The organism is Mycobacterium sp. (genome assembly GCF_035623875.1).
In the GTDB taxonomy this organism is placed as follows: Bacteria; Actinomycetota; Actinomycetes; order Mycobacteriales; family Mycobacteriaceae; genus Mycobacterium.
Map to the genome: position 1 here is coordinate 1 of NZ_DASPSP010000194.1, position 57671 is coordinate 57671.

At 65.9% G+C, this 57671-nt stretch carries 54 protein-coding genes, 1 tRNA gene, 1 other RNA gene and 1 pseudogene (1 of these 57 running past the window's edge); 32 read left to right on the forward strand and 25 right to left on the reverse strand.

The window, feature by feature from the left end:
* Positions 1-1084, reverse strand: a 1084-nt coding sequence (locus tag VEI45_RS16295; RefSeq protein WP_324854999.1) for an S-(hydroxymethyl)mycothiol dehydrogenase, incomplete at its 3' end; no start/stop codon positions are given.
* Positions 1085-1123: 39 nt separating this feature from the next.
* Here VEI45_RS16295 and VEI45_RS16300 point away from each other — a divergent pair.
* Positions 1124-1948, forward strand: a complete 825-nt coding sequence (locus tag VEI45_RS16300) for a serine hydrolase domain-containing protein (protein ID WP_324855001.1) — start codon at positions 1124-1126, stop codon at positions 1946-1948.
* A gap of 133 nt (positions 1949-2081) precedes the next feature.
* The gene (locus VEI45_RS16305; protein WP_324855003.1) at positions 2082-2594 is read left to right on the forward strand and encodes a DUF3145 domain-containing protein; all 513 of its coding nucleotides are present in this window, start codon (positions 2082-2084) and stop codon (positions 2592-2594) included.
* Here VEI45_RS16305 and VEI45_RS16310 read toward each other — a convergent pair.
* Together VEI45_RS16310 and VEI45_RS16315 are read right to left on the reverse strand one after the other, a co-directional pair.
* A complete protein-coding gene (locus VEI45_RS16310; RefSeq protein WP_324855005.1) occupies positions 2575-3495 on the reverse strand; it encodes a diacylglycerol kinase in 921 nt (306 codons plus the stop codon). The genes VEI45_RS16305 and VEI45_RS16310 overlap by 20 nt on opposite strands.
* Entirely contained in the window at positions 3492-5072 is a 1581-nt protein-coding gene (locus VEI45_RS16315; protein WP_324855115.1) for an FAD-binding oxidoreductase, read from the reverse strand. The genes VEI45_RS16310 and VEI45_RS16315 overlap by 4 nt, the downstream gene beginning before the upstream one ends.
* A 41-nt stretch (positions 5073-5113) precedes the next feature.
* Here VEI45_RS16315 and VEI45_RS16320 point away from each other — a divergent pair, with 41 nt between their 5' ends.
* From VEI45_RS16320 to VEI45_RS16350, 7 genes and pseudogenes are all read left to right on the forward strand, one after another.
* Positions 5114-5677, forward strand: a complete 564-nt coding sequence (locus tag VEI45_RS16320) for a helix-turn-helix domain-containing protein (RefSeq protein WP_324855007.1) — start codon at positions 5114-5116, stop codon at positions 5675-5677.
* Complete coding sequence (locus VEI45_RS16325) at positions 5674-7200, forward strand: glycerol-3-phosphate dehydrogenase/oxidase (protein ID WP_414687505.1); 1527 nt, start codon at positions 5674-5676, stop codon at positions 7198-7200. The genes VEI45_RS16320 and VEI45_RS16325 overlap by 4 nt, the downstream gene beginning before the upstream one ends.
* Positions 7201-7266: 66 nt before the next feature.
* The gene (locus tag VEI45_RS16330; RefSeq protein WP_324855009.1) at positions 7267-8892 is read left to right on the forward strand and encodes an FAD-dependent monooxygenase; all 1626 of its coding nucleotides are present in this window, start codon (positions 7267-7269) and stop codon (positions 8890-8892) included.
* A 61-nt stretch (positions 8893-8953) separates the two neighbouring features.
* A complete protein-coding gene (locus VEI45_RS16335) occupies positions 8954-9673 on the forward strand; it encodes a helix-turn-helix domain-containing protein (protein WP_324855011.1) in 720 nt (239 codons plus the stop codon).
* The gene (locus VEI45_RS16340; RefSeq protein ID WP_324855013.1) at positions 9666-10445 is read left to right on the forward strand and encodes a class I SAM-dependent methyltransferase; all 780 of its coding nucleotides are present in this window, start codon (positions 9666-9668) and stop codon (positions 10443-10445) included. Before VEI45_RS16335 ends, VEI45_RS16340 begins: the two co-directional genes overlap by 8 nt.
* Positions 10442-11551, forward strand: a complete 1110-nt coding sequence (locus VEI45_RS16345) for an amidohydrolase family protein (protein ID WP_324855015.1) — start codon at positions 10442-10444, stop codon at positions 11549-11551. The genes VEI45_RS16340 and VEI45_RS16345 overlap by 4 nt, the downstream gene beginning before the upstream one ends.
* Positions 11552-11571: 20 nt before the next feature.
* Positions 11572-12064: pseudogene (locus tag VEI45_RS16350) on the forward strand (SDR family oxidoreductase).
* Between the two features lie 4 nt (positions 12065-12068).
* On the opposite strand, the gene VEI45_RS16355 reads toward VEI45_RS16350, so the two are convergent.
* The 7 genes from VEI45_RS16355 to aceE all read right to left on the reverse strand — a co-directional run bounded on the left by VEI45_RS16355 (position 12069) and on the right by aceE (position 21785).
* A complete protein-coding gene (locus VEI45_RS16355; protein WP_324855017.1) occupies positions 12069-13490 on the reverse strand; it encodes an acyl-CoA carboxylase subunit beta in 1422 nt (473 codons plus the stop codon).
* 31 nt (positions 13491-13521) lie between these two features.
* The gene (gene kasB, locus VEI45_RS16360; protein WP_324855019.1) at positions 13522-14790 is read right to left on the reverse strand and encodes a 3-oxoacyl-ACP synthase KasB; all 1269 of its coding nucleotides are present in this window, start codon (positions 14788-14790) and stop codon (positions 13522-13524) included.
* Between the two features lie 81 nt (positions 14791-14871).
* On the reverse strand, positions 14872-16122 hold the full coding sequence (gene kasA / locus VEI45_RS16365; protein ID WP_324855022.1) for a 3-oxoacyl-ACP synthase KasA: 1251 nt from the start codon (positions 16120-16122) through the stop codon (positions 14872-14874).
* Entirely contained in the window at positions 16119-16466 is a 348-nt protein-coding gene (gene acpM / locus VEI45_RS16370) for a meromycolate extension acyl carrier protein AcpM (protein WP_324855024.1), read from the reverse strand. Before acpM ends, kasA begins: the two co-directional genes overlap by 4 nt.
* 96 nt (positions 16467-16562) lie before the next feature.
* Entirely contained in the window at positions 16563-17492 is a 930-nt protein-coding gene (locus VEI45_RS16375; protein WP_324855026.1) for an ACP S-malonyltransferase, read from the reverse strand.
* 128 nt (positions 17493-17620) lie between these two features.
* Positions 17621-18898, reverse strand: coding sequence for a PucR family transcriptional regulator (locus VEI45_RS16380; protein WP_414687506.1), 1278 nt, complete (start codon positions 18896-18898; stop codon positions 17621-17623).
* Between the two features lie 94 nt (positions 18899-18992).
* Positions 18993-21785 (reverse strand): pyruvate dehydrogenase (acetyl-transferring), homodimeric type, encoded by a 2793-nt coding sequence (gene aceE / locus VEI45_RS16385; RefSeq protein ID WP_324855030.1) that lies wholly within the window; start codon positions 21783-21785, stop codon positions 18993-18995.
* 303 nt (positions 21786-22088) lie between these two features.
* Between aceE and VEI45_RS16390 the strand changes: the two genes are divergently transcribed.
* The 4 genes from VEI45_RS16390 (at position 22089) to VEI45_RS16405 (ending at position 23715) form a co-directional block, all read left to right on the forward strand.
* Complete coding sequence (locus tag VEI45_RS16390; RefSeq protein WP_324855119.1) at positions 22089-22586, forward strand: hypothetical protein; 498 nt, start codon at positions 22089-22091, stop codon at positions 22584-22586.
* A gap of 114 nt (positions 22587-22700) precedes the next feature.
* Positions 22701-23123 carry a DUF3052 domain-containing protein gene (locus tag VEI45_RS16395; RefSeq protein WP_324855032.1) on the forward strand — a complete coding sequence of 141 codons (423 nt, stop codon included), beginning with the start codon at positions 22701-22703 and terminating at the stop codon, positions 23121-23123.
* Positions 23123-23584 (forward strand): peroxiredoxin, encoded by a 462-nt coding sequence (locus VEI45_RS16400; protein ID WP_324855034.1) that lies wholly within the window; start codon positions 23123-23125, stop codon positions 23582-23584. Before VEI45_RS16395 ends, VEI45_RS16400 begins: the two co-directional genes overlap by 1 nt.
* A gap of 56 nt (positions 23585-23640) precedes the next feature.
* A tRNA-Val gene (locus VEI45_RS16405) sits at positions 23641-23715 on the forward strand.
* A 2-nt stretch (positions 23716-23717) separates the two neighbouring features.
* Here VEI45_RS16405 and VEI45_RS16410 read toward each other — a convergent pair.
* The 4 genes from VEI45_RS16410 to VEI45_RS16425 form a co-directional block, all read right to left on the reverse strand.
* Positions 23718-24722: a zinc-binding dehydrogenase gene (locus VEI45_RS16410; RefSeq protein WP_324855036.1), complete on the reverse strand. Its 1005-nt coding sequence runs from the start codon at positions 24720-24722 to the stop codon at positions 23718-23720.
* 9 nt (positions 24723-24731) lie between these two features.
* A complete protein-coding gene (locus VEI45_RS16415; protein ID WP_414687507.1) occupies positions 24732-25424 on the reverse strand; it encodes a cutinase family protein in 693 nt (230 codons plus the stop codon).
* A gap of 60 nt (positions 25425-25484) precedes the next feature.
* The gene (locus VEI45_RS16420; RefSeq protein WP_324855038.1) at positions 25485-25880 is read right to left on the reverse strand and encodes a VOC family protein; all 396 of its coding nucleotides are present in this window, start codon (positions 25878-25880) and stop codon (positions 25485-25487) included.
* A gap of 257 nt (positions 25881-26137) precedes the next feature.
* Entirely contained in the window at positions 26138-26953 is an 816-nt protein-coding gene (locus VEI45_RS16425) for an oxygenase MpaB family protein (protein ID WP_324855040.1), read from the reverse strand.
* A gap of 63 nt (positions 26954-27016) precedes the next feature.
* Between VEI45_RS16425 and VEI45_RS16430 the strand changes: the two genes are divergently transcribed.
* Complete coding sequence (locus VEI45_RS16430; protein ID WP_324855042.1) at positions 27017-27970, forward strand: cobalamin biosynthesis protein; 954 nt, start codon at positions 27017-27019, stop codon at positions 27968-27970.
* Here VEI45_RS16430 and VEI45_RS16435 read toward each other — a convergent pair.
* Genes VEI45_RS16435 through VEI45_RS16445 form a run of 3 tightly spaced genes read right to left on the reverse strand, consistent with a single transcriptional unit; the run spans position 27942 to position 29954 of the window.
* Entirely contained in the window at positions 27942-28772 is an 831-nt protein-coding gene (locus VEI45_RS16435) for an SURF1 family protein (protein WP_324855044.1), read from the reverse strand. The two genes, VEI45_RS16430 and VEI45_RS16435, sit on opposite strands and share 29 nt — an antisense overlap.
* Positions 28772-29266, reverse strand: coding sequence for a low molecular weight protein-tyrosine-phosphatase (locus VEI45_RS16440; protein WP_324855046.1), 495 nt, complete (start codon positions 29264-29266; stop codon positions 28772-28774). The genes VEI45_RS16435 and VEI45_RS16440 overlap by 1 nt, the downstream gene beginning before the upstream one ends.
* On the reverse strand, positions 29259-29954 hold the full coding sequence (locus tag VEI45_RS16445) for an HAD-IA family hydrolase (RefSeq protein ID WP_324855048.1): 696 nt from the start codon (positions 29952-29954) through the stop codon (positions 29259-29261). Before VEI45_RS16445 ends, VEI45_RS16440 begins: the two co-directional genes overlap by 8 nt.
* Before the next feature lie 52 nt (positions 29955-30006).
* Between VEI45_RS16445 and cobC the strand changes: the two genes are divergently transcribed.
* The 5 genes from cobC to VEI45_RS16470 are packed head-to-tail and all read left to right on the forward strand — an operon-like array spanning position 30007 to position 34993.
* Positions 30007-31062, forward strand: coding sequence for an Rv2231c family pyridoxal phosphate-dependent protein CobC (gene cobC, locus VEI45_RS16450; protein WP_324855050.1), 1056 nt, complete (start codon positions 30007-30009; stop codon positions 31060-31062).
* Positions 31059-32195 carry a Nif3-like dinuclear metal center hexameric protein gene (locus VEI45_RS16455; RefSeq protein WP_324855052.1) on the forward strand — a complete coding sequence of 379 codons (1137 nt, stop codon included), beginning with the start codon at positions 31059-31061 and terminating at the stop codon, positions 32193-32195. The genes cobC and VEI45_RS16455 overlap by 4 nt, the downstream gene beginning before the upstream one ends.
* Positions 32195-32929, forward strand: a complete 735-nt coding sequence (locus tag VEI45_RS16460) for a zinc ribbon domain-containing protein (RefSeq protein WP_324855054.1) — start codon at positions 32195-32197, stop codon at positions 32927-32929. The genes VEI45_RS16455 and VEI45_RS16460 overlap by 1 nt, the downstream gene beginning before the upstream one ends.
* Positions 32926-34032, forward strand: coding sequence for a bifunctional RNase H/acid phosphatase (locus VEI45_RS16465; RefSeq protein WP_324855056.1), 1107 nt, complete (start codon positions 32926-32928; stop codon positions 34030-34032). Before VEI45_RS16460 ends, VEI45_RS16465 begins: the two co-directional genes overlap by 4 nt.
* A gap of 31 nt (positions 34033-34063) precedes the next feature.
* Complete coding sequence (locus tag VEI45_RS16470) at positions 34064-34993, forward strand: DMT family transporter (RefSeq protein WP_324855058.1); 930 nt, start codon at positions 34064-34066, stop codon at positions 34991-34993.
* Between the two features lie 23 nt (positions 34994-35016).
* Here VEI45_RS16470 and VEI45_RS16475 read toward each other — a convergent pair whose 3' ends face one another.
* Entirely contained in the window at positions 35017-35733 is a 717-nt protein-coding gene (locus VEI45_RS16475) for a 2OG-Fe(II) oxygenase (protein WP_324855060.1), read from the reverse strand.
* A 96-nt stretch (positions 35734-35829) separates the two neighbouring features.
* On the opposite strand from VEI45_RS16475, the gene VEI45_RS16480 reads away from it, so the two are divergent.
* The 4 genes from VEI45_RS16480 to VEI45_RS16495 all read left to right on the forward strand — a co-directional run bounded on the left by VEI45_RS16480 (position 35830) and on the right by VEI45_RS16495 (position 38977).
* A complete protein-coding gene (locus VEI45_RS16480) occupies positions 35830-37116 on the forward strand; it encodes an HNH endonuclease (RefSeq protein WP_324855062.1) in 1287 nt (428 codons plus the stop codon).
* Between the two features lie 48 nt (positions 37117-37164).
* An RNA gene (gene rnpB, locus VEI45_RS16485) (RNase P RNA component class A) lies at positions 37165-37546 on the forward strand.
* An 865-nt stretch (positions 37547-38411) separates the two neighbouring features.
* Positions 38412-38648: a hypothetical protein gene (locus tag VEI45_RS16490; protein ID WP_324855064.1), complete on the forward strand. Its 237-nt coding sequence runs from the start codon at positions 38412-38414 to the stop codon at positions 38646-38648.
* On the forward strand, positions 38648-38977 hold the full coding sequence (locus VEI45_RS16495) for a hypothetical protein (RefSeq protein ID WP_324855066.1): 330 nt from the start codon (positions 38648-38650) through the stop codon (positions 38975-38977). The genes VEI45_RS16490 and VEI45_RS16495 overlap by 1 nt, the downstream gene beginning before the upstream one ends.
* A 10-nt stretch (positions 38978-38987) precedes the next feature.
* On the opposite strand, the gene VEI45_RS16500 is transcribed toward VEI45_RS16495, so the two are convergent.
* From VEI45_RS16500 to panB, 4 genes are all read right to left on the reverse strand, one after another.
* Positions 38988-39149, reverse strand: a complete 162-nt coding sequence (locus VEI45_RS16500) for a hypothetical protein (RefSeq protein WP_324855068.1) — start codon at positions 39147-39149, stop codon at positions 38988-38990.
* A gap of 6 nt (positions 39150-39155) precedes the next feature.
* Positions 39156-39473: a DUF732 domain-containing protein gene (locus VEI45_RS16505; protein WP_324855070.1), complete on the reverse strand. Its 318-nt coding sequence runs from the start codon at positions 39471-39473 to the stop codon at positions 39156-39158.
* A 228-nt stretch (positions 39474-39701) separates the two neighbouring features.
* Positions 39702-41210, reverse strand: a complete 1509-nt coding sequence (locus VEI45_RS16510) for a CYTH and CHAD domain-containing protein (RefSeq protein WP_324855072.1) — start codon at positions 41208-41210, stop codon at positions 39702-39704.
* 45 nt (positions 41211-41255) lie between these two features.
* Complete coding sequence (panB, locus tag VEI45_RS16515; protein WP_324855074.1) at positions 41256-42113, reverse strand: 3-methyl-2-oxobutanoate hydroxymethyltransferase; 858 nt, start codon at positions 42111-42113, stop codon at positions 41256-41258.
* A gap of 184 nt (positions 42114-42297) precedes the next feature.
* Between panB and VEI45_RS16520 the strand changes: the two genes are divergently transcribed.
* The 9 genes from VEI45_RS16520 (at position 42298) to VEI45_RS16560 (ending at position 54480) form a co-directional block, all read left to right on the forward strand.
* Positions 42298-43689 carry a wax ester/triacylglycerol synthase family O-acyltransferase gene (locus VEI45_RS16520; protein WP_324855076.1) on the forward strand — a complete coding sequence of 464 codons (1392 nt, stop codon included), beginning with the start codon at positions 42298-42300 and terminating at the stop codon, positions 43687-43689.
* A gap of 55 nt (positions 43690-43744) precedes the next feature.
* Positions 43745-45322 carry an alpha/beta hydrolase gene (locus VEI45_RS16525; protein ID WP_324855078.1) on the forward strand — a complete coding sequence of 526 codons (1578 nt, stop codon included), beginning with the start codon at positions 43745-43747 and terminating at the stop codon, positions 45320-45322.
* A 109-nt stretch (positions 45323-45431) separates the two neighbouring features.
* On the forward strand, positions 45432-46931 hold the full coding sequence (locus VEI45_RS16530) for an alpha/beta hydrolase (RefSeq protein WP_414687508.1): 1500 nt from the start codon (positions 45432-45434) through the stop codon (positions 46929-46931).
* 38 nt (positions 46932-46969) lie between these two features.
* Positions 46970-48307, forward strand: coding sequence for a glutamine synthetase family protein (locus VEI45_RS16535; protein WP_324855079.1), 1338 nt, complete (start codon positions 46970-46972; stop codon positions 48305-48307).
* Between the two features lie 73 nt (positions 48308-48380).
* Positions 48381-51359: a bifunctional [glutamine synthetase] adenylyltransferase/[glutamine synthetase]-adenylyl-L-tyrosine phosphorylase gene (locus VEI45_RS16540; protein WP_324855081.1), complete on the forward strand. Its 2979-nt coding sequence runs from the start codon at positions 48381-48383 to the stop codon at positions 51357-51359.
* A 122-nt stretch (positions 51360-51481) separates the two neighbouring features.
* Positions 51482-52093, forward strand: coding sequence for a PaaI family thioesterase (locus tag VEI45_RS16545; protein ID WP_414687509.1), 612 nt, complete (start codon positions 51482-51484; stop codon positions 52091-52093).
* The gene (locus VEI45_RS16550) at positions 52090-52950 is read left to right on the forward strand and encodes a TIGR03619 family F420-dependent LLM class oxidoreductase (protein ID WP_324855125.1); all 861 of its coding nucleotides are present in this window, start codon (positions 52090-52092) and stop codon (positions 52948-52950) included. Before VEI45_RS16545 ends, VEI45_RS16550 begins: the two co-directional genes overlap by 4 nt.
* A gap of 58 nt (positions 52951-53008) precedes the next feature.
* Positions 53009-53242, forward strand: coding sequence for a hypothetical protein (locus VEI45_RS16555; RefSeq protein WP_324855127.1), 234 nt, complete (start codon positions 53009-53011; stop codon positions 53240-53242).
* A 110-nt stretch (positions 53243-53352) separates the two neighbouring features.
* On the forward strand, positions 53353-54480 hold the full coding sequence (locus tag VEI45_RS16560) for an epoxide hydrolase (RefSeq protein ID WP_324855085.1): 1128 nt from the start codon (positions 53353-53355) through the stop codon (positions 54478-54480).
* A gap of 9 nt (positions 54481-54489) precedes the next feature.
* Here the strand turns inward: VEI45_RS16560 and VEI45_RS16565 are convergent, their stop codons facing one another.
* The 3 genes from VEI45_RS16565 to VEI45_RS16575 form a co-directional block, all read right to left on the reverse strand.
* Positions 54490-54921 (reverse strand): DoxX family protein, encoded by a 432-nt coding sequence (locus tag VEI45_RS16565; RefSeq protein ID WP_324855087.1) that lies wholly within the window; start codon positions 54919-54921, stop codon positions 54490-54492.
* Positions 54922-54938: 17 nt separating this feature from the next.
* Entirely contained in the window at positions 54939-56393 is a 1455-nt protein-coding gene (locus VEI45_RS16570) for an aldehyde dehydrogenase family protein (protein ID WP_324855089.1), read from the reverse strand.
* 71 nt (positions 56394-56464) lie between these two features.
* Positions 56465-57671 carry the 3' portion of a fatty acyl-AMP ligase gene (locus VEI45_RS16575; RefSeq protein ID WP_324855091.1) on the reverse strand. The gene runs 611 nt beyond the window's last position, so 1207 of the gene's 1818 nt are visible here — the last part of the coding sequence; its start codon lies off the right edge, out of view; its stop codon occupies positions 56465-56467.

Consider the following 57671-nt stretch of genomic DNA (forward strand, 5'->3'; position numbering starts at 1 on the left):
ACAGCAGCACCACCGAGCGCAGCACCTTGCCGTCATGCATCTTGTGGAAAGCCTCCTCGACATCACCGAGACCGATGCGTTCGGAGACGAACTTCTCCAGCGGCAAGCGGCCCTGCAGGTACAGGTCGATCAGGGTGGGGAAGTCGCGTTCGGGCAGGCAATCGCCGTACCAGGACGACTTCAATGCGCCGCCGTGGGAGAAAAAGTCCAGCAACGGCATGTCCAAGCGCATGTCCGGTGTCGGAACACCCACCAGCACCACGGTTCCCGCCAGGTCACGGGCATAGAATGCCTGCTTCCAGGTTTCTGGTCGCCCGACGGCGTCGATGACCACGTCGGCACCGAAGCCCTCGGTGAGATCCTGGATCGTGGTGACCACATCGAGGTCGCGGGCGTTGATGGTGTGCGTCGCGCCGAACTTACGGGCCCAATCCAGTTTGGTGTTGTCGGTGTCGACGGCGATGATCCGCCTGGCGCCGACCAGCGCTGCCCCGGCGATCGCGGCATCGCCGACACCGCCGCAACCGATCACCGCGACCGTGTCATCACGGGTGACCGTGCCGGTGTTGATGGCTGCGCCCAGACCTGCCATCAACCCGCAGCCCAGCAGACCGGCCACTGCCGGGTCGGCTTCGGGATTGACTTTGGTGCATTGACCCGCGGCCACCAGCGTCTTGTCGGCGAACGCGCCGATGCCCAGCGCCGGGGTCAGCTCGGTGCCATCGGTAAGTGTCATCTTCTGCTCGGCGTTGAAGGTGTCGAAGCAGAGGTGGGGTCGGCCGCGCTTGCAGGCGCGGCACTGACCGCACACCGCGCGCCAGTTCAGGATCACGAAGTCGCCCGGCTCGACGGCCGTCACGCCCGGTCCCACCGCTTCGACGGTGCCCGCCGCTTCATGGCCGAGCAGGAACGGGTACTCGTCGTTGATACCGCCCTCGCGGTAGGTCAGGTCGGTGTGGCACACCCCGCACGCGATGACGTCGACCATGACCTCGGCTGGGCCGGGGTCGGGGATGACGATGTCGACCAACTCGACGGGCTCGCCTTTTTTCCGTGAGATCACTCCGCGCACTGTCTGACTCATGCCCACCAACCTAGTGCTTGGTCGGTAGGCTTCTGCGCGATGGTCGCACTGGATGAACTCGACGACTGGCCGGTGCCGGCCGCGGCCGCCGCGGTGGTCGGACCATCGGGAGTGTTGGCCAGTCACGGCGACACCGAGCGGCCGTTCGCCCTGGCGTCGGTGACCAAGCTCTTGGTAGCGCGGGCCGTGCAGGTCGCCGTCGAAGAAGGGGCCGTGGATTTGGACACCCCCGCCGGGCCGCCCGGATCGACCGTTCGGCATCTGCTGGCCCATGCCTCGGGGCTGGCGATGGAGTCCGATGACACACTTGCCTGGCCCGGCACCCGCCGGGTGTATTCCAATTACGGCTTCACCGTGCTGGCCGAGACGGTCCAGCAGGCGTCCGGGATCGAATTCGGCCATTACCTGACCGAGGCGGTGTTCGAACCGCTGGGAATGAGCGCCACCCGGCTCGACGGCGGCGCGCAGGCCGCCGGCTTCGGGGTGACGTCGACGGTCGCGGACCTGGCAGCCTTCGCCGGTGACCTGTTGTGTCCGGCGACGGTGTCGGCACAGATGCACGCCGAGGCCACCGCTGTGCAGTTTCCCGGTCTGGACGGGGTGTTACCCGGATACGGTGTGCAGCGGCCCAACGACTGGGGGCTGGGATTCGAGATCAGGGACGCCAAATCACCGCACTGGACCGGCGCGAAGAACTCGGCGCGCACGTTCGGCCATTTCGGTCAATCGGGCACGTTCATCTGGGCAGATCCGCAGGCCAAGCTCGCGCTGGTGGTGCTTACCGACCGCGATTTCGGCGAGTGGGCGCGGCCGACGTGGCCGGCGCTCGCCGATGCCGTGATATTGGGGTGGCGCGCGGACTAGCGCAACAGGGGTCCCACGAGGCACAATAGACACGCAAGGCACAATTTTATCGAGCACATCATCGGCAATCATGCTCGTCGGGTTCACCAGGTCGTTGGGGAAGACGTCCCTCGTGGAGCCGAAGGAGCAACAGATGCGTGCGTCTAAGCAGTTCGCCGACGTGACGACAGGCGTGGTCTACGTCCATGCCTCGCCCGCTGCGGTATGTCCGCATGTCGAGTGGGCGTTGTCGTCGACGTTGGCCGCCAAGCCCAATCTGAAGTGGACCCCGCAACCGGCGATGCCCGGGCAGTTGCGCGCGGTGACCAATTGGGTCGGTCCGGTGGGCACCGGCGCCCGGTTGGCCAACGCCTTGCGCTCCTGGTCGGTGCTGCGGTTCGAAGTCACCGAGGATCCCAGTCCCGGAGTCGACGGGCAGCGGTTCAGCCACACCCCCCAGTTGGGACTGTGGAGCGGAGCGATGAGCGCCAACGGTGACGTGATGATCGGGGAGATGCGGCTGCGGGCGATGATGGCCGACGGCGCCGACGCGCTGGCCACCGAGCTGGATTCGGCGTTGGGCACGGCCTGGGATGAGGCGCTCGAGGCGTATCGCGACGGCGGTGATGGCGCCGAGGTGTCCTGGCTCAGCCGTGGAGTCGGTTAGGTCGCAAGATCTGTAGTGCGGCCGGCACCGCCGAGATCTCGGCGGGCAGCGCGCAGGCGTACTCGCCGTCGGCATAGGCGTTGATGCCGGGTGATTCGACGTCGACGGACGTCGCCCGCGCCGTTGTCACCTCGTCGAGATCGACGTGGTTGCCTTTGTAGACGGTGGGGAACAGGCGAATCAGCCGGCTGCGCGACGCCGAGTGCACCATGGTGATGTCGAGTTGACCGTCGGTGGGATCGGCGTTGGGGCAGATCAGCATTCCGCCGCCGTAGCTGCGGGTGTTGCCGAACGCCGCAAGGGTAAGGTCGGTGACGATCTCGTCGCGTCCGTCGAGCACTAGCCGGAACGGCAGGAGCCTCAGCCGCGACAGCTCGACGAGCATCGCCAGGTTGTAGCGCATCCGACCGCGCGGCCAGTGCATCCGGTTGGCCCTATCGGTTACCAGCGAATCGAATCCGGCCGCGGCAACGGTGCCGAACCACTTGGTGACACCTTTGCGGTCCCGAATCCTGCCCAGGTCAACAGTTTCGGTCCAGCCGTCGGCGACCACGTCGGCGGCGGCGACGGGATCCTTTGTGGGCAACCCGAATTCGCGGGCATGGTCGTTGCCGGTACCGGCCGGAATGATTCCTAGCGGAATATCCGTGCAGGCCAGGGCCTGCAGTGCATCGGAGATCACTCCGTCGCCGCCGGTGACCACCACCGCATCGGTGCCCTTTTCGATCGCAGCGTGTAGTAGGCGACGTGCGTGCTCGGCGTCACTGCCGACGATTGCCACCACGTCGATGCCACGCTGTTGCAGCCGCTCGATCGCCTTTTCGGCCGCGTGCGGTGCGTTTCGGTGTCCCGATGCCGGATTGGTCAGCACAGTCACCCGGCCGACTTCGCGCTTGATCACGGGATGAGCTTGCCGGGATTGAGAATTCCCGCGGGATCCAGTGTCGATTTGACCGCCCGCAATACCTGTAAGCCCAGATCGCCCACCTCGTCGCGCATCCACGGCCGATGATCGGCTCCGACCGCGTGGTGATGGGTGATCGTCCCGCCGGTGGCCACGATCGCGTCGCAGGCAGCGGCCTTCGCGGCGCGCCACTGTTCAATCGGATTCCCGCGTTGCCCGGCGACGACGGTGAAATACAGCGAGGCGCCGGTGGCGTACACGTGCGAAATGTGGCACAGCACCAGCGCCGGCGTGCCGGATTCGGCCAGCGCGGTGGTCAGCGCGTCGGTGACGGCGGCTTTCAGCGCGGGGACGTTGGACCAGTCGGTGGCCGTCTCGAGGGTTTCGCAGAGCGCGCCGGCGGCCAGCAGCGAGTCGCGCAGATAAGGAGCGCTGAACCGACCATGCTCCCAGGCCTGTGCCGGGGCTTGGCCCAGCGACGTGCCGCCCATAGCTGTGATGAGCTCCCGGGTTTCGGCGTGCCTGCTTTCGGCATGCGCCGCCGTGCCCTCGAACACGGTGATCGCCAGGCAGCCGCCGGTGATCTGGGTCTCGCCGATGGCCTCGGCGGTGGCCAGGTTGACGCCGGTCTCGGCTTCGTCGGAGAGCCGGATGACCGTCGGGCCGGTCCCGGTTTGGGTGACGGCGCGCAATGCGGCCGCCCCAGTGGCGAAGTCGGGGAACGACCACGCCTCGTAGCGCGTGACGTCGGGCGACCGATGCACCCGAACCCGCACCGCGGTGATGATGCCGAACACGCCTTCCGACCCGATCAGCAGTTGCCGCAGATCCGGACCGGCCGCCGACTGCGGCGCGCGGCCCAGATCCAGCACGCCTGCGGGGGTAATGACGTGCAGCCCGCGGATCATGTCGTCGAACCGGCCGTATCCTGCCGAGTCCTGGCCCGACGATCGGGTTGCGGCAAAACCGCCCAGGCTGGCGAATTCGAAGCTCTGCGGAAAATGCCCGAGCGAAAACCCGTGCTCGGCAAGCAGTTGCTCGGCCCGTGGACCGGTGACGCCGGCGCCGAATTCGGCCTCGCCGGACACCGCGTCGAAAGCGAGCAGTTGATCGAAGCGCCGCAAATCCAGCGACACCACGGCGCTGAACTCAGCGCGGATGGGATCGACTCCACCGACCACGCTGGTGCCGCCGCCGAACGGGACGACGGCGATGCCGTGCCGCGAGCAGTACCGCAGGATCTTCGCAACCTCTTCGTCAGCGCCCGGCAGCAGCACCGCATCGGGCGCCTCTTGCACGCCGGAGTCTTTGCGCCGCAGTAGATCCAGAGTGGACTTGCCGCCGGCATGCAGCAGTCGGTCGCGGTCGCCGAACCGGCAGTATTCCGACCCCACGATGGCGCCCAGCGCTTCGCGGTGGTCGTTCGCCAACTGCGACGGGTGCAGCTTCACCCGATCTGGGTCGAGTTCGGCCGCGGGTGCGTCCGTCACCCCCAACGCCTGCTTCAACAGTGAGCGGATGCCCTCCGAGAGGGGTTTGGCTTCCTGCGGGTCACCCCACGCGTTCCACTTCATCGGCGGCAGCAACTGTTCAGGCATGCGTTACAGTATTACATATGCTGTCAATCAGTAACGCACCAGTGGAGGACCGGATCCTGGCGGCCGCCGCGAGCTGTGTGATCGATTTTGGAGTCGAGCGCGTGACGCTGGCCGAGATCGCGCGCCGGGCGGGCGTGAGCCGTCCGACCGTCTACCGCCGCTGGCCGGACACCCGCTCGGTACTGGCGGCCCTGTTGACCAGGCACATCACCGCCGCCTTGGATGACGTGCCGGTTCGCCGACGCGGCCGTCAGGCGCTGGTCGACAGGGTGGTGGCGGTGGCCGAACGCCTGCGGCGCGACGAGCTAGTTATGGCGGTGCTGCGATCGGAGCTGGCGCTTGTCTACATCGCCCAGCGGCTGGGCAGCAGCCAGCAGATGCTGATCGAGGCGCTCGCCAGTGACCTGCGCGCGGCCCAACGTGACGGCAGCGTGCGGCCCGGCGACCCGCGCCGACTCGCCGCGATGGTGCTGCTGATCACCCAATCGACCATTCAATCCGCCGAGATCGTCCGCCCGATCCTCGACGCTGATGCGCTGGCCGCCGAACTCGCCTACTCGCTGAACGGATACTTGTCATGACGTCGACCGCTCTCAACGCAGCGCGCCGCACAGCCGACCTCACGGCGCTGGCCGACGGTGAGCGGACCGACATCGTCGTGATCGGCGGCGGTATCACCGGCACCGGCATCGCGCTGGACGCCGCGTCCCGAGGCCTGCGAGTGGCGTTGGTGGAAAAACACGATCTCGCATTCGGCACCAGCCGGTGGAGCTCCAAGCTGGTGCACGGCGGGCTGCGCTATCTGGCAAGCGGCAATGTCGGCATCGCCAGGCGCAGTGCAGTCGAGCGCGGAATCCTGATGACGCGCAACGCCCCTCATCTAGTCCGGGCTATGCCCCAACTGGTCCCGCTGTTGCCGTCGATGGGCCGGATGGAGCGGGCATTGGTGCGAGCCGGGTTCCTTGCCGGCGACGTGTTGCGTAAGACGGCGGGTACACCGGCGTCCGTTCTGCCCGGCTCACGCCGCATTCCCGCAGCGCGCGTCAGCGACATGGCTCCGGCCGTACGACGTGACGGGCTCGACGGCGGCTTGCTCGCCTACGACGGACAACTGATCGACGACGCCCGACTGGTCGCCGCCGTAGCGCGTACCGCCGCGCAGCAGGGTGCCCGAATCCTGACCTATACCGCCGCATCCGAGGTCACCGGCATGTCGCTGCGGCTGACCGATCAACGCTCTGGCGAATCGTTCGATATGTCCGCTCGCGCCGTCATCAACGCCACCGGGGTGTGGGCAGGTGAGATCGACCCGTCGCTGAAGCTGCGTCCCAGCCGCGGCACCCACCTCGTCTTCGATGCCGCAGCCCTCGGCAATCCCACAGCGGCACTGACGATTCCGATACCCGGCGAGCTCAACCGCTTCGTGTTCGCCATGCCCGAACAGCTGGGGCGGGTCTACCTCGGACTGACCGATGAGGACGCGCCCGGGCCGATTCCCGATGTGCCACAACCGACATCGGGGGAGGTGAGCTTTCTGCTGGACGTCGTGAACACTGCGCTGGGTATCAGGTTGGAAAGCGCCGATGTGATCGGCGCCTATGCGGGGCTGCGGCCGCTGATCGACACCGGAGCCGGGCGCACCGCGGACGTCTCGCGCAACCATGCCGTTGTCGAGTCACCCTCCGGGGTGATCAGCGTGGTCGGCGGCAAGCTAACCGAGTACCGGCACATGGCCCAGGACGTCCTCGACCGGGCTATCGAACTGCGGGGTCTGACAGCCGGAGAGTGCCGGACCCGAAACCTGCCGTTGGTCGGCGCGCCGGCGAACCCGGGCTCGAGCGTGGCGCCGATGGCCGGCTTGCCGGAGTCGCTGGTCTTGCGCTACGGAGCCGAGGCGGCCAACGTCATCGCCGTTGCCACATGCGAGCGGCCGGTCGACCCGGTGGCCGAAGGGATCGACGTGACCCGGGCGGAGTTCGAGTACGCCATCAGCCATGAGGGCGCGCTGACCGTCGACGACATCGTGGATCGTCGCACCCGGATCGGTTTGGTGGCCGCCGATCGGGAACGGGTAGTCGGCGTGGCGGAGGAGATGCTGGACTAATAGTGATAGTAACTACTATATAGTTGTCACTATCAGTTTTGAATCTGCAGGAAGGCGGTGACCAGCATGAACCTGGTTAAGGCTGCGCATGTTCCGGTCCTGATCGTCGGGGCGGGCGCCGGTGGGCTTGCCACATCGACTCTGCTGGCCAAACACGGGGTTGGTTCTCTACTGGTCGAGAAGCGACGCGAGATCTTCATCTATCCGAAGGCCCGCAACCTGAGTTTTCGCAGCTTGGAGATCCTCCGCGGTATAGGCCTGGGCGACGAGGCCCATGCGGTCGCGGATCGTGTTTCGGATATTGTCGTCAAGCCGACGCTGAACAGCGCTGAAGAAAAACTGGCCATCGATATCGATACGTTCTTCGTAGGCCTGGATCAGCTGAGCCCCGAGCCGGCCGTGCAGTACTGCCCGCAGAGCAGCCTCGAGCCGATGCTGCTCGCCGAAACCCGGCGACGGGGCAGTGAAGTGCGCTACGGGACGGAATTGTGTTCGTTCGATCAGGACGACACCGGCGTCTCCGCGGTGCTGCGTGACCTGCGCTCCGGCGAGTCCCATACGATCCGCGCCGACTATCTCGTCGCCGCCGACGGAGTGCACAGCCCGATACGCAATGAGCTTGGCCTCACCACCTCGGGATACGGGGCGCTGCCGATCTACGTCGTCTTCATCTACTTCCGCGGACCCTGGCGGAAGTTCGTCTCGCACCTGAGCGATGGCGACGGCGTTCAGGTGAAAAATGCCGATGTGGACGGCATATTCCTGGTGGCCAAGGACGACCTCGGCATGTTCATCACCACCTATTTCCCCGGCAAGGGAGAGACAGCGGCGCAATTCACGCCGGAATATTGCCGCGAGGTGTTGACGAAGGCCGTCGGTGAGCCGATCGAACTCGAGATCATCGAAACCGCGGCGTGGCAACCGTACGAGCAGGTAGCCGACCAATTACGTTGCGGGCGAGTTTTTTTCGTCGGGGACTCGGGACACACCATGCCGCCGTTCAAGGCCGGGGGAGCCAACACCGCCATCCAAAGCGCACACAACCTGGCCTGGAAACTGGCTGCGGTATTACAGGGAACAGCAGAGCCGGGACTGCTGACCACCTACCACGCCGAGCGGCACCCCGTCGGCCGGTTCGCCGCCCGCCAGTCACTGACCGGGCCGACTGTGGGCTTGCTCCGGTTGGAAGACGAGGGTCCGGGTTTGCCGCCCGACGAAGAGGCGCCGATGTTCTCCTTGCTGGTCGGATACCAGTACCGCTCAGCCGCAGTGGTGACCGACCAGCCTGCTCCGGCCGATCCAGACGTTGCGTCTTTGGTGGACGAATTGCGTGGCCAAGCGGGTACCCGGGTCCCGCATGTCTGGGTGCAGCACGGCGGCCGGCGGGTGTCGACGCTCGACCTGCTCGGGCCCGGATTCAGCGTGCTCACCGGTGACGACGGTGCTGCATGGAGCGGTGCGGCCGCGGCGACATCGGCCGCCCTCGACGTCCCGATCGCGGTCCACCGCATCGGGCCCGCGGGCGACGCGGTCGAACCCGACGGTGCCTGGGCGCAGGCCACCGGACTCGCACCTGGCGGGGCTCTGCTAGTGCGGCCAGACGATTTCGTCGGGTGGCGTACCGACGGGCTTCCGGCCGACCCCGAACGCGAGCTTCGCCAAGCGCTTTCGGCCATCCTCGCCCGAGGCTGACGATCGGCCGCCGCCAGATGACTGTTGACTGAAATCGTATTTTGGTCATAGGGTTACTGCCGTGGTGCTGGAACGCTCCCGCGGCGATCGCCAAGAACGGGCCGATCGGATCCTTGATAGCGCCCGCGACTTGCTGCTGTCGTGGGGCTATCGGCGGGTGACCATCGATGAATTGGCCCGCCGCGCCGGTGTCGGTAAGGGCACGATCTATCTGCATTGGCGTTCTCGCGAGGAAGTGTTCCACGCGGTCAGCGCCCGCGAGGCGGCGGCGATGGCGGACGCGATTGTTGACGCGGTCCGCAATGATCCGGCCGAGGTCGCGCTGCATCGCTACCTGCGGCGGCTGTTCGTCGAGGCGATGAACCGTCCGGTGCTGCGGGCGCTCTACACTCGCGACGCCGATACCCTCGGTACGTTTCTTGCCGCGGCGCATCATCACCGGCTGGAGGAAAGCAAGCTTGGTGTCAACCGCGACTATCTGGGTGTGCTCGCCGCGGAGTCCATGCTGCGGCCCGACCTGCGCCTAACGGATCTCGACTACACCCTGCCCACCATCGTCTTCGGTTTCTTTGCGGCAGAACCGTTTCACCCACCGGCGATCACGTTGACCTTGGAGGAGAAGGCGGATCAGCTAGCCGAGACTGTGCGGCGGGCTTTCGAGCGAGCTGATGCGCCGAGCGGCGACGCAGTGAAACGCGCTGCAGCGAAAGCGCTTCCGATTCTCGAACGAATTGCCCGAGACCACCGCACGGCTACCTATGGAGGCGATCACAATGACTGATCTGGCAACTGAGCTTACCCGCCCGCGCGGGCGGTATGGGGTGGACGGCGACTACCGGCTCATTCCGGCGCCGGTCGTTTTCGCCGGCTATGTGCTGTTGTGCTTTACCGCAATGGTTTTGGCCGGCCTGTGGTTGGTTAGCGGACGAACGCTGCCGGGACTCGGGGCGGCCATCGTTGCCGCCCTTCTGGTCGCCGCCGGCGTCAGCGTCCTGCGGTTCAGTCGGCGAGGAAAGTTCGAAGTGTGGGCACGCCTGCTGACCGAGATCGGCTTACGGGGCGACGAGCGGGTGCTCGACCTCGGCTGCGGACGTGGCGCGGTGTTGTTGACCGCGGCCAAGTTGGTGCCGCGGGGAAGTGCTGTGGGCGTAGATATCTGGCGGGCCGACCAGACCGGCAACTCCATGCAGGCGACGCTGGCGAACGCCGAGGCCGAGGGTGTCGCCGACCGAGTCGAACTGCATACCCGGAACATGACCGATCTTCGGTTTCCAGACGAGTCTTTTGATCTCGTCGTAAGTAACCTCGCGATCCACAATCTGCCGGACAACGACGCGCGGCAGGCGGCGATCGACGAAGCCGTGCGTGTGCTGCGCCCGGGTGGTCACATGGTGATCGCTGACCTCGGCTTCACCCACCGGTATGCCACCCGGCTTCGGCAATGCGGCATGGTCGACGTCAGGCGCCGCGATCTTGGCTGGCGCGCCTGGTGGGGACTGCCGTTCTTCCGCACCCACGCTGTCACCGCGACCAAGCCGGGGGCAACGCGGTGAGCACAAAGTCGGTGTCTCGAGTGGTGGCGCTGGAAGAGGCGTTTCTTCATCCACGGGTGTGGGACTTGTTTCCCGAGTCGCTGCAACGGAAATACCAGCCTGTGCGGGCCCGGCTCAGCGACGTCGGAGCCGAGCGCATCCGGCTGATGGACGCCGCGGGGATCGACGTGCAGGTGCTCTCACACGTCCAGCCTGGTGTCCAGGTGCTCGCCGACGAGCAGGCCGGGTTGGCGGTCGCGGTCAGCCGCGACGTCAACGATTGGTTGGCAGAGGCAGTTGCAGCGCACCCGGCCCGGTTCGCGGGCTTTGCGATGCTGCCGACCCAGTCACCGGCTGACGCTGCTGACGAGCTGGAGCGCGCCGTGCGCGACCTCGGCTTCAAAGGTGCGCTGATCAACGGACACACCAACGGGCGTTATCTTGATGAGCCGTCGTTCGATGTCCTGCTGGATCGGGCTGAATCATTAGGCGTTCCCATCTACATTCATCCCACCGACCCGCCGCAGGCGGTAACAGATTGCTACTACGCGCCTTTCGACGCGGCGCTGGTACCCACCTGGGGCTGGCCGGTAGAAACCGGAACGCATCTGCTCAGGATGATCTGCGCTGGGGTGTTCGATCGTCATGCAAATCTCAAGGTCATCGTCGGGCACATGGGAGAGCTGCTTCCGTTCTGTTTCACCAGGCTCAACGTCGGCCTGACGATGGCGGGGTGGTTGCTTTCAGCCGAGGCGGACAACCCGCCGATGCGAAACAGTGTCGGCCACTACCTGCGGGACAACGTTTTCATCACCAGCAGCGGGGTGTTCGATGTGCCGGTGTTCGACTGTGCTCGAGCGATGTTGGGCATCGACAACCTCATGTTTTCCGTCGACTATCCGTTCCAGGACAACTTCGCCGCGATGGAATTCCTTGAACGGTGCGACCTTTCCCCAGCGGACAAGGAGCGGTTCGCGCACCGCACTGCCGAGAAACTGTTGAAGCTTGACGATCAGCAGGGTGAGATTGGCATCGGGAGTTCTGCCGTCGGCGAAGCCTGGTATCGGCTGCGCAGCCGCGCCACGTCGAAAATCGGCAGGGCGTTGATCTCAGCACTCGTCAAGTAGCAAGGGAAGGAAGGACTGTCGTGGCCAACCTGGTCGGAAGGTCAGCGGTGGTAGCCGCCGGAGCTAAGAACCTGGGCGGACTGATCAGCACCACGTTGGCCGAAAAGGGGGTCAATGTCGCGGTGCACTAAAGATGCCGGAGTCAAAGCGATGAAGGTGCAGGGCGATCTCACCAAGCCGGGCAACGTCACCGCGCTGCTGGCCGCCTTCACCGACGGCTACTCCACCTATGCCGGCGCCAAAAGCCCGGTTGAACACTTCACCCGTGCTGCGGCGAAAGAGTTTGCTGCACGCGGCATTTCAGTGAACAACGTGGCACCCGGACCGATGGATACGCCGTTCTTCTACGGCGAGGAGACGCCGGAGCGGGTGGAATTTCACAAGTCGCAGGCCATCGGCAACCGGCTGACCCGCATCGAGGACATCGCACCGTTGGTGGTGTTCCTGGCCGACGAGGGTCACTGGGTGACCGGCCAGACCATTTTCGCCAATGGCGGCTACACCACGCGCTGAGCCCTTACAGCGGGATGTTCTTGTGGCGTCCGCGCCGTGGCGGCGCCGAGGCCAGTGCGTCGGTAAGCTTGCTGCGAGTGTGGGCCGGGTCGATCTTCTCGTCGACCACGCCGATGTCGATGGCGTTGTCCACACCGCCGGCGATCCGCTCGTGTTCGGTGGCAAGCTCGTCGTGCAGCGCCTCGCGCTCGTGGTCCGGCGCGCCTGCCAGCTTCTTCTTGTGCAGGATGCCGACGGCTGCCTTGGCGCCCATCACCGCGACCTCGGCGTCCGGCCAGGCGAAGACCTTGGTGGCGTTCAAAGAACGTGAGTTCATCGCGATGTAGGCGCCGCCGTAGGTCTTTCGGGTGACGAGGGTGACACGCGGAACGGTGGCCTCGCCGAATGCGTGCAGCAGCTTGGCGCCGCGGCGCACCACGCCGCCCCATTCCTGGTCAACACCCGGCAGGTAGCCCGGCACGTCGACGATGACGACCAGCGGGATGCCGAAGGCATCGCAGAGGCGCACGAAACGCGCTGCCTTCTCGGCGCTTTCGGAGTGCAAGCAGCCGCCGAGCCGCAACGGGTTGTTGGCCAGCACACCGACCGTGCGACCGGACAGCCGGCCGAGGCCGACCACCATCGACGGCGCCCACTTGGCCTGAAACTCGTCGAACGGGGCGTCGTCGTCGAGCAGTGCGACGACAAGTGGGTGCACGTCGTAGGCGCGTCGCGGTGACTCCGGTAACAGCGCATGCAGGTCGGTGTCGTGTGCCTCGGCTTTACTGCGGTCGAAATGCCCTTGCTGGCAGAACAATCCGACCAGCCGACGGCCACGCTCGTACGCGTCGGACTCGTCGTTGGCGACGATGTGGCACACCCCGGACTTCTTGTGGTGAGTGTCCGGTCCGCCGAGCGAGGCCATGTCTACGTCTTCGCCGGTGACGCTGCGCACCACGTCCGGCCCGGTGACGAACACCCGGCTGTCGGGCGCCATCACCACGACATCGGTCAGCGCCGGCCCGTAGGCGGCGCCGCCGGCGGCGAAGCCGACCACCACCGAGATCTGCGGGATGTAACCGGACGCCCGGATCATCGCCTCGAACACCAGCCCCACCGCGTGCAGCGATCGCACGCCTTCGGCCAGCCGCGCACCGCCGGAGTGCCAGATGCCCACGATCGGGCTCTGCTCTTCGATAGCGGTGTCGTAGGCGTTGACGATGCGGGTGCAGCCCACGAGACCCATGGCACCGCCCATCACGGTGCCGTCGGTGCAGAAAGCAACGGTGCGCAGGCCGTTCACGGTTCCGGCGGCGGCCAGCACACCGGAACGGTCACGCTCGTGCAGCAGTTCCACGCTGCCGTCGTCGAAAAACCTGCTGAGGCGCAGCAGCGGATCGCGCGGGTCGAGCGACTCGTCAACCGCGTCCGGGGCCAGGGTCGTCATCGCAGGTCTCCTGTTCCAGTGGTGGTTCGATTTAATAGCGGCCAAACGTGATTGCGACGTTGTGCCCGCCGAATCCGAACGAATTATTGATGGCGTACTGGTAGTCGCCCGCCCGCGGCTTGCCGGCCACCACGTCGAGGTCGATCTCCGGGTCCAGATTGACCAGGTTCAGGGTGGGCGGAACGACCTGGTCGCGCAGTGCCAGCACGGTCAAGATCGATTCCACGGCCCCGACCGCACCGACCGAGTGGCCGAGCGCGGACTTGGGTGCGTAAACCGCCGCGTCTCCGCCGTGCGGGCCCAGCGCGTTGTTGATGGCTTTGCCCTCGGCCACGTCCCCGACGGAGGTGCCGGTGGCGTGCGCGTTGACGTGGCTGATGTCGGCCGGGGTGAGGTCGGCGAGCTGGATCGCCCGCGTCATCGCATGCCCGGCGCGCTCGCCGTTGGGGTCCGGCGCCACCATGTGGAAGCCGTCCGAGGTGACGCTGGCCCCCATGATCCGGGCCAGAATGTTGGCTCCGCGCGCCTTGGCGTGCTCTTCGGTCTCGATCACCATCAACGCGCCGGCCTCGCCGAACACGAAGCCGTCGCGATCTTTGTCGAACGGGCGGCAGGCGCCGGGCGGGTCGTCGTTGTTGGTCGACATCACGATGCGCATCTGGGCGAACCCGGCGATCGGCACCGCTTCGATCTTGGTCTCGACGCCGCCGCAGATCGCGATATCGGCCTCGCCGAGCGCGATGTGCTGCCAGGCACGGGCGATGCTCTCCGAACCGGACGCGCACGCCGACACCGCGGTCATCACCCCGGCCTTGGCGTGCTGTTGCAGCCCGACCGTCGCGGCCGCGCTGTTGGGCATGTACATCTGCACGGCCAGCGGGGAGACCGCTTTCATGCCACGGGCGCGCATGCCGTCGTAGGCGAAAATCAGTTCTTCGCTCGAGCCCAAGCCGGTGCCGATGGACACGGTCAACCGGTTGGTGTCCACCTCGGGCGAACCGGCGTTTTCCCACACCCGCCTGTTCAGCACGGTGGCCATCTTCTGCAGGTAACCCATCCGGCGGTTCTCGACGCGGTTCAACTGGCTGTCGAACTCCTCAAGCAGATGCCCACCGATACGAACTGGCAGGTCGAACTCATCGACGAACGGGTCGTCGAGGAGACGGATCCCACTTTGCCCGTCCAGCAACAACTTCCATGTGGTCTCCACATCAGTTGCTAGGGCGGTCGTCATGGCAGTGCCGGTGACAACGATATTGGGGAACCCCTTCCCCGTAGCCAACCTTGACGAAGTGGACATAGGTACTACGAACGTTTCCTTTCCTACCTGTCCGGCTCTCCTCGGGCCGTTCGCGGCCCGCATCGTCGCCGGACGTCCTGCTCAGTACCGCCCGAAGACCAGCGCGACGTTGTGTCCGCCGAATCCGAACGAGTTGTTAACGGCGTACTGGTAGTCGCCATAACGTGGTTCGCCCGCGACGACGTCGAGATCGATCTCGGGATCGGGGGTGTGATAGTTAAGTGTCGGTGGTATGACGCCATCTCGCAGCGTGAGCACCGTCAGCACCGATTCCAGGGAACCCACCGCGCCGATGGAGTGGCCCAGTGCCGACTTTGGCGCATAGACCGGGGCGTGCTCGCAACCGGCCACCCGCAGCGCATTAGCTTCTGCCGTGTCGCCGATCGGCGTAGCCGTCGCGTGCGCGTTGACGTGGTCGATGTCCTTGGGGGACAAGCCGGCAAGCTCCAGCGAGCGGGTCATCGCCCGGCCGGCGCGCACGCCGTCCGGTGCCGGCGCCACCATGTGGAAGGCGTCCGACGTGATGCCAGCACCCATTAGTCGGGCCAGCGGCTTGGCGCCCCGGGCCTTAGCGTGCTCCTCGGTCTCGATCACCATCAAGGCGCCAGCCTCGCCGAACACGAAGCCGTCGCGGTCCTTGTCGAACGGACGCGATGCCCCTTCGGGATCGTCGTTGCGGGTCGACATCGCCCGCATCATCGAGAACGCCGCGATGGGCAGGGCCTCGATGGGGCCCTCCACACCGCCGCACACCGCGATATCGGCATCGCCCATGACGATCTGCCGCCACGCGTGTGCGATGGCCTCCGAGCCAGACGAACAGGCCGACACCGGGGTCATGACGCCGGCGCGGGCTCCGAGCTGCAACCCCACCGTCGCCGCGGCACCGTTGGGCATGATCATCTGCACGGCCAGCGGCGACACCTTGCGGGGGCCACCCTCGTTCATCAGGTCGTAGCTTTCGACGATCCGCTCGGCGCCGCCCAGACCGGTGCCGACAACAACCGCGAAACGGTCCGGGTCGACCTCGGGGCTGCCTGTGTTCTCCCAGAGTTGACCGCTGAGCAGCTTGGCCATCCGCTGGACGTAGGACATTCGGCGCAGGTCGAGTCGACCCATGTGGTCGTCGACGGATTCCTTGAGGTGCCCGCCGATCTTGACGGGCAGGTCCCACTTGGTCACGAACTCGTCTTCGAGCACGCGGATGCCGCTCTCCCCGGCCAGCAAACCCTTCCACGTGCTCTCAATGTCCGGCGCGATCGATGTCGTCGCCGCGACGGCGGTTACCACAACGCTGGGGAAACCGCCGTTAGCAGTGGAAGGTTTGGTCACTGGTGGTCGGCTTCTATCCTGGCCTTGACGTTGGCGACAGCATCGGGGTTCTCGGACTCGAGCTTCGCGCGCAGTGCCTGGGCGGCCTCGGGGTTCTCTTCCTCGAGCCTCTGGATGTAGGTGACGACGTCACCGACGGTGCGGAGTCCGGCGAGGTCCTCGTCGGGGATCTTCACGCCGTACTTGTCCTCGGTCTGCACCGCGATCTCGACCATCGACAGCGAGTCGATGTCGAGGTCGTCGACGAACGACTTCTCCGGGGTGATCTCCGAGGGCTCGATACCGGTGACCTCTTCGATGATCTCGGCGATACCGGCGATGATTTCTTCCTGACTTACAGTCACGTTCAGTTCCCTTCGTAATGTGTTGTGTAACTGCTGATTTAACGTGCGGTATGGAGTTGTAAGGGCGGACGGGGTTCGGCTTTGCCTTTTGGGTGGCTACGCACCGAGGGTTTTCAGCTCTGCCAAACCATCCAGGTCTGCGGGAGTCTTGACGGCATGCGTAGGTACCCCGCGAAGTTCACGCTTGGCGATGCCGCTCAGTGCGCCCGCGGGCGGGAACTCGACAATCGCGCTGACATTTCGCTGACGCAAAGTCTCGCTGCACAAATCCCACCGCACCGGGCGGGTCAACTGCGCGACAAGCTTGTCTACGGCATCGCTGGCCGACGATACCGGCTCGCCGTCGCGGTTAGACAACAGAACGGCGGTCGGTTCCGCGGTTGCGACGTTCTGCACCGCCGCGGCATAGCTATCGAGGGCCGACGCCATGAATTCGGTGTGGAAGGCTCCGGCGACGCCCAGCGCACGCACCCGGGCCTTAGCCGGTGGGTCTTCGGCAAGCTTCTCCAACGCGCTCAGGCGACCGGCGGCCACGATCTGACCGGCGGCGTTGCGGTTGGCGGGGATCAGGTCGAGTTGTTCGAGGCGGGCCAGCACCTCGGCTTCGTCACCACCGAGGACTGCCGACATACCGGTCGGCTCGTTGGCGCAGGCCTTGGCCATCTCCGCTCCGCGGGTGGCGGCCAGAGCGACGGCGTCGTCGGCGGAGATCACCCCGGCGATCGCATAGGCGGCGATCTCACCGACCGAGTGGCCGGCCACGATCAAGTTGTCGCCGGCATCTGCGAGCACACCGCGCCTGGTCAGCTCTTGGTGAGCGAGCAGGGTGGCCGCGACGACCAATGGCTGGGTGACGGCGGTGTCGGTGATCTCCTCGGCCGACGCGGCGGTGCCCAGGTGAGCGAGGTCCAGACCGCTGACCGTCGACCACGACGCCATCTTCTCCGCGGCGCCGGGTAGTTCCAGCCACGGCGACAGCATGCCGGGGGTCTGCGATCCCTGTCCGGGCGCAAGCAACGCAATCACGTGTTTAAGAGAACACTGTGAAGACAGTTTTGCGCCGTGTAACAGATTATGAACCTTATCTTAGGTTTTTGTGGAAACTCCACAAAAACGCACGCGATGCGACGTATTCGATATCGTGCCGCGATCTGTCACCCGGTGGCGACTGTCTTCGACCGCGCGAGCAGGTCCTTTTCCACCGACTGCGTGACGGGGGTCACAATGTCGCTGGCGGCGCTGGAGTGCTGGGCTTGGTAAGCGAGGTGGCCTACGGTCGCGGCTACCCGAAGGACATAGGCGTCGCGCGGTTGGGTGGGATCGCGGCCCGTGAAGTCGGCGATCCGCCGGAGTCGGTAGCGCACGGTGTTTGGATGAACGAACAACTTGCGGGCGCAGGCCTCGATCGCTCCGCCGCAGTCGAGATAGGCGTCCAGGGTCTCGGTGAGGGTGGGACCCGCGTCAGCAAGTGGCCGCATCACGTCGGTCTGCAACGCCGCGATGGCCGAAGCGTCGCCCATCAGGGCCCGCTCGGGCAGTAGTTCGCGGGCCAGCACCGGCCGTGGCGCTCCCCGCCAGCCGGCCACGGCGTTCATCCCGGAGATGGCCTCACTGGCGCTGTGGTAGGCCGCGGTCAGCGTCGGCGCTGTCGGGCCGATCACCACCGGGCCGTCGGAGAAGGCGTCCAGCAGATCACCGAAGACCTTCTCGGTCGGCGTCAACTGACCGGACACGATCGCTACCAGCCAGGTGCCGTGCACGTCGGTGAGCGCGGCGCGGCCGTGGTTTGTGGCGATATCCCGGACATCTTGGCTGGCGTGGCTTTCCCGGCCCGGCGCCGGAGTTCCCACCACCACCGTGGCCGGAGCGGTGGTGTCCCAGTTCAGCGCGGCCGCCCGGGACAACAGCTCGGGACCGGTGTCGCCGCGCACCACCGCGTCCACGACGCTGGCTTCCATTCGGCTGTCCCAGGTTCCGCGCGCCTCGGCGGCATCGGCGTAGGCCGTAGCGGCACTGAAGGCCAGGTCGCGGCTGTACTTCAGAATCCCCACCGTCAGCGCGGTCAGCTGTTCGTCGTCGCGGGCCAGCAGCGGGGCCACTTCTTCGAAGAACTCCATGGTCACCCGCACCATGTCCACCGAGTGGCGCAACGCGATCCGCCGGGTAAAGTCCTGCGGCATCAGCTCGAAGGCCCGCGCCGTGTAGTTGACGTTGCTGTGCGGATCGGTCATCCACTCCACGAAGTTCACCACAGCGGTCTGCACCACCAGCGACACGCTGGCTCGCTGGGAGGCTTCCAGCTCGGCGAAGAATGGCAACCGGTCCTGCATTGCTGTCACCGCCTCGGTGGAAAACCGACCGGAATACTGCTTCAGCCGTCGCAGCAGCGCCTCCGGAACGCTATCCAGCAGCTCGAGGGTTGACCGTGGCATCGCAACCTGCTTGGCAACCTGCTTGTGAGTCACTCCTAAAACCTACGCCGGTTTTGTGGATGGTTCCGCCAAAGACACTCCCGTTTAGGTCCCTTTAAGCGCCCGGACCTGGATCGGAGGTCTGCACCGGCGCGGCCTGCACGTCGTCGATCCGATATTGGCGCGCAGCCGCGACCGGTACCGACGGGTCGATTTGGCCGTCACGCGCCAGCGCCTCCAGCACCGCGACCACCTGAGATTGCGCGTCGGTGTTGAAGTAGCGGCGCGCGGCAGGCCGGGTGTCGGAGAAGCCGAACCCGTCGGTGCCCAGCGTGACGTACGTGCCCGGGACCCAGGGCCGGATCTGTTCGGGCACCGCCCGCAGCCAGTCCGACACGGCGATGATCGGGCCCGAGCATCTGGAAAGGGCCCGCGTGACGTAAGCCTGACCCGCCGGACGGTCTGCGTGGCGCAGCTTCTCCCTCTCGACGGCAATGCCGTCGCGGTTCAGCTGGCCCCAGCTGGTCACCGACCACACATCGGCGGCGACATCCCATTCGGCGGCTAGCATCTCGGCGGCTTGTAGCGCCGAGGGCATCGCCACGCCAGAAGCCAGGATGTGGGCCGTGTTCGCGCGGCTTTCCTTGGCCGCCCGGTACCGGTAGATGCCCCGCAGCAGACCTTCGGGGTCGAAGTTCTCTGGCTCCGGCGGTTGCACGTATGGCTCGTTGTAGACGGTGATGTAGAAGAAGACGTTCTCCGGGCTTTCCCCGAACATGCGGGCCAGGCCGCTTTCGATGATGTAGGCGATCTCGTAGGCGAAGGCGGGGTCGTAGGCGACCACCGCCGGATTGGTGGCCGCCAGCAGGAGCGAGTGGCCGTCGGCGTGCTGCAGGCCCTCGCCGGTCAGCGTGGTGCGCCCCGCGGTGGCCCCGAGCAGGAAGCCGCGCGTCATCTGGTCGGCGGCGGCCCACAGCCCATCGCCGGTGCGCTGGAACCCGAACATCGAATAGAAGGTGTAGATCGGGATCATCGGCTCGTTGTGGGTGGCATACGACGTGCCGACCGCGGTGAACGAGGCGACCGATCCGGCCTCATTGATGCCCTCGTGCAGGATCTGGCCGACTTCGCTTTCCTTGTACGCCAGCATCAGCTCGGCGTCGACGGCGGTGTACAGCTGGCCAAGGCGGTTGTAAATCTTCAACGACGGGAACCAGGAGTCCATCCCGAACGTGCGCGCCTCGTCGGGAATGATCGGCACGATGCGGGGTCCAATTTCCTTGTCGCGCAATATTTCCTTGAAGGTGCGCACCGTTGCCATGGTGGTGGCCACCTCCTGGTGACCCGACCCCTGCTTCAGCGCCTTGTAGGTATCGCGGCCCGGCAGGGTCAGCGCCTTGGATTTGGTGCGCCGCTCGGGCAGGAAACCGCCCAGCGCGCGGCGCCGGTCGAGCAGATAACGGATCTCCGGGGCCTCCGGACCGGGGTGGTAATACGGGGGTAGATAAGGATCCTCCTCCAGCTGGGCGTCGCTGATCGGGATCCGGATGGCGTCGCGGAAGTCCTTGAGATCTTGCAGCGCAAGCTTTTTCATCTGATGCGTCGCGTTGCGGCCCTGGAAGTGGGCACCCAGCGAGTAGCCCTTGATGGTCTTGGCCAAGATCACCGTCGGCTGTCCTCTGTGGTCGACGGCAGCGCGGTAGGCAGCGTAGACCTTGCGGTAGTCGTGGCCACCGCGCTTGAGGTTCCAGATCTCCGAATCGGTCATGTGCTCGACCAGTGCCTTGGTGCGTGGGTCGCGTCCGAAGAAGTGGTCCCGCACATAAGCCCCGTCGTTGGCCTTGTAGGTCTGGTAGTCGCCGTCGGGGGTGGTGTTCATCAGGTTCACCAGCGCGCCGTCGCGGTCGGCGTGCAGCAGGGCATCCCACTCGCGGCCCCACACCACTTTGATGACGTTCCAGCCGGCCCCGCGGAAGAACGACTCCAGCTCCTGGATGATCTTGCCGTTACCGCGCACCGGCCCGTCGAGGCGCTGCAGGTTGCAGTTCACCACGAAGGTCAAGTTGTCCAACGCCTCCAGCGCGGCAACGTGCGCCAGACCGCGGCTCTCCGGCTCGTCCATCTCGCCGTCGCCGAGGAAGGCCCACACGTGCTGGCCGGAAGTGTCCTTGATGCCGCGGTCGTGCAGATAGTGGTTGAACCGGGCCTGATAGATCGCGTTCATCGGGCCGAGGCCCATCGACACCGTCGGGAACTCCCAGAAGTCGGGCATCAGCCGCGGGTGCGGGTAGGACGGCAGGCCACCGCCGGGATGACTGTGCTCCTGCCGGAACCCGTCCAGCTGGTCGGCGGTAAGCCGGCCTTCGAGGAATGCACGCGCGTAAATGCCAGGCGAGGCGTGGCCCTGGATGAACAACTGGTCTCCGCCGCCCGGATGCGATTTCCCGCGGAAGAAGTGGTTGAAGCCGACTTCGTAGAGCGCAGCCGACGAGGCGTAGGTCGAAATATGGCCGCCCACGCCGACTCCCGGACGCTGGGCGCGGTGCACCATGATGGCCGCGTTCCATCTGATCCACGCCCGGTAGCGGCGTTCGACGTCCTCGTCCCCGGGGAACCACGGCTCCAGCTCGGTTGGGATGGTGTTGACGTAGTCGGTCGACGTCAGCGCCGGGATCGCGACGCGCTGTTCACCGGCGCGTTCTAGCAGGCGCAACATCAGGTAGCGCGCCCGCGACGGCCCCGAGCGCTCCAGTAGCTCGTCGAAGGACTCCAGCCACTCGGCGGTCTCCTCCGGATCGATGTCGGGCAGGTAGGACGCCACACCTTCGCGGATCACTCGCACCCGATCGGGTTCGCCTGCGCCGGTTGGGTTTTGCGCCAGATCCTGGCGTACGAACTCGGTAGTCAACTCGTTACTCCTCGTTTGACGGTTCGTCTGCTTTTGGCTGATCTCGCCGTGCCGATTGACGTCCTCGGTCCTGGGTCGGTCCGCGGCCCCTGTCGGGTCCTTACTATCGTGCCGCACCTACCACCGCGCCGCGTAGTCCCCGTCGAAGCTGTCCCAAGCCGCGACCCGGTAACGTCGTTAGCTGTGCTGATCGGAGGGCGTCGCGGCGTACCGCCCACAGCTGGACGACGCGCGTCTACCACGCCGGCCCTGCGGCGACTGCGGATCGGCGCGCGGGCGATCGGCTGCGTGGCAGCGGTATCGATGGCCATTGTGGGGTGTACCAGCGTCACGGACGGCATGCCGACCGCCGACACCGCAATAGCCCCGGCGTACCGGGAGTCGGTGTCCGCGTCGATCTCGGCGTCGGCCGCTACGTCAAGTCTTCAGGAGTCGCGTCGTCAGCAATCACTGACGACGCAGGCCGTGGTCCGCGCGTGTGAGTCGTTTGCCGCCAGCAGCAAAGAAGCCGTCGACAAGGTGAATGACTTTGTTGCCGCGTACAACCAGGGCCGCGACACCACAGCCAGCGAAGGTCCCGCCATCGATACCCTCAACCACAGCGCCGAACTGGTCGAAGGCAACAGCGGTGGCCCGCTGTCTGCCGACCTGCACCAGGCTCTCAACGCCTATGCCGACGCGGCACGCGACCTGGCCAACACCATCCGCGCGCACGGAGAGATGGCGGAGTTCAATCAGCGCGTCAACCAGTTCAACGACACCAAGACCGAAGCCGTCAAACTCTGCAGGGCATCCCTATGAGTCGGCAGATGTGCAACGCTAAATGCTATGCGACGATAAATGCCATCGCGCGGCGCGCTGACGCTCGAGTGGCTTGGAACTGACAGGCTTGCAGCTGAAAGAGAGGATCGCACGGTGGTGGCGGCGGATGACGCCCCGAGCTATGCCCGCAAACTGGGCATCCAACAGGGGCAGGTTGTCCAAGAGTGGGGTTGGGACGAGGACACCGACGACGATATCCGCGGCGACGTGGAGGACGCGTGTGGTGGCGAGTTGCTCGACGAAGACACCGACGAAGTTATCGACGTCGTATTGCTGTGGTGGCGCGACGGCGACGGCGACCTGGTGGACACCTTGATGGACGCGATCGCGCCGCTGGCCGACGACGGAGTGATCTGGGTGCTCACGCCAAAGACCGGCCGGCCCGGACACGTGCTGCCGGCTGAGATCGCAGAGTCGGCGCCCACTGCAGGACTGATGCCGACGTCGTCGGTCAATCTGAGGGACTGGAGCGCCAGCCGGCTGGTGCAGCCGAAGTCGCGTGCCGGTCGCCGCTGATGCTGACGGTCGGTTCTACCGCACCGGATTTCACGCTGCGTGACCAGAATCGACAGCCGGTCACCCTGAGCGAATACCGTGGCGCCAAAAACGTGCTGCTGGTGTTCTTTCCGTTGGCCTTCACCGGCATCTGCCAAGGCGAGCTTGGGGAGTTGCGTGATCATCTGCCCGACTTCGAGAACGACGACAGTGCGGCGCTGGCCATTTCGGTGGGGCCGCCGCCCACCCACAAAGTGTGGGCCGCCGACAGCGGGTTCCTGTTCCCGGTGCTGTCGGACTTCTGGCCGCACGGCGCGGTCAGCCAGGCCTACGGTGTGTTCAACGACGACGCCGGTTACTCCAACCGCGGCACGTTCGTCGTCGACCGATCTGGGACGATTCGGTTCGCCGAGATGAAGCAACCCGGTGAAGTCCGCGATCAGCGACTTTGGACCGAGGCGCTGGCCGCCCTGAAGAGCTGAACGGTGAGTCGGCGTTTTGGGTGCCGAGTGGTCGGGGCGGTATCTTTGCGCGGCACGGGCGCGTAGCTCAGTGGTAGAGCTCTGGTTTTACACACCAGCGGTCGGCGGTTCGATACCGTCCGCGCCCACCAACTCACGGCACGAGGACAACCTTGCCGATGTTCTCTCGCGCCGCGAGGATGCGATGCGCTTCCGGGGCTTCGGCGAACGGCACCGCCGCATGCACGACCGGCGCTGCCGTGCCGTCGGACAGGGCCGTCGACAGTGGTCCTATCCACGGTTCGAGCGTTCCGCGGTCGTCCCACAGGCGCAGCATGTTCAGGCCGATGACGGCCTTGGATTCGCTCATCTGGGTGATCAGGCTGAAGCCGCGCACCATCGCCAGCGCCTGCGGTGCCGCCCGGCGCAGCGACCGCTTCTCGCCCTGTTGCAACGACGAAAGGCCGTAGGCCACCAGCCGTCCGCCCGGGCGCAGTAAGTCGAACGACCGACGCAACGACGTCCCGCCGAGCGGGTCCAGCACGATGTCGTACGGTTCCAGGCCTTTCCACCACGCGTCGCGGCGGTAGTCGATGGCGCGATCGATGCGCAATGCAGCGAGCTGGCCGTGCTTGCCCGGTGATGCAGTGCCGTGCACGATCGCGCCCGCGGCCTTGGCCAACTGGACCGCCGCGATGCCGACGCCCCCGGCCGCAGCATGCACCAGCACATGCTCGCCGGCGCGCAATGAGCCGTAACCATGCAGCGCCGCCCACGCCGTCGCATAGTTGACCGGGACCGCGGCGCCCTGCTCGAAGCTCATTGAGTGCGGAAGCGCCACGGTGTCGTCCGCAGCGGCGTTGACGATTTCGGCGTACCCGCCGAAACGTGTTCCGGCCAAGACCCGCTCGCCGATACGCGCGGGATCGACGCCGTCGCCGACCGCCTCGATCGTCCCCGCCACCTCGTAGCCGACGACGCTCGGCACCTTCGGTGCATCGGGGTAAAGGCCGACGCGCGCGAGGTGATCGGCGAAGTTCACTCCCGCCGCGCGCACCGCAATTCGCACCTGGCCGGCCAACGGGCGCGGGGGGTCGGGACGATCCTGCACCTTGAGCACCGACGGAGGGCCGTGCTTGGTGATGACGACCGCGCGCATGACCCCTGGCTACAGGTGACTTACCACGAAAGTCGCGGCCTGAGCGGGCATCCCGGAATTCGGATAGGAGAGGTGCGCCGGGGAAGACAACTCCTCGTGCGTTGGCAGCGTGAACATGGCGCCTGGTGTGCAGACCGGGTCGCCGGCCGCACATAGGTCGATGGCCTTCGCTCCGTACCACGGGCTCAACGTGCTTACCGGCGCGCCCAGATACTTGCCTGAGGGATTCCCGAAGAGGGCGAGCGCGGCAACGTGATCGGCTACGTCCTGCGGTAGCGACACGGGGACAAGGCCCGATACCGGAGCCTGTGCGATGGTGATCAGGTCGATGACCGCTGCGCCTTGGGAGTATCCACCGAGCACCAGTTTGGTGTTGGGACAGCTGGCGGCCATCGACTCGACGTGCGCGTTCGCATCCACGCCGCCGGCGTTAGCCGATGGGACGAGATCGTCCGAGGCGGGGTAGTTGACCGGATAGACCGCGACGGACCGGCCCCCAACCTGTGAGCGCAGAGAATCGATGAATTCTTGTCCGACGACGCCGACACCGGGCGGCTCGCTGGTGGCACGGGCGAACGTCACCTCGACGTCGGGGCACGGAGCAGCGGACGCGGCGCCGATGTTGATCGGTGTGCTCAGCAGCGCCATCGAGGTGGCCACCACCGCGGCAGCCAGGAAATGCGCGATTCGGCGAACGGTCACGTCCTAATGCTGACACATCGGGACGGGCACTGGGGTCGCTTCCCGGCCGCTTTTGGTCAGTCAGGCCGGTAGCGCGAAAAACTCGAGCGCAATGCCGTCCGGGTCGCGAAAGCTCAAACCGGAGCCGTAGGGCGCATCCACGATGCCGCCGTGCTGGATGCCGAGTTCGTTGAGTCGGGCCATCCAGGTCTCCAACTCCGCGCGGTTGGCGCAGCCGAAGCCGACGTGGTCCAGGCCCACCCGAAACTCGCTGAACCGCTCATCGGGGGCGGAACGCTCGTGCTGGTGGATTCCGATTAGTGTGCCGTTGTCGAGCAGCCACACCAAATGCCGGAATCCGGCGTCGGTGTGCTCGTCGACCGCCGGGTCGGCGCCGAACAGCGTCCGATACCACGGACCGCTGATTTCCATGTCGCGCACGGTGATCGCCACATGGTTGAGGCTTGGAAAAGGCATCAATCTGCTCCCTTCTGACCATCACAGTGTGATCTACGTCGCAAAAGCGGGGTCGATGAGGCGAGCGCCACATTTACTTCGACCAACTAATTAGCAATGCTTGGTATATGACTTCACAGCTAACGCCCGAACGCACGACCTCCCTTCCGGCGAAGACCGATGAAGCCCGCGAGCGGCCCCTCCTTCTGCAGCCGTGGTTTTTGATGGCGATACTGAGTATGGCCGCCATCGTGTTGGTCGTCCTCTTCAGCTAGCCGCTACACGATTCGCCAGCCGCGGCGGGCACGGAACCGCATGTCCCACAGGTAGAGCCGATAGCCGAGGATCCACGCCTGGTGTGGAATCAGCCGATCGGCCAGCCGTAGCGCGACCAGCAGCCACTCGAACCGACGCTGTTGCGATTCTGCCCACTCCAGCCGCATCATCGATCGGAACTTCTGGGCCAAAAACCCCGTCGTCGCGAAAAGGTTGAACGACCCGGCAAGCGCATGCAGCGGACGCGGCAGGAACGCCATCGTCGCCACCCCGTGCAGATGCTCACGCACCGGCGGATCGATACGCAGGTCTTCCAGCGTGCGCTTCCAGTAGTCGTCGAACGCGACCCGATCCGACGGCCACATACCTTCGCGCACTTGAAGGGTGGTGCCCAGCCGCTTGGCGTCCAGGTAAACCGCATCCGCGGTGGCTTCGTCGAGCGGGCCGTATAAAAACTCGTGCTGGTCGACGAAGTAGCGGTACAGGCAGGCGGCCACCCATAGCTGCAGTGCGGGATCGAACGCGTTGTAGGACACCGGGCTTGACGACGTCGACCGCACTTGGCGGTGCGCGGTGTCGACGGCGGCGCGGATGAGTTCGCGGTCCGACTCGGTGCCGATGGTGGCGACGGCCAAATATGTGCCGGTGGTGCGCGCCCGTTTGAACGGATGCTTGTAGACGTTGCCGCCGTCGACCGGGCTTTCCAACACGCCATAACCGACGCCCGGCAACGACAGCTGCATGATCACATTCGCGGCAGGCAGCAAGGCTGCCGCGGGGTTGAGCAGGTCGGCGACCCGGGTGGCGTGCCGCTTCATTGCGGCCGCTGCTCACCAGCGTGCTCCATCAACCGAGTAGACCACGTGTGAGACGCTGCCGGAGTGTTTGGGGCGACGCGGCATACCCGGGTCGTCGGTGTGCTGGCCGGCTACCTGGCCGACCTCGTGCTGGGGGACCCGCGGGCGGGTCATCCGGTCGCTGGATTCGGCGCCGCGGCAGCGGCGGTGGAGCGGGTCACCTACCGCGACACCCGGATCGGTGGCGCCGCCCATGTCGGCGTCCTCGTCGGCGCGGTGAGCCTGCTCGGCGCCGCGCTGCAGCGGCACGCCCGGCGGCGCGGTCCGCTGTCGTCCGTCGCCGCCACCGCGGCGGCCACGTGGATGGCGCTGGGCGGAACAACCCTGGCGCGCACTGGATCGGCGATTGGCGACCTGTTGAGCCGCGACGATGTCGAGGGCGCCCAACGGCTGCTGCCCGCGCTGTGCGGGCGTGACCCGGCACGGCTCGACGCCGTCGGACTGATCCGCGCCGCAGTGGAGTCGGCCGCCGAGAACACCTCTGACGCACACGTCGCGCCGCTGCTGTGGGCGACGGTGGGCGGCGTGCCCGCCGTCCTCGGATACCGTGCGGTCAACACGCTCGACGCGATGGTCGGCCACCGCTCGCCGCGTTATGCCCGATTCGGTTGGGCCGCCGCACGTCTGGATGACGCGGCAAACTATGTCGCCGCGCGGGTGACCGCGGCGCTGGTGGTGGTGTGCGCGCCGATCGTCGGCGGATCGCCGTCGGGTGCGGTGCGTGCCTGGCGTCGTGACGCCGGCCGTCATCCCAGCCCCAACGCCGGCGTCGTCGAGGCGGCATTCGCCGGGGCGCTGGGCGTACGCCTGGGTGGGCCCACCCAGTACGAGTACGAACTGCAGATCCGGCCCACCCTCGGCGAGGGAGCCCCCCCGTCGGTGGCCGACCTGCGCCGCGCGGTGCGGCTCTCCCGGGCTCTGCAAGCCGCCACGGCCGCACTGGTGGCCCTCAGCGGCGCCGTCCGTAGCGGTCGGTGAGTTTGTCCTCGACGGTGGCCGGGGCCGTGGGCTCGGCGGGCTCAGTGGGAGAGATCTGGCTCTTCTCGGCGCGACGGGCCCGGACCTCGCCATACACGAAATAGCCCAGCAGGATGGGTGCGACGACACCGAACGTGATCCACTGGATGCCGTAGGACAGGAACGGCCCGGCGTCCAGGTGGGGGAGCCCGAGCACGCCGAGCCCGCCGGGCTGGTTGTCGACCAATTGCAGATATGACCCGGCCAGTGGGACCCCGGTCAGCGTCGCTATCTGACTGACGTCGATCGAATACACTTGCCGCACACCGTCACTGACAAATGACTGCTTGTCCAGCACCGGCCGCTCGGAGTCGCGCAGGCGCGCCGTGATGGTCACTGTTCCGTGTGGAGGCGGGGGAATCGGCGGTAGCCGCGAACCTTGCTCGGGCCGCACGTAGCCTCGGTCGACCAAAACGTTGGGGCCGCCGTCGACCAGGAACGGGACCAGCACCTCCAGCGCGGGCTCCCCGTCGGCCACCCGCAAACGGGCCAACAACTGCTTATCCGGCAGGTAGTGGCCCGTCGCCGTCACCTTGCGCCACTGCGCGTCGGGAGCCGACGAATCTTGCTGCGGCAACAAGGTTTTCAACGGGACGGGTGCAGTTGTCAGGGATTGCTGGATTTGGTTGTTCTCCCGTGAGGTCTTGGTGTTCTTCCCCAGCTGCCACGGCGCGAGCACGCTGAAACACAGGTAGGTGAACGCGATCACTACCACAGCCAGCGCCACCCAGCCCGGTCGCAGCAGGAAGCCCAGGCGACGCATCAGCGGTATCCGTTCTGGGCAAGCCGCTCGTCGACCCAGTTGTGCAGGCCGGGCAAGGAAGCCTCGATGGCGGCGAAGACCGCTTCGAAGTCGTCGTGGTCGCCGTAATAGGGGTCGTCGACGTCGAGGACATAAGCACCCGAGCGAGGGTCGAAGGATCGCAGCATCCGGATTCGCTCATCGTCGATCCCGAGTTGGCGGAGCAGCCACACGTGGTTGCGCGCCAGCGCGACCACCAGGTCGGCTTCGATGTGGTCGATGCCGATCTGCGCGGCGAGGTGGTCGGTGGGGTAGCCGTGCTCGCGCAGCACCCGGTTGGCCCGCTCGTCGGCGCACTTGCCGACATGCCAGCCGGCGGTTCCCGCACTGGTCACCCGCACGGCGTCGTGCAGACCGCGTTGGCAGATCTGGTGGGCGAACATCTTCTCGGCCATCGGTGACCGGCAGATGTTGCCGGTGCACACGAACGTGACGTGCAGTCTGCGCTCAGACACCTAACGCCCTCCGCAGCTCGGTGACCGTCGCGACATGCACCGGATCGCTCGTTGTGGTGGCGTTGGCGAAGTCAGCTTGGCCGTATCCCCAGCCGACCACCACCGCGTCGATGCCGTGCGCGGCCGCGCCTTCGACATCGTGCAGGCGGTCGCCGACCATGAGGACGCGTTCCGGAAGGGGCTGCAGTTGTGCCAACGCGTGAGCCAGCACGTCAGCCTTGGTGGCGCGGTCGCCGTCGACGCTGGCTCCCGCGACGACCTCGAAATGCTGGTCAAGCCTGAAATGCGCCAGGATCCGGCGTGCGGTCGGCTCCGCCTTGGAGGTGGCCACCGCGAGCCGGATACCCGCGGCCCGCAGGTCGGCCAGCAAGAGGCTGACCCCGTCGAAGAGGCTATTCATCGCCCAGCCGCGGGTCGTGTACTCAGCGCGGTAGGCGGCGATCGCGGCGTCGGTGTGCTCGCCCAGCCCCATCGCGGACAGGGTGTGGTGCATCGGCGGGCCGACGATCCGGCTGACCAGGTCGCCCTCGGGCATGGCGACCCCGATCTGACCGAGCGCGTGGCGAAAGCTGGACACGATGCCATCAGCGGAGTCGGTGAGGGTGCCGTCGAGGTCGAAGATCACCAGCTGCGGCCGAGACGCCGTGTCTGTCACGTCGCTATTGTCCTCGATGGCCCGACCTGCCATTGGACCGTGTCCCGATACCTGGCCTCGTCGCGCGGTCGTTAGTGTTTCAGGCGTGGCGAGTCTGGATCCGAGCGCATCGATTCCGCTCGCGGCGGCGCGCTACCACGGCGATCAGGCCGCCGACCCGGGCATGCTCGATTTCGCCGTCAACGTCCGTCATGCACGACCGCCGGGTTGGCTGGTACGGCGGCTGGCCGCACGGTTGCCCGACCTGGCGCGCTATCCCGGTGTCGACGACGAGTGCGCGGCGATACACGCCGTCGCGGCCCGTCACGGCCGTGCCCGTGACGAAGTCGCGCTGTTGACCGGAGCCGCCGAGGGATTCGCGTTGCTTCCCAATCTTCGCCCGACGCTGGCGGCGGTGATCGCGCCATCGTTCACCGAGCCGGATGTCGCGCTAAGGTCGGCCGGCGTCCGCGTGCATCACGTCGTCCTTGAGCGGCCGTTCGGTCTGGCCGGCGTCCAGGTACCCGACGACGCCGATCTCGTCGTGGTCGGCAACCCGACCAACCCGACGTCGGTTTTGCACACCCGCGAGCAGATCCTCGCGTTGCGCCGACCCGGGCGGATCGTGGTGGTGGATGAAGCGTTCGCCGATTCAATTCCCGGCGAGCCGGAATCGCTGGCCCGTGAGCCGCTGCCCGACGTGCTGGTATTGCGCAGCCTGACCAAGACGTGGTCGCTGGCGGGCCTGCGGGTGGGCTATGCACTGGGTGCGCCCCACCTGTTGGCCCGGCTGACCGCTCAGCGGGCCCACTGGCCGGTGGGCACGCTGCAACTGACGGCCCTCGCGGCCTGTTGTGCTCCGGACGCCGTGGCCGAAGCCGCGGCGGGTGCCCGGCGGCTGGCGGCGTTGCGCACCGACATGGTGTCGGGCCTACAGTCGGCGGGTGCCGAACCAGTCGATGGCTGTGCGCCATTTGTCTTATTCACCGTTCCGGATGCCGACTTGATCCGAAAGCACCTGCACACCCGAGGAATTGCCGTGCGGCGATGTGACACGTTCGTCGGCCTGGATGGGCGATATTTGCGAGCTGCAGTCCGGCCCGAGTGGCCGGTGCTCGTGGAGGCGATCGCCGAGATGGCGAAGAGCGGGGTACTCCGATGACCGTGCGGCTGGCCGAAGTCATCGACGTGCTGGACGACGCCTACCCGCCCGGGCTTGCCCAGTCGTGGGATTCGGTCGGCTTGGTCTGCGGCGACCCTGACGACGTGCTGGGCTCGGCGACGGTCGCGGTCGACGCCACCGCGGCGGTAGTCGATGAAGTTCCCGAGGGTGGTCTGTTGCTGGCCCACCATCCGCTGCTATTGCGCGGCGTGGACACGGTGGCGGCCAGTACCGCCAAGGGTGCGCTGGTGCACCGCCTGATCCGTTCGGGCCGTTCGCTTTTCACCGCGCATACCAACGCCGACACGGCGTCGCCGGGCGTGTCGGACGCCTTGGCGCAGGCGCTCGGGTTGACCGTTGAGGCGGTGCTGGAGCCATCGCCTGCGGCGCCTGATATGGACAGGTGGGTGATATTCGTACCGCCGGAGAACGCGGATGCGGTACGGGCCGCAGTTTTTGCGGCCGGCGCCGGCGGAATCGGCGACTACTCCCAATGCAGTTGGAGCGTCACCGGCACCGGCCAGTTCCTCCCGGGCGACCGAGCTTCACCGGCTATCGGCAGCGTCGGCGCTCCTGCGCGAGTGGTCGAGGACCGAATCGAGGTCATCGCACCTGCGCGGGCACGCCGCGAGGTGTTCTCAGCGATGCGCACCGCGCATCCCTACACGGAGCCCGCATTTGACATCTTCGCCTTGGCGCCGCCACCCGCCGACGTCGGATTGGGGCGAATATGTTCGTTGGCGCAGCCAGAGTCGTTGAGCACATTAATCTCTCGAGTTAAAGCGGGTCTGCCGCAAACGTCGTGGGGGGTGCGCGCCGCGGGCGATCCGGACATGACGGTGTCCCGCGTCGCGGTCTGCGGGGGCGCCGGCGACTCGCTGCTGAACGCCGTCGCCGCCGCCGAGGTGCAGGCCTTTGTCACGGCCGACTTGCGTCATCACCCGGCCGACGAGCACTGCCGCGCATCGGATGTGGCCTTGATCGATGTCGCGCACTGGGCCAGCGAATATCCTTGGTGTGCACAGGCTGCCGATGTCTTGCGGTCGGCTTTCGGCGCCGACCTTTCCGTACGTGTGTGCCCGATCCGCACCGATCCGTGGAATGTCGATAACGATAGCGAGAGTAAGCAATGATGAAAGCCGCAGTCGCGCAGCAGCGCTCGCTGCTCGAAGTTGCGGAGTTGGACGCTGAACTGGCCAGGATTGCGCATCGCGCCAGCCACCTGCCCCAGCGTCAAGACTATGAGCGAATGCAAGCCGACCAGGTCGCAGCCAATGACCGGTTGGGGGCTGTGCAAATCGCGTTGGAAGACTTGGACGCTCAGGTAGAGCGCCTCGAGTTGGAGATCGACGTGGTACGCCAACGCGAGGACCGGGACCGTTCGCTGCTGCAATCGATCGCCGACGCCAAGCAATTGTCGGAATTGCAGCGTGAATTGGAGACCCTGCAACGCCGCCAGTCCAGCTTGGAGGATTCGCTGTTGGAGGTGATGGAGCGCCGCGAGCAGCTGCAATCGCAACAGACCGCTGAGACGGCGGCGATCGCCGCACTGCAAGCTGATTCGGCGGCGACGCAGCAGGCTCTTGACGGTGTACTCGAAGAAATCGACCAAACTCGACGGCAATACTCGACGCGTCGCGACGAACTCACCGCGGCGTTGGATCCCGAGCTGATAGCGCTCTACGAACGACAGCGCGCCGCCGGCGGCCCGGGTGCGGGTCCACTGCAGGGTCGTCGCTGCGGGGCCTGCCGGATCGAGATCGATCGCGGCGAGTTGTCCAGGATCTCGGCGGCCGCAGAAGACGATGTGCTGCGGTGTCCAGAATGCGGCGCAATCTTGTTGCGAGTCAAAGGCGGTGGCCAGTGAAGGTGGTCGTCGAGGCCGATGGCGGGTCACGGGGTAATCCGGGGCCCGCGGGTTATGGGTTGGTGGTCTGGACAGCGGACCGGTCGACCGTGTTGGCTGAGAGCAAGCAGGCGATCGGCCATGCCAGTAACAACGTCGCCGAATACCGCGGCCTGATTGCCGGTTTGGAGGAGGCGGCGAGGCTGAAGGCCACCGACGTCGCGGTGGCAATGGATTCCAAGCTGGTGGTCGAGCAGATGTCCGGGCGCTGGAAGGTCAAACATCCCGACCTCGCGGATCTCAACGCCCGGGCCCGCACGCTGGCGACGAGGTTCGAGCGGGTCAGCTACACATGGATTCCGAGGGCGGAAAACTCCTACGCAGATCGGCTAGCCAACGAGGCGATGGACGCTGCTGCCGCGGCGGAAGAGCAGCCGCGGAGCGACAATTCAGCCTCGACGACCCAAGCAGGCGAGAACCCGTCGCCGCCGGGCTGGACCGGCGCGCGGGGTAGCGCTACCCGGCTGTTGTTGCTCCGCCACGGCCAGACCGAGCTGTCGGTGCAGCGACGCTATTCGGGACGCGGCAACCCGGGCCTGACCGAGGTGGGGTGGCGGCAGGCCGACGCGGCGGCCCGCTATCTCGCCCGGCGTGGCGGGATCTCGGCCGTGATCGCCTCGCCACTACAACGCTGCTACGACACCGCGGCGACCGCCGCCAAAGCGCTGGGCATGGACTTGACCGTCGACGACGACCTTGTCGAGACCGATTTCGGCGCATGGGAAGGCTTGACGTTCGCTGAGGCCGCGGAAAGCTATCCCGAATTGCATCGACGGTGGCTGCGCGACAGCAGCACAGAGCCCCCGGGCGGGGAAAGCTTCGATCACGTGAACCAGCGGGTCTCCCGGGCGCGGGACCGGATCGCGGCGGAGTACGGCGGCACCACGGTGCTGGTGGTGTCGCATGTGACTCCGATCAAAATGCTGCTGCGCCAGGCGCTCGACGCCGGGCCGGGCATCCTTTACCGGCTACACCTGGACCTGGCGTCGTTGAGCATCGCCGAGTTCTACCCGGACGGTGCTTCGTCGGTGCGGCTGGTCAACCAGACCGCCTATTTGGGTTAGACATCGCGGGCAGCGGGGTAGGCAGGCATTCATGGAGTGGGCGACACATCATGCGGTGGCGATCGGATCGGCACTGCTTGCTGCGTTCTTTGCTGCGGTGGGAATTGTCATCCGGCAGCGCGCGATCCAAGCGGAGGCAGCCCACCGGAACGACGCGAGCGCAATTGTGACGTCGTGGGTTCGACAGCCGGCATGGTGGGCGGGCACACTCGTTGCGGTCGGCGGGTATCTGTTCCAGGCGCTCGCGTTGGCGCATGGATCGTTGTTGCTTGTGCAGCCACTGCTGGTGTCCTCACTATTGTTCGTGCTGCCGCTGGGTGCGAGGTTCTCCAAACAGCATGTGAGTGTGGCGGATTGGTGTTGGGCATTGGCATTGACTGCGGCGCTCGCCGTGTTCGTTTTGGTGGGCCAGCCGCGCGAAGGTCACTATCGCCCGCCCATACCCGCGTGGAGCGTGGCGCTGGCCGGCGCGGTCCCGGTGGTGATCCTCTGTGTGGTAGCGGCCCATCGAACCATTGGTCGAACGCGTGCCATGCTGTTGGCCACCGCCGTCGCTGTGTTGGTGGGCGTGATCGCGGTGCTGACGAAAGTCAGCGTTCACCACCTCGCCATGCACGGGTGGCGTGGGCTACTGACGGTGCCGGCGCCTTATCTGCTCATCGTGCTGGCCGTCGCGGTAACGGTGTTGCAGCAGTCGGCATTTCATGCCGGCGCATTGCAAGCGTCCGTACCAGTCATGCTGGTCGGTGAGCCCATGGTGGCGGTGCTGCTGGGTGTCGTGATACTCGGTGAGCATCTGGCCGTCCGGGGTGCCGGAGCCCTAATACTGGCGGCCGCAGTAATCGCGATGACGGCCGCGACCATCGCGCTGGGCCGCGATTCGGTTCCTCGCACAACGCAAGTCGTTGATACGGCAACATCAACCCCGCGTCCTGTAACAGACGTCACCTCAACCGCATAGGCGCCAGTAAGCCGCTGCGCCGTTCAGGCGGCATCGTGAAAGATCAGTCCCAGCGCGTAGCGCTCGCCCGAACGTACGACGGACAGGCCATGGCGCACCGGTGCCGCCGACCAGCCGCGAGCCGACCGCACCGGCCGGTCGCGGGTAGTGAACAGGTAGCCGTGGCCCTGGGGCAATTGGGTAGTGGTACCGCGTGATTGGGCTCGCGGCCGCTGTTCGACGAGCATGAACTCCCCGCCGGTGTATTCGGTATCCGAGTTGCTGAGGTTGATCACCACTTGAAGCGGAAACACCAAGTCCCCGTAAAGGTCTCGATGCAGAGCGTTCCAGTCGTTCGTCCGGTATTTGAGGACTAGGGCCGTCGGTCTCGTCTGGCCGGCGGCATGGCACATGTCGAGCCATTCATCGAAGCTGTCCGGCCACGGAGCATCCCGGCCCAGCTTGGCCCACCAATCTCGGGCGATCGGCAACAGCCGCGGATACAGCGCCTGCTTGAGGTGCTCGATCGGTTCTGGATAGGGAGTGCGGAAATACCGATACTGGCCCGAGCCGTAGTGCCGAGGCCCCATGTCGATGGTGGCGCGGAACAGTTGATGTTTGCTGTACAGATTGCGCAGCCGTCGGGTCTCGGCGGGCGTCAGGAGCCGGGGCAGCAGCGCTCCGCCGTAATCGTCGACGGCAGCGGCGATGGCGTTCCAGTCGGCGGCGTCGACGCGCTCGTCCCATCGGGTGGCCGGCATCAGCTGCTGCTCCTTTCGGTCCCTCAGCTGTAGACGATAAAGATCCCTCGGATGTGAGGATCATTCTTGTCGCCGCTGCGGTGTAGTATCGAACAGATGTTCGACTCTTTGGCATTAGTCGATCCAGCCAGCGAGGAGTCGGCGCTGGTCGAGCGCATTGCCGAGCTGGAACGGGTCAAATCCGCCGCAGCGGCCGGTCAGGCTCGAGCTGCGGCTGCATTGGATGCGGCCCGGCGGGCGGCCGAGGCCGCGGCGGGTGTGCCGTCCGCGCGGCGCGGACGGGGCGTGGCTAGCGAGGTCGCGCTCGCCCGACGGGATTCACCTTCGCGGGGTAACCGGCACCTGGGCTTCGCCAAGGCCCTGGTGCACGAGATGCCCCACACCCTGGCCGCTCTGGAGGCTGGGGTGCTGACGGAGTGGCGGGCCACCCTGATCGTGCGCGAAAGCGCCTGCCTGGACCTTGAGGACCGGCGGGCCCTGGATGCCGAATTGTGCGCCGACCCGGCCCGCCTGGACGGGGTGGGCGACGCGCGGGTGGCGGCGGCGGCCAAGCGGATCGCGTATCGGCTCGATCCGCAGGCGGTCGTCGACCAGGCCGCCAAAGCCGAAACCGAACGGACGGTGACCATTCGGCCCGCACCGGACGCGATGACATATTTGACGGCATTATTGCCTGTGGCCCAAGGTGTCTCGGTGTATGCGGCGCTGCGACGGGAAGCCGACATCCGCGCCGACGGGCGTTCACGTGGCCAGGTGATGGCCGACACACTGGTGGAACGGGTCACCGGGCGAAGCGCGGCAGCGCCGACGCCGATCGCGGTGAACCTAGTGCTGTCAGACGAGACGCTGCTGGGCGGTTCCAGCGCGCCCGCAGACATCTGCGGCTACGGCCCCATCCCGGCGGCCGTCGCGCGCGGATTGGTCTTGGGCGCTGTCACTGCCGCACGGTCGCGGGCCACGCTGCGTCGGCTCTACGCTCATCCCGGCTCCGGGGGATTGGTGGCAATGGAGTCACGGGCCCGGTTGTTTCCCCGGGGATTGGCTGCCTTTATCGGGCTAAGGGATCAGCGCTGCCGCACGCCCTACTGCGACGCGCCGATCCGCCACCGCGACCATGCACGACCATGGTCCGGGGGCGGTGCGACCAGTGCCAGTAACGGGCTCGGGTTATGCGAGCTATGCAATTACGTCAAAGAAATTGCCGGCTGGCGCGTCGAACCGCGCATCGATGAAACATACAGGCACACAGCGGAATTCATTACTCCCACGGGTGCGCAGTATCGTTCGGGAGCACCTCCGCTGCCCCGAGCGCCGGTGAGGATGGAAATCAGTGAGATGGAAATTGCCGTCGGGATAGCAATCTCGGACTTACATGCCGCTTAGCAAGTTGCTGGCCCCGGCATGGCGCAGCGAGTACCGTATTAATGCGGACGAGTTGGCTGGGCGGCCGCGGCTTGCATGTCGAGTCGAGGAAAGTCCGGACTTCACAGAGCAGGGTGATTGCTAACGGCAATCCGAGGTGACTCGCGGGAAAGTGCCACAGAAAACAGACCGCTACCTGGTAGCAAGGGTGAAACGGTGCGGTAAGAGCGCACCAGCATTCCGGGTGACCGGAATGGCTCGGCAAACCCCACCCGAAGCAAGGCCAAGAAGACCGCGCCACGGTGCGGTCGCGCAGGCGCTGGAGGGTTGCTCGCCCGAGCCTGCGGGTGGGCCGCTCGAGGCACCCGGTGACGGTGTGCCCAGATGGATGGTCGCCGCCGCGTTACCTGGTAACGCGGAACAGAATCCGGCTTACAGGCCAACTCGCCCGCCCTGTGCTGTTGACCTGTACCTTCATCTATTCTGCGCCGCTTCCGTCCGCAGTGCGTCCGCAGTAAATCCGAGCACCGAGTCAATCGCGTCCCGTGTCCGGTCATCGGAGTCCGGCCATAGATGGCTGTAGGTGTCCGACGTTTCGACCGCGCTGGCGTGGCCCAGACGGGACTGGACCGTCTTGACGCTTTCGCCGTGGCGAATCAGCAGGCTCGGCTCGCGTAGTAGTGGCGCAGTTAAGGGCGCCGGCGACGAGCCCTGCCCCTGCACCGTGACGAGTTGGCGGTCCACGTCACGGTCCGCTCAAGGAACCGCACCCGGTCGACCGTGAGGCCGAAACGCCCTGGCGCATCCCCGTGCCCGCCGCCACCGTGACGAGCCCCTGTAACGGGGATGGCAGGGCATCGCGGACCGCCGCCACTTGCTCGGTCGTCAGCGGAACAATCTGCTTGCGTTGCGCCTTTGGCAGTTTCGTTCCGTCGCACGGATTCGACGCGATCCGCCGATCCCGGACCGCGGCCCTCATCACGGTGGAAACGATGCCGTGTATGACGCCAACGGTGGCCGGCGCCAGCTCCAATCCCTTAACCCACACCTGTACGTCGCTGGGCATGACCGACGAGAGGCAACGATCACCCGGCACCGGGTAGGCGTGTCTGCGAAGCATCGTTTCGACATGCGCCCGTGAGCTTGGACGTTGTACCTGTATCGTCCGCCACCGCTCCGCATAGTCCCGGAAAGTCTCTTGACTGGCCTTCGGGTCTACGTACTGTCCGGTGACCACGGAGGGTGAATGCGCCCGCTCGGGAGCCGAACTCGTACAGCCTTATTCCGCAGGGCACCCTGGCGCTGTCCGGGAACCTATGGGGGCACCCATCGCGACGACCACTCAAATCGCCGCCGGCACCGCGCTGGTGATGTCGGCGAAGGCCTGCGCCGGAATCTTCTGGCAGCGCCTTGGGCTCAGGGTGGAGTTCAATATGTGGAGCGACTCCTACTGGAGCGCCAATACGTACGGCTTCCGCGCGGAAGAGCGTGTGGCGCTTAGTGTTCCGCGCCCCAGCGCCCTGAACATCGTCACGGGATTGCCTAGCTCGTGATGCCCATGGTTGCGCCTCAGAGCCCGGTCGGTGCAGATCTGCACCAACCGGACCCTGACGAGCCGGTGGAAGTTTCCCCGGTGGCGTTCGTCGAAGTCGAGCTCGAGAAAGAGGTCAGCATGGCGGTTCAGGCAATCAGGGATGCGGTCGAGGCCGCGGTTCCTGAGATCGTGAAGGTGCGCGTGCTAAAGCCGTACCGAGTGGTATGGGAAGGCAAGCCCTATGTTGGTGGCGACGTCGTTGAGATCCCTAGCGACACGGCTAAGTCATGGATTGGATCGAAATGGGTTGAGCCAGTTCCTGTTTCGCAGAAGAAGGAGATAGCGTAATGTCTGGACTTCAAACCGGGCAGGTCAGCGCCGGAACTACCGCGACACTGGTCTGCACCGTCGGGAGCGTCCCTGACGCCGAGGGCGTGCTGATCAACTCCAGCGCCGCGGCGTTCATCGGCGGCAGCTCGAGCGTGACGGCTTGGACGGGTTTCCCGGTCGCGGCTAACACGCGTGTTCATATGCCAGTGCAAAGGAAAGGGGCGTCGCACACATTGCCGGGGCAATAGGTTCGGTGTGCGGCGTTGACCAAGGAATCGGTCTCTAACAACGTAATGTTCTTCTTGGCCAACTCGGCGTGGAGGTCGTCGGCAATTTGTTGTGGCGTCCAACCCCAAGTGAGGTCGTAGCAGACGTCGTGCGCCTCCGCGATGAGTGCGTGTTCGGTGTTCGGCGGCCAAGTGAGGCCGGCGGCGCGCAGTTGAGCGAGGTACGCGTCATCATCGGGATTGGCAGTCGCAATCGCAGCGCTAGCAACGAGGGCAGCGCCAGCCATCATGGGGATGGTAAGTCTGGCCAGCCAGCGAGGTGAGGGCATTTGCTGCGCTTCCTTTCTTCTTGGCGTTGACGATGCCGTCAGTGGGCGGGTCCAAAGCGGCACGAATATGAACGACGGCTGCCTCAGCTTAGACCAGTGGTTTTATCGAACAGCCAACACAGCTAAGACGAGCAACGACCAGATGACAGCATCCGGCTTACAAGCCAGCTCGCCCGCCCTGCCGGCTCACTTCGAGAGCTTGCGCAGTGCTTTGAAGAGTTTCCGCAGCGCCGGCTCGAGCTGCCGGAGGTATTCGCGCGCCAAGTCTGAGTCCTGCTGGTGGAGCAGCCCATAAGTGAACGCGTCCTCGCACGCCGCGTGCGCGGCGTCGGCTTGCTCTGTCAGGTGCTCGCGGCTGACCACGCAGTCCTGGCGATCACCGAGCAACGACTGGACTTTTTTCGCCCGCTTCGACACCTTCTTCGCGTCCATCGCCGTCGCGGTGTAGCGAAGCCGCTTGGCGCGCTTACGGATTCGATGTATCGCCTCGTCGAGGTCCTCGTCGGCGGCCCGTCTTGCGGTCTTGGCGGCCTTTCGCACCTTCTTGCCGGCGGCGGCGACGGCGACGGAACGGGACCCCTGGCCAGTCGGCGGAGTTGTCGCGACCACCGCCTCTAGGGCGTCGAGCAAACGGAAATACCGCGGTGAACGCATCGCGGCCAACGAACGCCGCACCCCGGCCCGATACCGCTGCTCCGCGCCGTCGATCAGCCGGTCCCGAATAGGCCCGCGTGCCAGCTTCGGTGGCAACTTGTCGAGAGCGGCGCGGTAGCGCTCGGCCAGCACTTCGGCGTCGCGGGCCTCGCCCAATACGTTGGCCAGCTCGCGCAGCTCGTCGAGGATTGACGTGTCATCGGCCCGTCCGAACGAATCCGGCGAGGCCTGCAGCACGCTGCGGATCTTGCGGGCGGTCACCCGCATCTGGTGCACAGCGTCGTCGGCCCCAGCGCGTACGGCGCGATCCCACACCAGCAGCTCATCGAGCTGCTCGGCGACGGCCCGATGGAGCGGGTCGGCGGCTCGGGCAGCCAGATCGTTCGGCGTCGTGCCGAGCACCCGCGCCAACTTCGAACCGTGCCCCGCGGGTGCTGCACCGGCGCCAAGCAGCCGATCGCTCAGCCTATCCATCAGCCCGGTGTTGGTCGCTGGCTGGGCGAGTTCGAGCTCCCACTCACGCCACCGCTGCTCGACTCCGGGCGCGTCGGGGGTGGCTGGCCGCGACGCGATGACCCGATCGTCGCAGAATTCAGCCAGCGCCGCGTCGTTGGCACCGTAGAGCTGGTGGACCTGCCGCCTGGTCGTTATCCGCGCCACCGGGCGCACCGGGCGGTCCCGGACGATTGCCAGCACCAGGTCCAGCAGCTCGGTTGGCACATCTTCGTGACCATCGTCGTCGCTGCCGTTCGCTGTACCTAGCGGCGCACGAACCTCGGTGCGGGCGTCTGGTCCCGCCGGCAGCTTCAGGTGCCAACCGGCATCGTCGCCGCCGGTGCGACGGCGCAACGTGATTCGCCTGGACGCCAGATCGCGCGCCGCGGTGTCGTAGTAGATGGCGTCGAGTTCCTGCGCCGGGAGTCGCTCCACCCGGAGAACGTCCGCAATACCGGCGAACGACGGTGAGCTCGTGGACTCGCCGACGTCGAACTTGCGCTCCACCTCCAGATAACGCGACGTGCTCGGGGCGCTGTCAGCCATCGTCGCTTCTAGTGAGTCCCTCGTAGTGTGCTAAAGCAGCGGCGTTTAGAAGCTGTGCTCGTCGGCCGGGAAGGCCCCTGCGGCGACTTCTTCGGCGTACTGGGTTGCCGCGCGGTGCAATTCGCCTCCGACATCACCGAACCGCTTGACGAACCGAGCGGTTTTGCCGCTGGTGAGCCCGGCCATGTCTTGCCAAACCAGCACCTGGGCGTCGCAATTGGGTCCGGCGCCGATGCCGACGGTCGGAATGGTCAGCTTGCCGGTGATCTGGGTGGCCAGCTCGGCCGGCACCATCTCCATCACCACCGAGAACGCACCGGCCTCGGCAACGGCGATCGCGTCAGCGATGGTCTGTTCGGCGGCGTCCCCTCGGCCCTGCACCCGGAAACCGCCCAGGGTGTTGACGCTTTGCGGGGTGAAGCCGATGTGTGCCATCACCGGGATACCCGCGGCGGTCAGGGTCGCGATCTGCTCAGCGACTCGTTCCCCGCCTTCCAGCTTGACTGCATGCGCGCCGGCTTCCTTCATGAATCGGGTCGCGGCGGCGAGCGCGGCGACAGGCCCGGCCTCGTAACTGCCGAACGGCAAATCCGCTACCACCAGAGCGTGCGGTGCGCCCCGCACCACGCCGCGCGCCAGCGGGATCAGCTCGTCGACCGAGATCGGCACCGTGGTGTCATAGCCGTAGACGACGTTGGCGGCCGAGTCGCCGACCAGCAGCACCGGGATGCCGGCGTCATCGAAGATTCGGGCGGTGGAGTAGTCGTAGGCCGTCAGCATGGCCCACTTGTGGCCTTCGGCTTTCATTTTCTGCAGGTGATGGACGCGGACCTTGGTCCGCGGCGTGCCAGCAGCATCACCCGGCAGGGCGGGGTGCGCCCGGTAAACAGCGTGCTCAGACATCATTGTCCCTAGTTGTGGTCGGGTCGATCCTCGTGGCCCAGTAGGGTCCCCGGGTTCGTCTGACGTTGCCAGTCTGCCACCTGCCGTCGCGCAAGTGCACACCCGGTTCAGTGGACTTCCTCACAGCGGTACCCATCGCTACGATTCCCGGTCCGCCGTGCAGCCGCAGACATACCATCGGCGCATGCAGCGGCTCAGCGGACTCGACGCCAGTTTTCTGTATCTAGAAACCCAATCGCAGCCGCTGCATGTCTGTTCGATTCTCGAGCTCGATACCTCAACGATGCCGGGCGGCTACACCTTCGATCGGCTCCGCGACGAGTTGGCGGTCCGGATCAAGGCAATGCCGCAGTTCCGGGAGAAGCTCGCCGACAGCCCGCTGAACCTAGATCACCCGGTGTGGTTGGACGACAACAACTTCGACGTAAGTCGGCATCTGCACCGCATCGGGCTGCCGCCGCCGGGTGGACGAATAGAGCTCTCCGAGATCTGCGGTCACATCGCCGCTTTGCCGCTGGACCGCACCCGGCCGTTGTGGGAGATGTGGGTCATCGAGGGCGTCGCGGGCACCGATGCCCAGCAAGGTGGCCGTCTGGCGGTGATGACCAAAGTGCATCACGCCTGCGTCGACGGCGTGACCGGAGCGAATCTGATGTCGCAGCTGTGCAGCACTGAAGCAGATGCGCCGCCACCCGAACCGGTGGAGGGAGTTGGGGGCGCCAACCAAATCGAGATCGCGTTGACGGGAGCCGTCAAGTTCGCGTCCAGGCCGCTGCGCTTGGCCAATGCGCTGACGGACACCGCGTCGTCGGTGGTCAAGACAGTGCTGCGGGCGCGCAGCGGCCAGACCATGGCGCCGCCGTTCGCGGCACCGCCGACCGCCTTCAATGCGAGCATCACCCCTCACCGCAACGTCGCCTACGCGCAGCTGGACCTGAAGGACATCAAGAAGGTCAAGAGTCATTTCGATGTCAAGGTCAACGACGTGGTGATGGCGCTGGTGTCCGGCGTGCTGCGGCAGTTTCTGCTTGACCGTGGCGAACTGCCGGACTCGTCGTTGGTGGCGATGGTGCCGGTATCGGTGCACGGGCGATCTGATCGCCCTGGGCGTAACCAGGTCTCGGGAATGTTCTCAAAGTTGGAAACCCAGATCGCGGATCCGGCGGAACGGCTCAAGTCCATTGCCGAAGCGAATTCAGTTGCCAAGGAACATAGTTCGGCGATCAATGCCACTCTTTTGCAGGACTGGTCGCAGTTCGCCGCGCCGGCGGTGTTCGGTTTGGCGATGAGGGCATACGCCCGAACCCGGCTGACCAAGAGTCGTCCGGTGCACAACCTGGTGGTTTCCAACGTGCCGGGGCCACAGATGCCACTGTATTTGCTGGGCAATGAGGTGAAAGCGATGTATCCGCTCGGGCCGGTCTTCCACGGTTCGGGTCTGAACATCACCGTGATGTCGCTGAACGGCAAACTTGACGTCGGCCTCATCGCCTGCGCGGAGCTGGTGCCGGACTTGTGGGAGTTGGCCGACGACTTCACCGTCGGGATGGAAGAACTGCTGCTCGCGACACAGTAGAGCGCCCGGTCGCCGTGCGGCAACAGCAGCCTCGCGTCGACCCATGGCAGCATAGGTGGGCATGGGGATCCCTCGCGGCGACAAGATCGCGCGCTCGATGCTGATCTGGACCGTGATGGCCGTAATCGTGGCGACGGTGGCCAGCTGCACCCACGTCACCAATGGGCGTGCGGTGCTGGCCGGGCCAAGGATCGGTCAGCCAGTGGAGTGGGGACCGTGTCGTGTCTCCGGCGGCGGCGGCGGCACCGGGGTGATGAGGCTTCCAGGTGGCGCGCAATGCGGCAAGCTCGCCGTACCCGTCGACTACAGGCACCCCGGCGGCGATGCCACCACATTGGCACTGATCAGGTTTCCGGCGACTCGAGACAAAATCGGGTCGCTGGTCATCAACCCCGGCGGACCCGGCGAGTCCGGCATCGAGGCCGCAGTGGGCCTGCTGCAGTCGTTGTCGCCGCGGGTCCGCGAACGGTTCGACCTGGTCGGATTCGATCCCCGCGGGGTCGCGGCTTCGCGGCCGGCGATCTGGTGTAACTCCGATGCCGACAACGACCGGCTGCGCACCGAGCCGCAAGTGGACTACAGCCCGGCGGGGGTAGCGCATACCGAGGACGAGACCAAGGCGTTCGTCGGCCGTTGCATCGACAAGATGGGCAAGAAGTTTCTGGCGCACGTTGGGACCGTTGACGTCGCCCGTGATCTCGACGCCATCCGCGAAGGCATGGGCGACAGCAAATTGACGTTCCTGGGCTACTCGTATGGAACCCGCATCGGCTCTGCTTATGCCGAGGCCTACCCGAAAAAAGTCCGGGCGATGATCCTCGACGGTGCCGTGGACCCGAATACCAGCTCCATCGAGGCCGACCTGCGGCAGGCCAAGGGTTTTCAGGACGCATTCAACGACTTTGCCAAAGACTGCGCCGAGTCTCCCAGCTGTCCGCTGGGCACCGACCCGGCCAAAGCCGTTGACGTGTACCACAGTTTGGTCGACCCGCTCGTCGACAAGAACAACCCGATGATAGGCAGGCCGGCACGCACCAAAGATCCACGCGGCCTGAGCTACAGCGACGCCATCGTGGGCACCATCATGGCGCTGTATTCGCCGACCTTCTGGCATCACTTGACTGAGGGATTGACCGAGCTGGCCCACCATCACGGCGACACCCTGCTTGAGCTGGCCGACCTGTACATGCGCCGGGACAAGCACGGTCATTACACCGACGCCACTGACGCCAGGGTGGCGATCAACTGCGTCGACGATCTGCCGGTCAAGGATCGCGCCAAGGTCATCGACGAAGACCGCCGCTCGCGCCAGATCGCACCGTTCATGAGCTACGGGAAGTTCACCGGCGACGCACCCTTGGGCACCTGTGCGTTCTGGCCGGTACCGCCGACCAGCAAGCCGCACACTATCTCTGCTCCCGGGCTGGCGCCGACCCTGGTGGTGTCGACCACGCGTGATCCGGCGACGCCGTATCAGGCCGGCGTCGACCTGGCGAGTCAGCTTCACGGCTCTTTGCTCACTTTCGACGGCACCCAGCACACGGTTGTCTTCCAGGGCAACAGCTGTATCGATGACTATGCGACGGAATACCTCGTCAGCGGCACTGTGCCGGCGGAGGGGGCGAAGTGTTAGCTCCGGAGGCGCCGGGCCCAAAACGTAAAGACCGCGCAGGAGATAACGAGACCAAGGTGTGACCATTGGGATCACTACCCGTGGCCGATGCGTGGGACGATTGGCAGCCATGTGGCGCATGAGACGGTTGTGCTCTGCGCTGCTTTCTTTGGTGCTATTGACAGTGGCAGCCGTGGCGACGACGTCGATAGCAGGCGCGACACTAACCTGGGGCAACTGCGGCCGGTTCGTCAGCCACCCTGACGACGTTCCCAGCGCGCAGTGCACCACCGTTCCGGTCCCCATCGACTACGACAACCCCAGTGCCGGCCAAGCTGAGCTCGCGGTTATCCGAATTCCGGCGACTGGTCCGCGGATCGGCGCGCTGCTGGTCAATCCGGGTGGACCCGGGGCATCGGCGGTCGACATGGTCGCCACGCTGGGAGCCGATCTGGCAGGCTCCGAGATCAGCCGCCGCTTCGATTTGGTGGGATTCGATCCCCGCGGCGTCGGCCACTCCACGCCGGCGCTACGCTGCCAGACGGACGCGGAGTTTGACGACTACCGTCGTGAACCGATGGTGGACTACAGCCAGTCCGGCGTAGCACACATCGAAGGCGTGTATCGGCAGCTGGCGCAGCGCTGCCTCAACCGAAATGGCCCGGCGTTCTTGGAAAACGCCGGCACGGCGTCCGTCGCACGCGACATCGATGTGGTGCGCCAGGCGCTGGGCGACGACCAAATCAACTATCTCGGCTTCAGCTACGGCACGAAATTGGGGACCGCCTACGTCGAGCGGTTCGGCGACCACGTTCGCGCCATGGTGCTGGACGGTGCGATCGACCCAGCCGTCGGCCCGATCGAGGAAAACATCAACCAGCAGGCCGGGTTTCAGACTGCGTTCAACGATTACGCGGCGGATTGCGCCCGCTCGTCGGACTGCCCGCTGGGCACCGATCCGGCCCAATGGGGCAACCGCTACCACCAACTTGTCGACCCGCTGGTGAGCAAACCGGCTCAGACGTCGGATCCACGCGGACTGGGTTACGCAGATGCGACCACGGGCACCATCAATGCCCTCTACACCCCGCAGTTCTGGAAATACCTGACCAGCGGTCTGCTCGGTCTGCGTCGCGGCACCGATCCCGGTGACCTGCTGATGCTGGCCGACGAATACTACGGCCGCGACGACAAAGGGCACTACGACAATTCGCAGGACGCGTTCAACGCGGTCCGCTGCGTCGACGCCCCCGCGCCGAAGGACCCTGCGGCCTGGGCGGACGCTGACCGCCGGATGCGCGAAGTTGCGCCGTTCCTGTCCTACGGGCAGTTCACCGGGTATGCGCCCCGCGACCTGTGCGCGCTCTGGCCGGTACCCGCGACGTCCGCGCCGGCGCCGGCAGCGCCCGTCGCTCCGGGCAAAGTCGTCGTCGTGTCCACCACCCACGACCCGGCCACCCCGTATCAGGCAGGCGTGGACCTGGCCCGCGAACTCGGCGCCCCGCTGATCACATATGAGGGCACCCAACACACCGTGGTGTTTAACGGTGACCAATGCGTCGACAACGCGGTGGTCAGCTACTTCGTCGACGGGGTGGCGCCGGGAAACTTACGGTGTTCGGCGCCGTAGTAACACAGAGTTAACTGGCTTTGCATATTGTTCCAGTTATGGATCGACAAAAGGAATTCGTGCTCCGCACGCTGGAGGAACGGGATATCCGGTTCGTCCGGCTGTGGTTCACCGACGTCCTCGGTTTCCTCAAGTCGGTCGCGATCGCCCCGGCCGAGCTTGAGGGCGCCTTCGAGGAAGGCATCGGCTTCGACGGATCGTCCATCGAGGGCTTTGCCCGGGTTTCTGAGTCCGACACGGTAGCTCACCCCGACCCGTCGACCTTTCAGGTGCTGCCCTGGACCTCCCGCTCCGGCCACCACCACTCGGCGCGGATGTTTTGCGACATCACGATGCCGGACGGCTCGCCGTCGTGGGCCGACCCGCGGTATGTGCTGCGACGGCAGCTAGGCAAGGCCAACGACCTCGGCTTCTCTTGCTACGTGCACCCTGAGATCGAGTTCTTCCTGCTGGAACCCGGTCCGGAGGACGGGTCGATACCCATTCCGCTCGACAACGCCGGCTACTTCGACCAGGCGGTGCACAGCGCGTCCAACTTCCGTCGCCATGCGATCGACGCCCTGGAGTTCATGGGCATCTCGGTGGAGTTCAGCCACCACGAAGGGGCGCCCGGTCAGCAAGAGATCGACCTTCGCTTTGCCGACGCACTGTCGATGGCCGACAACGTGATGACGTTCCGTTACGTCATCAAAGAGGTCGCGTTGGAAGAAGGCGCGCGGGCGACGTTCATGCCCAAGCCATTCGGGCAGTACCCCGGCTCGGCCATGCATACCCACATGAGCCTGTTCGAGGGCGAAGTCAACGCGTTCCACAGCCCGGACGATCCGCTGCAACTCTCGGATGTCGCCAAGTCATTCATCGCCGGGATCCTCGAGCACGCAAGCGAGATCAGTGCAGTCACCAACCAATGGGTCAACTCCTACAAGCGGCTGGTGCTCGGCGGCGAAGCGCCCACCGCCGCGTCGTGGGGCGCGGCGAACCGGTCGGCGTTGGTCCGGATTCCGATGTACAGCCCGAACAAGACCTCGTCGCGGCGTATCGAGGTGCGCAGCCCCGACTCGGCGTGCAATCCGTACCTGGCTTTCGCCGTGCTCCTGGCGGCCGGGCTGCGCGGTGTGGAGAAGAATTACGTCCTGGGCCCGCAAGCAGAAGACAACGTCTGGGACCTGACGCCCGAGGAGCGCCGCGCGATGGGTTACCGCGAGCTGCCATCCAGCCTCGACGAAGCGCTTCGTGCAATGGAGAGTTCCGAGCTCGTCGCAGAAGCCCTGGGGGAGCACGTCTTCGACTTCTTCCTGCGCAACAAGCGCACTGAGTGGGCGAACTACCGTCGCCACGTCACACCCTTTGAGCTGAAGACTTACTTGTCTTTATAACCCTCTCTACAGCGTTCCCCGGTAATCGCGCGCCGAGCGCATAGCCAAGTCTCAGGCAATCTGCGCTACGGTCGTGGTCGTGAATCAACCCGTGACGGCGCGGCCGAAAGTTCCCAGCTTCGGCCGGCTCGGGTTGGTCGACGCGCGCGCAGGCGCCAACCTGGCCAAGCTGGGTTGGGACAGCGAAGCGCATGTCGGCGTGCTGTGGTCACTGTCGCGCGCACCGGATGCGGACGCTGCGCTGTGCGCGATGGTACGGCTGGTCGAGGCGCTCGGCGACGACTGGGACGAGCTCAATGCGGCACTGGCGGACGACCGCGGCCTGCGCGGTCGGCTGTTCGCTGTGCTCGGGTCTTCGCTCGCCTTCGGGGATCACCTGGTCGCCAATCCGCAGGCATGGCAGCTGCTGCGGGGCAAAGTGAAGCTGCCGTCCGCCGAGCAGCTGCGGGTTGCCTTTACCGAGTGCCTCTCCGAAACCTCGGATGGCGCAGGCTCGGTGGTCTCGCGGTTACGCATCCTCTACCGCAACCGGGTGCTGGTGCTGGCCGCTCTGGATCTGGCGCCGACAGTCGAGAACGAACCGGTGCTGTCTTTCACCGCAGTCGGTGCTCACCTGACCGACATCGCGGATGCCGCATTGGCGGCCGCGCTGACCCTGGCCGAGACCACCATCTGTGGCGACGCCACACCGCCCCGACTGGCGGTCATCGCGATGGGTAAATGCGGGGCGCGCGAACTGAACTACGTCAGCGACGTCGACGTGATCTTCGTCGCCGAGCACGCCGATGCGGTAACGACCCGGGTAGCCGGCGAGATGATGCGGGTGGCTTCCGAAGCCTTTTTCCAGGTCGACGCCGCGCTGCGCCCGGAGGGCCGCCACGGCGAGCTGGTCCGGACCCTCGACTCGCATGTCGCTTATTACCACCAGTGGGCCAAGACCTGGGAGTTCCAGGCGCTGCTGAAAGCCCGGCCGGCGGTCGGGGACGCGGAGTTGGGCAAGCAGTACATCGCCGCATTAATGCCGATGGTGTGGACCGCCTGCGAGCGTGAACACTTCGTCAGCGAGGTTCAGGCGATGCGGCGGCGGGTCGAGCAACTGGTGCCCGCCGATGTCCGGAGTCGCGAGATCAAGCTCGGTAGCGGCGGGCTGCGTGACGTCGAGTTCGCGGTGCAGCTGCTGCAATTGGTGCACGGTCGCACCGACGAGTCATTGCACGTGGCGTCCACGGTGGACGCGTTGGCCGCACTGGGGGCTGGCGGCTATGTCGGGCGCGACGACACGGCGAACCTGACGGCCTCCTACGAGTTCCTCCGGCTGCTCGAACACCGGCTGCAGTTGCAGCGCCTCAAACGCACTCATATGTTGCCGGCCTTTGACGACGACGAGGCACTGCGCTGGTTGGCGCGAGCGGCTCATATCCGGCCCGACGGGAGCCACGACGCGCTGGGTGTGCTGCGCGAAGAGCTGAAACACCAAAGCCTGCGGGTGTCGCGGCTGCACGCCAAACTGTTCTATCAACCGCTGCTGGAATCGCTTGCGCCGGAAGGCTTGGAGTTCTCCCACGGCATGACGCCGGCCGCTGCAGAGCGCCAGCTGGCCGCACTCGGCTACGACGCTCCGCAGAGCGCGCTGACCCACCTGTCCGCGCTGATCAACCAGAGCGGCCGTCGTGGTCGGGTGCAGTCGGTGCTGCTACCCAGGTTGTTGGACTGGTTGTCCGACACCCCCGATCCGGACAGTGGGCTCTTGGCCTATCGCAGGATCAGCGAGGCCATGGTCGTGCACCGCTGGTACCTGTCCACGCTGCGGGACAAGCCGGCGGTGGCCAAGCGGCTGATGCATGTGCTCGGCACCTCGGCCTATGTGCCGGACCTGCTGATGCGTGCCCCGGAGATCATCCAGCAATACAGTGATGGGCACTCCGGGCCGAAGCTGCTTGATGTCGACCCCGAGACGGTGGCCGGTGCGTTGGTGGCCTCGGCGGGCCGACAAAACGACCCGGCCCGGGCCATTGCCGTCGCCCGCTCGCTGCGCCGGCGTGAGCTGGCCCGCGTCGCCTCCGCCGATCTGCTCGGCATGCTCGAGGTCACCGAGGTCTGCGCCGCGCTCACCTCGGTGTGGGTAGCGGTGCTGCAGGCCGCCCTGAACGCGGTGATCCGCGCCAACCTGCCCGACATCGGTGCGGCCCCGGCTGCCATCGCGGTGATCGGGATGGGCCGGTTAGGCGGCCGCGAGCTGGGCTACGGGTCCGACGCCGACGTGCTGTTCGTCTGCGAACCGGCCGCCGGCGTCGAGGATTCGAAGGCGGTGCGCTGGGCGGCGTCGGTGGCCGAGCAGGTTCGGGCGCTGTTGGGCACCGCAAGTGCGGATCCACCCTTGGAGATCGACGCCAGCCTGCGACCCGAGGGCCGCAGTGGTCCACTGGTCCGCACACTCGCGTCGTATGCCGCCTACTACGAGCAATGGGCGGAGCCCTGGGAAATTCAGGCGTTGCTACGCGCGGACGCGGTCGCCGGTGACGCTGATCTCGGCCAGCGATTCCTGTTGATGGCCGACAAGACGCGTTATCCCGCCGGCGGGGTATCCCCAAAGGCGGTGCTCGAAATCCGGCGGATGAAAGCCCGGGTGGACTCCGAACGGCTACCGCGCGGCGCCGACCCCACGACCCACACCAAGCTGGGCCGCGGCGGCCTGGCGGATATCGAGTGGACTGTGCAGCTGCTTCAGCTGCGGTACGCCAGCGAGATCGAGGCCCTGCACAACACCTCCACGCTGCAGAGCCTGGACGCCATCGCAGCCGCCGAACTGATCCCCGCCGAAGACGCAGAGCTGCTGCGGCAAGCGTGGCTGATGGTAACTCGGGCCCGCAACGCGCTGGTGCTGGTTCGGGGTAAGCCGACCGATCAGTTGCCGGGACCCGGACGCCAGCTCAACAGCGTCGCGGTCGCCGCCGGCTGGGAAAAGAACGGCGACGGCGGCGCATTTTTGGACCACTACCTACGCCTGACCCGCCGTGCAAAAGCCGTCGTGCACAAGGTGTTCGATGAATGAGCCAGCCCCGGCTGCGAGCCACCACGCAGCTCGGTGTTAGTAAGGACGCATAGGCCGGCTAGTCCAGAACGCCCGCCACTAGCGCCAGGAGGCGGGTTTTGGTGGAGATACCTTACGAGGTGATGAGCTCCGACGAGCATGAGCGGCTCGCCGGGCTGTACGGTCCGCTGACCGACGCGGTTCGCGAGCTCATCGACGCCACCATCCGCACCGAGGCCGACCAGGACGCCCTCAGCGCCGCGCGGACCGCGATCCAGGCGGCGACGGACGCCTTGCGCAGTAGGCAGCGTGATGAAAAGCAGGTGGTCCGATACGCGACGGGCGGTCGGCCGGTCGTCTGGAGCAACGCGGTGATCGGCCTGCGCAACCCGATCGCCCCGCCGCTGACCATCCAACACAACGACGATGGCACCCAATGCTGGAGTGAGTTCACCCTCAACGGGGCATACGAGGGGCCGCCCGGACTGGTGCATGGTGGCGTGTGCGCCCTGGTGCTCGACCACGTGCTCGGCGAGGCCGCCAGTGAGGGCCTGACCAAACCGCTGTTCACCGGAACGCTCACCGTGAGATTTGTGCGTGGCACTCCACTGGGCAGGCTTCGCGCCGAAGCTGTCGTCGAGCGCACTGAAGGAGTCAAATCCTTTGTGTCCGGCCGTCTTTCCGACGCCGAGGGAATCACCGTCGAAGCGGAAGGGATTTTCATCAAGCCGGCATGGGCGCGGGACCCCGGATGAAGTTCTACATCAGCAGCGCATACCTGAACACCCGAGAGATCGTGGAGGTCGCCAGGGCCGCCGACGACCTCGGCTACGACGGCATCGGGATCCCCGACCACATCGTGAACCTGGAAACCCTGAGCACCCCGTACCCCTACACCAAGGACGGCCAGCGCCGCTGGCAGCCCTTCACCGAGTGGCCTGATCCGTGGGTGCTGGTCGGCGCGCTTGCCCAGGTCACGACGCGGCTGAAGTTCGTCACCACGGTCTACATTCCGGCGATGCGCAACCCCTACTCGGCGGCGAAAGCCATCGGAACCGCCGCATATCTCGCCGACGGGAGGGTGGAGCTCGGTGTTGGTGTCGGCTGGTGTGCCGACGAGTTTGCCTTGATGCAGCAGCCATTCTCCGACCGGGGCAAACGCACCGACGAGATGCTCGATCTGATGCGAGCGCTGTGGTCACCGGACTGGACCGAGTTCGACGGCGAGTTCTATCAGACGCCGAGGTTGGAGATGGAACCGACGCCGCCGCGAATACCCATCTATGTCGGTGGGCTCAGCGAGACCGCGCTGCGCCGCGCAGCCCGCTACGACGGCTGGATCGGCGACTTGATCAAGACCGACCGCGCGATCGCTGCGGCAGCCCGGTTGCGTGAGCTTCGGATCGAAAACGATTTGCCTGTCAACGATTTCACCATCCTCACTCCGTTGACCGACGCCATCGCGATCGCCGACTACCAGCGCGCTGAGGATGCCGGCATCACCGGCATCCTGACCGTGCCGTGGATGTTCTACACCGGGCCGGATGCCACGCTGGCCGAGAAGGTGGACGGCATGAAGAAGTTCCGCAAGGATCTCGCGCTCGATGGATGACCGGCCTGTGGTGGTCAAAGCGTTCCATCGCCGGATGGTTTGGCATAACGTGTCTGGGGTGGAGTTACACGGAAACCCCGAATTAGTGCCGGTAGAGGCATTGCGCTCAGGTGACCCGATAACCGACGTCCACGGTGGCGGCCAGCATTACACAGTCCTCGAGTCGAAGGCTTTCGACGAGAGCTGCGTGGTCCTCGAACTTGAGTCGAAAGCCAACGACCAGCTTCGAGTGATCGAGATGTCCTTCCCGGTCGGCTACTACATGGGCCGGTCGCCTCGGCGCATTCTCTGACGCCACGGCGTCCGGCTGATTCGGGGGCCTGGGAGAAAACGTCGCGTCGGCGCGACGATCTGCCCGCTCGGCGGCACCTGGCGCTCACCTCTGCCTGCACTATGAACGGTATGTCCGAACTCAAGCAGTTTCGCATCGATGTCCCAACCGAAGTTCTCGACGATCTGCGGGCCCGCCTGGCGCAGACCCGTTGGCCGGAAGTCGAGTGTGTCGACGACTGGAGTCAGGGCATTCCGTTGGCCTACACCCGCGAACTGGCGGCTTACTGGGCCGACGGTTACGACTGGCGCGCTCGCGAAGTCGCGTTGAACCGATTCGATCAGTTCATCACCGAAATCGACGGCCTCGATATCCATTTCATTCACCAGCGATCGCCGCACGCGGACGCTCTGCCGCTGGTGATCACCCACGGCTGGCCCGGATCGATCGCGGAGTTTCAGAAGGTGATCGAGCCGCTGGTCAATCCGGCGTCGGGACGCCCCGAGGATGCATTCCACGTAGTGTGCCCGTCACTGCCCGGATATGGGTTTTCGGGCAAGCCCGCCGAGACCGGATGGGGCGTCGGCAAGATCGCGCAGGCGTGGGAGACGCTCATGCTGCGCCTTGGCTATGAGCGCTACGGCGCGCAAGGCGGGGACTGGGGAGCGGCGGTCACGACGCAAATCGGCCGCAACGGCGGCCACTGCAGCGCGATCCATCTGAACATGCCGATCGCCCGGCCCGCGGCGGGGTCCGGCGGCGATCTCACCGAAGACGAGCAACAAGGGCTGGCGGCATACGCAGAGCACCGCCAATGGGGAACCGGCTATTCCAAGCAGCAATCCACCCGGCCGCAGACGCTCGGTTATGGACTAGTCGACTCGCCGGTAGGGCAACTGGCCTGGATCGTCGAGAAGTTCTGGGCGTGGACGGACTGCGACGGGCATCCGGAAAATGCGCTCAGCCGCGATGAACTGCTCGACAACGTGATGCTGTATTGGGCCACCGCGAGTGGCGCATCGTCAGCGCGCCTGTACTGGGAGAGTTTCAACAACTTGGTCACGGACGGCCGCGTCGAACTGCCCACCGGCGTCGCAGTGTTTCCCAAGGAAATCCTGCGTACTCCGCGACGCTGGTGCGAGGCCGCCTACAACGTCAGGCACTGGTCGACGATGCCGCGCGGCGGGCACTTCGCGGCATTCGAGCAGCCGGATCTGTTTGTCGGCGACGTCCGCGCCTTCTTCGCGACGGTCCGGTAAGTACTTCAGTCAGCGCCGCAGGCGCCGGAAGCGATTTCTCTGCCCGCCGCCGCGGCGGTCATCCAGCGCGTAGGCGCCGCCGCCGGCGAAGATCAACAGGAAGAAGACAAAGCAGTACATCACGGCGGCTTCACCATGGTTGTTGATCGGGAAGAACCCCTGCGGCAGGTGCACGGTGAAGTAGGCGACCGCCATTTGGCCGCAGGCCACAAAGGCGGCGGCCCGGGTGAATAGGCCCGGGATGATCAGCGCGCTGGTGATTACTTCGATCCAACCCGCGTAATAGGTCGGCCATTGGCCCACCGGAGCTTGGTGATGAGCCGGCCAGCCAATCAGTGTCGATAGGCCTTCGCAAAGAAACAGCAGACCGAACACCACCCGGAAAACCGCGAGGGCAATCGGGTAACACGAATTGAGCCGTGCCTCGAGATTGCGCGTCATGCGCCGACGATACGTGCTTACAGCTGAGCCCAGACCGACTTGGTCTTCATGTAGGCCTCGATGCCCTCCCGGCCGAACTCGTGGCCCCAGCCGGACTGCTTGTAACCGCCGAACGGCACGTCGTGGTCAAAGACCAACTGGCAGTTCACCTGAACGCTGCCCGCCTGCAGTCGCTTGACGATCCTGTGGGCGCGGCCAACGTTTTCCGTCCAGGCGGTGGCCGCCAGGCCGTAGGTGGTGTCATTGGCCATGGCCACGGCCTCGTCTTCGTCGTCGAACGGCAGGATGCTGACCACCGGTCCGAAGATCTCCTGCTGGTACAGCCGCATGCCGGGGTCGACGTTGGTCAGCACTGTCGGGTGCACGAAGTAGCCCCTGCGGTCCAAACGGTAGCCGCCGGTGACCACTTCAACGCCGTCGCTGCGGCCCTCTTCGATGAAGCCCATGACGCGGGTCAGCTGCTTTTGGCTGATCAGCGGGCCGCTGACGCAGCCCTCCTCGCTGGGCGCGCCCAGCTTGAACGTATTCGCCATCAGCGCAATGCCTTCCACGACCCGGTCGTACACGCCGCGCTGCACGAAGATCCGCGACCCGCATACACAGCCCTGGCCGGAGTGCACGAAGATGCCCAGCGACGCCATCAGGATGGCCTTGTCCATGTCGGCGTCGTCGAAGATCAGCACCGGCGACTTCCCGCCAAGTTCCAGCATGACCTTCTTCAGGTTGCCTGCGGACGCCCGCACGATCTCCTTGCCGACCTCGGTCGATCCGGTGAAGGCGACCTTCTCGACGTCGGGATGGGCGGTGATCGCGGCACCCGCCGTGTGGCCGTAGCCGGTCAGCAGGTTGACGACACCCTCGGGTACGCCGGCCTCGTGTACCAGCCTGTCGAGCAGCAGCGCCGAAAGGGGTGTTTCCTCAGCGGGTTTCACGAGCATGCTGCAGCCCGCGGCGAGGGCCGGCGCGAGTTTTGCGCTCGCATTGAAGATCGGGCCGTTCCACGGGAAGATCAGCCCGACCACTCCGAAGGGTTCCTTGAGGGTGTAGGCGTGCATGTTGACGAAGGTGTCCGTTGCGATGCCGTCAGTCTTCACGTCGTATGCGACGCCGTTGAGTTTCGAACACCAACCGGCGTAGTAGCGGAAGAACTCCGAGCAGGTGGACATCTGCAACTGCGCCTGCATCAGTGGCATGCCGGTGTTCAGCGAGTCGAGCTGGGCGAACTCTTTGGCGTGTTCGTCGATCAAGTCCGCGATGCGCCACATGATCTTGGCCCGCTCGCGACCCGGCAGCTGGGACCAGGCGCCCGACTCGAAAGCCACTTTCGCGCGCGCGACCGCATCGTTGACCGCTTCCGTCCCGCAGTCGGTGAACTCGGTGATCGGCTCCTCGGTTGCGGGATCGATGACTTGAATGACGTCACCGGCGCCGGGGCGCTTGCGGAGGTCGTCCAGTACCGTCTGCAGCGTCATCTGATCCCTTTCGTAGCTTGGTGCTGAGCACCTGCTTAGCATCGTCGGCGCTGCGCGGTCAAGATCGGTGACTAGCGCGCGCCCAGCGTGCCCTTGAGGTACTGGGCACAGCAGGCGCGGCGGGCCAGCTTGCCGCTGGTGGTGCGAGGGATAGCGCCCGCCGGCAGCAATAGCACATCGCTCACGCTGAGATGATGCCGGTGCGACACGGCCTGCCTGATCGCCTCAAGCGCCGGTTGGGGATCGACCCGGCTGGTGCCCGCGGCCCGCTCGGCGACGATCACCAGCCGTTGGCCGCCATTGTCGGCCGGCACGGAGAACGCCGTCGCGTAGCCACGACGTACGACCGGCGAGGCCTCCGCGGCGGTGGCCTCGATATCCTGTGGATAGTGGCTACGGCCTTCGATCGTCATCAGATCGGCGATGCGGCCGGTGACGTAGAGCTCGCCGTCGAGATAGACACCGAGGTCCCCGGTGCGCAGCCAGCTGCCTTCGACGGTCGAGCCGTCCGCGTGGCTGCCTTCCCCGAGCCACGATCTCAGTTTGGCGCCGAAGGTCGCCCGGGTCTCGTCGGGCATTCCCCAATAGCCCCGACCAATGTTGTTGCCCTGCAACCAGATTTCGCCGACCGCACCGTCGGGCAATTCGGACCCGGTATCGGGGTCGACGATCACGGCCCACTGGCTGCGAGCCACCTGGCCGCAGGACACCTGCGCGACGGCGTTCGGGGCATCCGCCGGGACGCGTACCGCGTGTCCGGCGCCCAGTTGCTCACGGCCGAAATAGACCACCGCCGCCTCGGCCTCGGGCGCAATCGTCGCAACGAACAGAGTTCCCTCGGCTATGCCGTACGAGGGTTTGAACGCTGTGCGCGGTAACCCGTAGGGCGCAAACGCCTTAGTGAATGTTCTGATCGCATCGATGCTGACCGGTTCGGAACCGATGATCATCACCACGTTGCGCAGATCGATGTCGTCACCTTGCGCGGGCAGGCCGCGTTGCGCGGTCCACTCGTAGGCGAAGTTCGGCGCGGCGGTGACCACGCGGCCTTCCCGCGAGCCGGCGGACAAGGCATGGATCCACCGCTGTGGCCTTCGGACGAACGCCGTCGGCGACATCAGCGTGGAATGTCCTCCGTACACCGCCGGGAAACCGATCATCGACAAACCCATGTCGTGGTAGAGCGGTAACCAACTGACGCCGTGGGTGTTTCGGTCCAGCAGGTTGATCGACAGAATCATCTGCACCAGGTTGGTTCCGACCGCGCGATGGGTGACT

Bases quoted from the DNA above. Each gene is read 5' to 3' on its own strand.
- VEI45_RS16340 (WP_324855013.1), top strand. From the start codon at position 9,666: ATGACTGATCTGGCAACTGAGCTTACCCGCCCGCGCGGGCGGTATGGG.
- VEI45_RS16325 (WP_414687505.1), top strand. From the start codon at position 5,674: ATGACGTCGACCGCTCTCAACGCAGCGCGCCGCACAGCCGACCTCACG.
- VEI45_RS16565 (WP_324855087.1), bottom strand. From the start codon at position 54,921: ATGACGCGCAATCTCGAGGCACGGCTCAATTCGTGTTACCCGATTGCC.
- VEI45_RS16510 (WP_324855072.1), bottom strand. From the start codon at position 41,210: ATGGCTGACAGCGCCCCGAGCACGTCGCGTTATCTGGAGGTGGAGCGC.
- VEI45_RS16520 (WP_324855076.1), top strand. From the start codon at position 42,298: ATGCAGCGGCTCAGCGGACTCGACGCCAGTTTTCTGTATCTAGAAACC.
- VEI45_RS16470 (WP_324855058.1), top strand. From the start codon at position 34,064: ATGGAGTGGGCGACACATCATGCGGTGGCGATCGGATCGGCACTGCTT.
- VEI45_RS16445 (WP_324855048.1), bottom strand. From the start codon at position 29,954: ATGGCAGGTCGGGCCATCGAGGACAATAGCGACGTGACAGACACGGCG.
- VEI45_RS16530 (WP_414687508.1), top strand. From the start codon at position 45,432: ATGTGGCGCATGAGACGGTTGTGCTCTGCGCTGCTTTCTTTGGTGCTA.
- VEI45_RS16315 (WP_324855115.1), bottom strand. From the start codon at position 5,072: ATGAAGTGGAACGCGTGGGGTGACCCGCAGGAAGCCAAACCCCTCTCG.
- VEI45_RS16425 (WP_324855040.1), bottom strand. From the start codon at position 26,953: ATGAAGCGGCACGCCACCCGGGTCGCCGACCTGCTCAACCCCGCGGCA.
- VEI45_RS16305 (WP_324855003.1), top strand. From the start codon at position 2,082: ATGCGTGCGTCTAAGCAGTTCGCCGACGTGACGACAGGCGTGGTCTAC.
- VEI45_RS16505 (WP_324855070.1), bottom strand. From the start codon at position 39,473: ATGGCTGGCGCTGCCCTCGTTGCTAGCGCTGCGATTGCGACTGCCAAT.
- VEI45_RS16420 (WP_324855038.1), bottom strand. From the start codon at position 25,880: ATGCCTTTTCCAAGCCTCAACCATGTGGCGATCACCGTGCGCGACATG.
- VEI45_RS16495 (WP_324855066.1), top strand. From the start codon at position 38,648: ATGCCCATGGTTGCGCCTCAGAGCCCGGTCGGTGCAGATCTGCACCAA.
- VEI45_RS16475 (WP_324855060.1), bottom strand. From the start codon at position 35,733: ATGCCGGCCACCCGATGGGACGAGCGCGTCGACGCCGCCGACTGGAAC.
- VEI45_RS16390 (WP_324855119.1), top strand. From the start codon at position 22,089: ATGGCCATTGTGGGGTGTACCAGCGTCACGGACGGCATGCCGACCGCC.
- VEI45_RS16300 (WP_324855001.1), top strand. From the start codon at position 1,124: ATGGTCGCACTGGATGAACTCGACGACTGGCCGGTGCCGGCCGCGGCC.
- VEI45_RS16570 (WP_324855089.1), bottom strand. From the start codon at position 56,393: ATGACGCTGCAGACGGTACTGGACGACCTCCGCAAGCGCCCCGGCGCC.
- panB (WP_324855074.1), bottom strand. From the start codon at position 42,113: ATGTCTGAGCACGCTGTTTACCGGGCGCACCCCGCCCTGCCGGGTGAT.
- VEI45_RS16480 (WP_324855062.1), top strand. From the start codon at position 35,830: ATGTTCGACTCTTTGGCATTAGTCGATCCAGCCAGCGAGGAGTCGGCG.
- VEI45_RS16455 (WP_324855052.1), top strand. From the start codon at position 31,059: ATGACCGTGCGGCTGGCCGAAGTCATCGACGTGCTGGACGACGCCTAC.
- VEI45_RS16460 (WP_324855054.1), top strand. From the start codon at position 32,195: ATGAAAGCCGCAGTCGCGCAGCAGCGCTCGCTGCTCGAAGTTGCGGAG.
- VEI45_RS16535 (WP_324855079.1), top strand. From the start codon at position 46,970: ATGGATCGACAAAAGGAATTCGTGCTCCGCACGCTGGAGGAACGGGAT.
- VEI45_RS16355 (WP_324855017.1), bottom strand. From the start codon at position 13,490: ATGACGACCCTGGCCCCGGACGCGGTTGACGAGTCGCTCGACCCGCGC.
- VEI45_RS16490 (WP_324855064.1), top strand. From the start codon at position 38,412: ATGGGGGCACCCATCGCGACGACCACTCAAATCGCCGCCGGCACCGCG.
- VEI45_RS16410 (WP_324855036.1), bottom strand. From the start codon at position 24,722: ATGCGCGCGGTCGTCATCACCAAGCACGGCCCTCCGTCGGTGCTCAAG.
- kasB (WP_324855019.1), bottom strand. From the start codon at position 14,790: ATGTCCACTTCGTCAAGGTTGGCTACGGGGAAGGGGTTCCCCAATATC.
- VEI45_RS16400 (WP_324855034.1), top strand. From the start codon at position 23,123: ATGCTGACGGTCGGTTCTACCGCACCGGATTTCACGCTGCGTGACCAG.
- VEI45_RS16380 (WP_414687506.1), bottom strand. From the start codon at position 18,898: ATGCCACGGTCAACCCTCGAGCTGCTGGATAGCGTTCCGGAGGCGCTG.
- VEI45_RS16435 (WP_324855044.1), bottom strand. From the start codon at position 28,772: ATGCGTCGCCTGGGCTTCCTGCTGCGACCGGGCTGGGTGGCGCTGGCT.
- VEI45_RS16545 (WP_414687509.1), top strand. From the start codon at position 51,482: ATGAGCTCCGACGAGCATGAGCGGCTCGCCGGGCTGTACGGTCCGCTG.
- VEI45_RS16560 (WP_324855085.1), top strand. From the start codon at position 53,353: ATGTCCGAACTCAAGCAGTTTCGCATCGATGTCCCAACCGAAGTTCTC.
- VEI45_RS16550 (WP_324855125.1), top strand. From the start codon at position 52,090: ATGAAGTTCTACATCAGCAGCGCATACCTGAACACCCGAGAGATCGTG.
- VEI45_RS16320 (WP_324855007.1), top strand. From the start codon at position 5,114: ATGCTGTCAATCAGTAACGCACCAGTGGAGGACCGGATCCTGGCGGCC.
- VEI45_RS16330 (WP_324855009.1), top strand. From the start codon at position 7,267: ATGAACCTGGTTAAGGCTGCGCATGTTCCGGTCCTGATCGTCGGGGCG.